Here is a 57,671-nt window from a genome sequence, read left to right on the forward strand (position 1 = left end):
TGATCCCCGCAAAAAGATTGCCGGGTTAGTACATGTTATGCTGCCTGATAGTACAAAAATAATAAACAATGAGAATAAAGCTAAATTTGCTGATACCGGAATAGACTTGTTAATTAAAAAAATGTGTGACATCGGTGCGAACAGTAATTCACTCATAGCCAAAATAGCAGGGGGAGCTCAGATGTTTGCCTTTGGCAGTAATAGTGAGATGATGCGAATTGGTGAGCGTAATGTGGAAGCAACCAAGATAAAGCTTAAACAACTGGGTATACGTATCATGGCAGAGGATACGGGTGCAAACTATGGTAGAACCATAGAGTTTTACCCGGAAACAGGAGAATTACATATTAAATCTGTGGGCAAAGAACGTAAGATATTATAACAATCGGTATACCTGATAATTTCTTTACTTAATAGGAGTATATAATCGGGTTTTGCTTTCATGGATTTTTAGATTAAATAAAACAGGTGATGCCAATGCGAGAAAGATTTATACCGGCACTTATTACATTGCTTGCCGGTGCAACTGTCAGTATATTAAATATGATTCATAAGGTAGAGTTGATTACCGGCTTAAAACGATTGCTTCTCGTATTGCTATTATTTTATATCATTGGATTAATTGCAAAAGCTGTTATTAAAAAAGCTACCAAATCTGCGAAAGACGCAGAAGATGATACAGAAAAAACAGAAGACGAGTCGCAGGATAATCAAACAGACAAAGAAAAAGAGGTCAAAAAGGGAAATCAAGAGAAGGATAAACCGTTGTAAGGCAGTAATAAATCCTCATAAAGAGCTGCTAAGGATATACTTTTTGCTCTTTAAATTCAATTAACGTTTCAGGAGGCAGTATGAACACAGATAGGAGACAGAAACTTTGGGAAGAGTATTCCAAAAAGAAAACATCTGAACTTCAGGAAAAGATTATAATTGAATATGCAGGATTAGTGAAACTTGTTGCCGGAAGACTTAGTATGTATTTGGGCTATAATGTGGAATACGATGATTTGGTGGGATATGGAACCTTTGGATTAATTGATGCGATTGATAAGTTTGATTATTCAAAGGGTGTAAAATTCGAAACCTATGCATCCCTTAGAATTCGAGGAGCAATTCTTGACCAAATTCGTAAAATGGACTGGATACCAAGGAGTATCAGGCAAAAACAACGTAAGATGGATCTTGCTTATCAGAATTTGGAGCTTAAGTATGGAAGAAGCGCCAATGACGAAGAAATCGCTAAAGAGCTGGAAATATCCGTTGATGAATTGGAGACATGGCAAAATCAAACGAAGATTACCAATATTATTTCTCTTGATGAGTTTATGGAGCAGGGTAGTGAAGGTAAAGTAGAGCAAAGCCTGACAGCTAGTTTTGACCATCCTGAAAAGGTGGTTGAGAGACAAGAATTAAAGGAATTATTAACCCGGACCTTAGAAACCTTAACAGAAAAAGAAAAAAGAGTCATTATTCTATATTATTACGAAGAACTGACGTTAAAAGAAATTAGTCGAATTCTGGAGGTATCGGAATCTCGAATTTCTCAGTTGCATACGAAAGCGCTTCATAAGATGAGGAATAAATTAGGACCCAATATGGATGTGTTAACCAGTTATTAAGTGATAGGATCATAAATAAGTTCTATCTGTATAGATTCGGATAAGTTTAGGAGGTAAGCAATGAGCTGTAAAAATGGATACTTTCAACTAATAATAAAAGAAGACGGAACGTATATTAAGTTGTTTGATGCAGTATCCGGAGGTCAACCTATATTATACGAGGATATCAGTAATTATTTCGTAGATAAAAGGATATATGAGTATGATAAAATAGCCCTTGGAAGAGCATTGGCAACATTAAAAGATACCTGCGAGGTAAAGCTTACCCGCGCAGTAATTCCACCACAGGAGGAGTATCTGAAGGTAACCTTATCCGAAGACCGTATGTTTGCAAAAGGCCGTTTTTATCCCCCAACTAATGGTGGTAATCTTTTATCCAAGGAAGATATCATCAGTTCTCTTGTAAGAGCAGGAGTGAAATATGGAGTGGATGAGACGGTTATTTATGAATTTTTGCAGAGGAGACAGTATTGTACAGATCTAATCTTAGCGAAAGCAATGCCTGCTGTTCAGGGTCATGATGCACAGATCACTTATTATTTTAATACAGATTTGACCTTAAAACCGAAAACCAATGAGGATGGTTCTGTGGATTTTCATCAGCTTGATATGATAAGCCACTGTAAGAAAGATGATTTACTAGCAACTCTAACCCCGGTTGACTATGGAAAGCCCGGGATAGATGTATGTGGTAATGTCATCCGTCCAAATAAAGTTAATAACAAGGTGATGCGTTACGGGAGTAAGATATATCTTTCGGAGGACGGACTAAACATGTACTCTGAGGTAGATGGTCATGTTACCTTAACAGATGGTAGGGTTTTTGTATCGGATACCTATGAAGTAGCAGCGGATGTGGATACATCCACAGGTGATGTGGTGTATGATGGAAATGTTGTCGTTAAGGGTAATGTGATTACCGGGTTTTCTGTTAAAGCCAAAGGTGATATCGAGGTTAACGGTGTTGTAGAAGGTGCTTACCTGGAAGCCGGGGGACAGATTATCTTAAAACGGGGAGTACAAGGCATGAATAAAGGCCTGGTTAAAGCACAAGGTAATATCATTTCAAAATTTATTGAAAATGCAGAAGTGGTTGCAGGTGGTTATGTAACGACAGAATCTATCTTGCATAGCAAGGTATCTGCCAAAGGAGATATTATTGTTGGCGGCAGAAGAGGCTTTGTAACCGGTGGCGAGATTCGTTCCGGTTCATTAATTTCCGTGAAAACAGCCGGTTCTCACATGGGTACCCATACGCTGTTAGAGGTAGGGATTGACCCGAAATTATTAGAAGAGTTTAGGGAGTTAGAAAAGACACTTGCATCATTACAGGCCGAGAAGGAGAAGATCTCACAGGCGATAGCAATCTTTCGTAAAAAATTACAAATGGGTAGCCAGATACCTGCTGATAAGCTGGAGAGTTTAAAACAGATTACACAGCATAATCTAAAGATAGAAAGCCAGATTACGGAAGCAAGACTTAGATACGAGGAGTTAAAAATTGAAGTGGATAATAACTCGTCGGGAATGATAAAGGTTCAAGAGACCGTATTCCCAGGTACTAAAATTGTGATTTCCAATGTAATTTATTTTGTCAGAGAAGAGATACAGCACTCAAAATTCGTTCGTGACAGAGCGGACATAAGAGTAACACCACTATAAATGCATCTTTCATATACTTATTACCAAGGACAAAAAACTATATAATAGGAAGACCTATGGAAGCTTAATATATGACATATTAATTAAATCCAGTGACTCCTTTATGACAGCGACTCTAGAGAGCCGGAGCCGATGCATTAAAAATTAACTACCTTAGGAATATTTACATATAAGTAACTAATTCAGGTACTTGTTTCTTAGAGATAAGGGGGTTGAAAATATGCCAATAAATCCTATCGATATTATGAGATCGCAGGAAGCTTCACAGTATAAGCATATTGAAAGTCAGAAAGTTCATCACGAACAGGTCCAGATAAGTAAGAGTTTTCAGAATTTAATTCATGCTGAGCAGACGAAAACCACGCAGGCAGAAAAAAGCGAGAATAAGGAATTTCGATATGATGCTAAGGACAAAGGAAGAAACTCTTATTCCGGATCTAAGAATAAGAAGGATAAGAAGGAAGAGAATAAGAAAGAACAAAAGGATCTACTGGAACCGAAAAAAAGCGGTGGTATTGACATTCTTATCTGACCGGCAAGGAAAAAAATGCTGTTAATTAAAGCATTCTATATAACCTGCCGGTTATAGCTATGTATTTAGCAATAAACTTTTTTTGATTTGGAGGCATTATGAACCTGATAGAAATCGTTATGATTGTTATAGGAATTATCACAATAGTTATCAGCTGCAGGCTGGTGGAACGTCAGTCAGAAACAAGTGGCGGTATCCATCGGGTTATTCCGGATGTGGAACACTTATCCGAGGATGAAAAAGTGCAGATCAAAGAAAAAATAAAGGAACTGTTATCTGAAATCAGTGAAGAAACCGTGGTTCGTACGGATGATTATTTAAGTAAAATATCCAATGAGAAAATAATGGCGGTCAATGATTTTTCAGATCAAATACTGGAGAAAATTAAGAGCAACCATGAAGAGGTTGTGTTTTTATATAATATGTTAAATGAGAAAGAGAAAGAGTTGAAGACAGTTATCCGGGAGATCGACACCTCAAAACAAAAGGTAAAAGAGATACTGGATATGAAAAAAGAAATGAAAGAACAGCCGAAAAAAACTGTATCAAACCAAACGTCGACAGTGACTCAGGTGAAAAGTCAAAAGCCTGCCAAACAGGAGAAACGTCCGGTAAGTGATGTGGTTCTTTCTGATACACCGGTGATTAACAGCTTAAGTACCAATAACAACACGCAGATATTGTCACTATATAATAAGGGGAAATCTGTGGTGGAGATTTCTAAGCTGTTGGGTCTTGGACAAGGAGAAGTAAAATTGGTAATTGATTTATTTAAGGGAAAGAAGTAATGTGAAAGGCTTGGTGCGTCTGCTATGAAATTAAAATACTATATGAGAGGCTTAGGTATTGGTATTGTACTAACAACTCTTATTTTATCTATAAGCGGTAATAAAGAGACATTATCAGACCAGCAGATAATAAAACGTGCCAGATCTTTGGGAATGGTGACACAGGAAGAATACGATAAGGCTAAGCTGACAAAAGAATTGGAAGATACGGATAAAGAAAACCTTCAGCAGGAGCCGGAAGAAGATCTTTCTGATAAGGAAACCGCAGATCCGAGTGATGTGAATGAAACCGAAGAAAATCAAGAAAATGATGAGAATGCGGAGAATGATGAGAAGAATAACGAAGATGATGCCGTAGAAGGTTTTGATGAACCGGACGAAGCTTTAAACACGGAGGATGAAAATAATCAGGATGTTACTCAGAATGGGCAGGATACGCAGGATATACAAGATTCACAGGATGATCAGAATACGGAGGAAACTCCGACTCAGGATACGTCGGATACACCGGGAACAGAGCCAACTCCCACGGTTACACCTTCCGATAATATAAATGAGCAAACGAGTAATGCGAATGATGACATTACGTTTACGATAGAGAGAGGTATGTCCTCCCGTCAAGTATCTGAGATGCTGGTTCAAAAAGGACTTATAGGTGATGCACAGGAATTTAATAACTTCATCATTCGTAAAGGGAAAGCAGGAGTCATCCGGGTAGGAACTTATACAGTGAAAAAAGATGCTTCCTTTGAAGAGATTTTAAACTCTATCACTTCTTAGAGGCAGAACGAAACATTGGATGGATACTATGCATGTGTTATAAACTATAATTTCAACAATAGGGAAACGAAGTCTTAACAAGAGATTAATCAAGAGCTTGGTTGAATAATAAATGCATATGAATAATTGAAGAATTGAAGAATGTATGTAAATTAAGCGATTTTTATGTATCTAACCTATATTTTAAAAATTTTAGGAAATAATCTTAGATGAAACTGATTAAATATTAAGAAATAGAGATATGGATCAATAACTATTCACGTAGAATTTTAGTTATTTTTCTGTAATCTGTGATTAAATGGTTGCTTAAATTATTATGGACAATACATCTTACTGCTTTCTAATTAAGTACAATTTATAAAAAAAACTTGCCATGTTATTGGTGTTATGGTATAATCTCAACGTTATATTCAAGAACTATGCTTGAAGTTAATTAACACGTATACGGATTCTTTGCAGGGTGCCCGGTATACCGGGTCTGTCAAGAATATGATGTATGCGGAAGAAATCAACCAAAATGGAGGAAAATTATGAGCGTTATTTCAATGAAACAATTGCTGGAAGCAGGTGTGCATTTTGGACACCAGACAAGAAGATGGAACCCGAAAATGGCGGAGTACATCTACACTGAAAGAAACGGTATCTACATTATTGACTTACAAAAATCTGTAGGTAAAGTAGATGAAGCTTATGCTGCAATCAAAAATGTAGTTGCTGAAGGCGGCAGTGTACTTTTCGTTGGTACTAAGAAGCAAGCACAGGATGCTGTTAAGACAGAGGCTGAGCGTTGCGGTATGTACTATGTAAATGAAAGATGGTTGGGCGGTATGCTGACCAACTACAAGACTATCAAGAGCAGAGTAGATAGATTAAGAGAAATCGAGAGAATGGCTGAGGACGGAACATTTGAAGTTCTTCCTAAAAAAGAAGTTATTCAGTTAAAGAAAGAATGGGAAAAGCTTGAGAAGAATCTCGGTGGTATTAAGAATATGAAGAAATTACCGGATGCAATCTTCGTTGTTGATCCTAAGAAGGAAAGAATTTGTATTCAAGAGGCTCATACCCTTGGTATTCCTTTGATCGGTATTGCTGATACAAACTGTGATCCGGAAGAACTTGATTATGTAATTCCGGGTAATGATGATGCGATTAGAGCGGTTAAATTAATTGTATCTAAGATGGCAGATGCAGTAATCGAAGCAAACCAGGGAGTTCAGTTAACTGATTCTACTGAAGCTGAGGCTGATGTGGAAGCAGAGATGGACGAAGCGGTTACAGAATAATGTAAGGATGGGTCTGTTGCATAATGTCTCCGATTATGGAAGTAACATCTGCAACAGCCCTATTTTTTAAATATATCTACTGACATTATATAGAAATATAGTAATAAAATCGTCAATTATATGTTATACCGGAGTTACAATGAGTCGGAATAAAAGAACATTTCTTATATAAATTAGGAGGGATTTACGATGGAAGTAACAGCTAGTATGGTAAAAGAGTTAAGAGAAATGACAGGTGCAGGTATGATGGACTGTAAGAAAGCACTTGCAGCTACTGAAGGTGATATGGATAAAGCAGTGGAATTCTTAAGAGAAAAAGGACTTGCAGCTGCTGAGAAAAAAGCAGGAAGAATTGCAGCAGAAGGTGTTGTAGATACCAATGTGAGTGCAGATGGTAAAGTTGCTGCAATTGTTGAGGTTAACTCTGAGACTGACTTCGTTGCTAAGAATGAAAAGTTTAGAGATTTTGTTGCGGCGGTAGTAGCTCAAGCAGCAAAAACTGATGCAGCGGATATTGATGCTTTCCTTGCTGAGAAATGGGCTTTGGATACATCTAAAACCGTTAAGGAAGAATTATCATCTATGATTGCTATCATAGGTGAAAACATGAATATCAGAAGATTTGAAAAGATTACTGCAGCGAACGGCTTTATAGTATCTTATATCCATGGTGGTGGAAGAATTGGTATTTTAGTTGAAGTTGACAGTGCCGTTAATAATGATGAAGTTCAGGAAGCAGCTAAGAACATCGCAATGCAGATTGCAGCTATGTCTCCTAAATATGTGGATAAGTCTGAAATCTCCCCTGAATTCATTGAGCATGAGAAGAATATCTTAAAAGCTCAGATTATGAACGATCCTGCTAATTCCAAGAAGCCTGAGAACATCATCGAGAAGATGCTCGAAGGACGTCTTAATAAGGAATTAAAGGAATTCTGTCTGGTTGATCAGGTATACGTTAAGGATAGTGATGTAACCGTTGCAGGATACCTTGCTAATGTATCCAAACAGGTAGGTTCTCCTGTATCAATTAAGCGTTTCATCCGTTTTGAGACCGGTGAAGGCCTTGAAAAGAAGAGTGAGAATTTCGCCGAAGAAGTTGCTAAGCAGATGGGACAGTAGTGTGACAAAGGGACGGGGTTCCTGACCCAGAGTGCTAATTCATAACAACACAATTTCTCGCGTGGCGTGAAATTTGATGTATAGCATAATTTTAAATGAATTTATATGAGGCTCTAAAAGCCTGTAACGATGGCATATATCGGTTTACAGGATTTTGGGCCTCTTTTATTATGATTTAAACCTCGTAAATCGATATGGAAACTTGACTCTATCTATTCGAAATGTGACAGGTGTGACAAAGGGACGGGGTTTCTGACACCGGTGTCAGAAACCCCGTCCCTTTGTCACACCGTCCCTTTGTCACACCGTCCCTTTGTCACACCGTCCCTTTGTCACACCGTCCCTTTGTCACACGTCCCTTTGTCACACCTTTGTCACACTGTCGTAGTCACCGCAGTAAAAAGTAGGTGTCTTTTTATGTAATTTTATGAAATTTAGTGTTTTTTATTGGTGGAATGTGTTAAAATAAATATGATGATATATTTTTTAGGGGTGAGGACTTGCGGGAAAAAAACAGTAATCAAGTATCCAACAATGGGATAAGTAAAATGACTGCACAGCGTCGCAAAAGAATTAATCGTATTAAGACAGCGATCATTATTATCGCAATTATTTTTTTGCTTTTACCATCAATTCTATGTATTTTATTAGGTATACAGGTATTTAAGTTACAAGGCCAGGTAGACGATTTAATCAGTTATCATCAAACCACGGAGCAAATGACAAAATCTACAAAAACGAAAAAAGCTTATGCATATGCAGCTGAAAAATCAGTACATCAAGATAATGATACACAAGTATCGGAAACGTTGCTTGAGGCAGGAATTACTATAATAGGTTTGAATGAAGATTCTCAGGATGATTTAGATACTCTTCAAAGGGATCATACCATATCCGATGTGAATATAAATAATGAGAAGAATAATGAAAATGCAGAAAATATTAAAAACACAGAAAACAATAAAATAATAGAAAACATCATTGATAACAATGAAAATTTAGATATTACAAGTAATGGTGAGATAGGTCCTATAAGTGCCGATAATATAGATGTTAATGGTATAGATGTTGATACTATAAATAATGATACTATTGTCCATCGTGATAATAAAGAGAATAAAGCCGATGAAATGAACGGCATAGAAAATAGAGACATTTATCAGCAGAACAAGAGTGAAATTAAGACCGAGAACGGAATATATAAGGGTAAGAAGGTATATTTAACCTTTGATGATGGCCCAAGTAAATATACGGACGAGATTTTGGATATACTGGCAGAGTATGATGCGAAAGCAACTTTTTTTGTTCTTGGGAAAACTGACAGAAATTCAAAACAAATCTATAAAAGAATCGTTGCAGAAGGACATACCCTGGGTATGCATTCCTATTCCCATGTCTATAGTAAAATATATAAATCTATAGAAGATTTTGATAAAGACTTTACAAAACTATGGAAATTGTTATATGATACTACTGGATACAAGCCTGCCATTTACCGTTTTCCCGGGGGGAGCTCGAACCTGGTTAATAAAAACGGAATGGATGAATTCATACGTTATTTAAACGATAAATCAGTACCATATTATGATTGGAATGTAGATAACGGAGATGCGACAGGAGTAGAATATACAAAAGAACAATTAATTGACAATGTTTTGAATGGTGTTGCTCTGAAGAAAAGATCCATCGTTCTGATGCATGATTCCGAGACGAAGAAAGTAACCGTGGAATCTCTATCCGGGATATTGGAGGCTTTACTATCAGAAGGTGCTGAAGTTTTACCCCTTGATGAGAGTGTACCACCAATTCAGCAGATAAAAGCAAGTTCAATAGAATAATCCAATACATAGGGAGGTAGTAAAAGTATGAGTTTTTTTAAGGAATTTAAAGATGACTTATCACAGGCAATGAATGAGTTGTTACCGGAAGATGAAAATGAGGTTAATGATACCGAAGAGCAGATGGTAAATACTTTGGATACAGATGATGATTCTGAGAAATTAGACAATGAAAAAATGATGGAGCTACTGGATGAATTCACACAAGAGGACGAACCGTCCGATGATGCGACCCTATCTGAGGAGGAAACAACAGAGGATGATTTGGATACTTCCGAAGATGTTATTTCAGAAGAACTTGAAGAAATAGAAGAAGAAATTGAAGAAGAAGTAGAAGATAAAAATGAAACAGAAGAATTAGAGGAAGAAGAGGGCGATGATATGGAAGAAAATATCGATTTAGAATTACTGGATGCATTAAATGCAGAGGAAGATGATGCAGCTGAGGAAAAAGAGCAGGAAACTACGGTCTCAAAACTTCGGGCTACTTCCGTTGTAAATGATGATGAAGTTACTGTTATATCGAAGGGCACTACCATAAACGGTAGTATATCCTCTGACGGATCTCTGGATATTATGGGTACCATTACCGGAGACATTGAATGTCTTGGAAAATTATCAATTACCGGTAAAATCACAGGTAATTCAACTGCCGCAGAGGTTTATGTTAACACAGAACGCCTCGATGGTTCAATCAACAGTGAAGGAAGCGTTAAGGTAGGCTTAGGAACCGTTGTTGTTGGAGATATCATTGCTACTTCCGGTGTAATCGCAGGTGCGGTTAAGGGTGAGATTGATGTGAATGGACCGATTGTAATTGATTCAACGGCGATTATTAAAGGTAATATTAAGGCAAAATCTGTTCAGATTAACAACGGAGCTGTCATTGAAGGCTTCTGCTCATTAAGCTACTCTGAGGTTGATGTTGATAACATTTTTGAATAGTAGAGCTGATAAAAATGTCAAAAAGTGCTTCGCACAGTATTTTTCCAGATACAATAGATTGCTATTACAAACGGGTTTGCATAGCAATCTATTGTATCTGGAAAACACCTTCGGTGTTTTTGACACTTTTTATTCAAATTTATCCATAGGAACATATTAATGCTGGAATTATCCTGTGTTTTGTGTTAAATTATTATAGAACCACAAGAAATATGTTTCTATTTCTCGTGGTTCGTATGTGCGTCCACAATTACTAAGTGTACGACAAAACGGAAAACATGGAGGCAGACGAAATAATGATTAAATATAACCGGGTTTTATTAAAATTAAGCGGTGAAGCTTTAGCCGGAGATAAGAAAACCGGATTTGATGAAGAGACCTGCATTGGTGTAGCCAAACAGGTAAAACAGCTGGTTGACGACGGACTACAGGTCAGCATCGTAATTGGCGGAGGTAATTTTTGGAGAGGCAGAACCAGCCAAACCATCGACCGTACAAAAGCTGACCAGATTGGTATGCTGGCAACGGTTATGAACTGTATTTATGTATCAGAGATTTTTAGATATGTGGGTATTTCAACGGAAATATATACACCTTTTCAATGTGGTAGCATGACAAAGCTGTTTTCCAAAGACAGTGTGACCAGTTGTATGAAAAAGGGCGGGGTAGCATTCCTTGCAGGAGGAACAGGTCATCCTTATTTTTCAACAGATACAGCAACGGTACTAAGAGCAGTGGAACTGGATTGTGATATTATATTGGCAGCCAGAAATATCGATGGAGTTTATGACAGTGATCCAAAGCAAAACCCGGAGGCGAAAAAATTTGACCAAATTCCAATGCAGAAGGTATTGGATGATAAATTAGGAATTATTGATCTGTCTGCTACGGTTTTATGTATTGAAAATCGTATGCCTATGCTGTTATTCGGATTATCAGTGGATAATAGTATTGTCTTAGCTGCAAAAGGTAAATCAAACGGAACCATAATAACCATATAGTAAAGAAAATCATAATTAATAATTGGAGGGATCATAGTGGATACAAGGATTGAACAGTTTAAAGTAAAAATGGGAAAATCAGTTGATGCTTTGAGGGAGGAATATGCAGCTATTCGTGCCGGCAGAGCCAACCCACATCTGTTAGACAAGATTAGAGTTGATTATTACGGACAGCCATCTTCCTTACAGTCAGTAGCTAATGTATCAGTTCCGGAGGCAAGAATCATCCAGATTCAACCTTGGGAAAGTAAATTAATTAAAGAGATAGAAAAAGCAATCATCGCTTCTGATTTAGGATTAACTCCCAGTAATGATGGCAAGGTAATTCGTCTTGTTTTCCCGGAATTAACAGAAGAAAGAAGAAAAGAGTTAGTTAAGGATGTAAAAAAGAAGGCAGAGACGGCAAAGATTGCAGTAAGAAACATCAGAAGAGATGCCAATGATTTGTTCAAAAAACAAAATAAAGCCAGTGAATTATCAGATGATGAGTTCAAACACTTAGAAGATGAGGTTCAAAAGATTACTGACTTATATGTTTCTGAAATTGATAAAGTAATGGAAGATAAATCGAAAGAAATACTTACGGTTTAATCTTATATTTTGTAATGATAAGGTTAACGAACATATCGCTTCTAACGAATATGTGATGTTAATAAATTCATAGTTATAACAATCATAATTTTAGTATAACCGGGGTGTCACAAAAGGAATATACACTGTCTGGCGAATGACAATTAGCCTTTTGGAGCACCCTTCTTTCGTAAATTTGTAATACGTCCTTTTATGAAAAGATATCTTTATGTTCCATGGAAGAAGATGGATATGCTTTAGACATAAAAATGTCAGTGATATATTCATTATACATATGGCATGTGAATATAGCGACTACGATTTACATAGTGTACATATATGAGAAGATCGCAGGATTATCGTAGACACGATATCAGTTTGTACAGCTAAACGATAAGGCATATTTGAACTTAGATACATAATGAAACTGACTATTTTGCTTAAGAGAGTGATAAAAGGTGAAAAACCTATGCATAAGAGCTTTAGATCAAAGAAATGAAAGCGGAATTTATTAGGTAGGTAGATACCCGTTATAACGTGGTGTCGGATCGATATAAAACCCGGACAAACCCGAGGTTTGAGGTGAGTGAATGCAGGAAAACGAATTAAATATTCCAAATCATATAGCCATCATTTTAGATGGAAACGGTCGTTGGGCGAAGAAAAGAAAGATGCCCAGAAATTACGGACATACCCAAGGCAGTAAAACAGTAGAAAAAATCTGTGAAGAAGCATATAAGGCCGGAGTAAAATATCTGACAGTCTATGCATTTTCAACGGAAAACTGGAAACGACCCCAAGAAGAAGTGGAGGCACTGTGGAAGCTATTAAAGAGTTATTTAGCCAGCAGTATTAAGACCAGCAGCAAAAATAATATGCGGGTGCGGATTATTGGGGACAAAAGTAAGCTGTCTGAGGATATCAAAAAGAGTATTGAAGAATTAGAAGAAGCTTCCAAAGATAATACGGGCCTTAATTTTCAGGTCGCGATTAATTATGGAAGCAGGGATGAGATTATACGTGCCATGAAATCCATCACAAAGGATGTAACGGATGGTAGAATGACACTTGATCATATAGATGAAACATTGTTGGGACAATATCTTGATACAAAGGATATTCCTGATCCGGATTTATTAATTCGTACCAGTGGTGAGATGCGGCTATCTAATTTTTTATTATGGCAGATGGCTTATACCGAATTTTATTTTACCGATGTTCTGTGGCCGGATTTTAATAAGAAGGAGTTAATGAAAGCAATAGAATACTACAGTAGTAGGACTCGAAAGTTCGGTGCAATAGAATAACAGTACGCAAAACGGAGGTAAATATGTTTAAAACAAGATTACTCAGCGGTATTATGTTAATGGCAATCGCAATTGTAGTGATAGTTTTCGGAGGTAATGTACTATTTATAACAGCAGCTGTTATATCCTTCATTGGTATGATAGAATTATATAAGATAGAAAAGGTTCATAAAGCATTACCCGGTTTCGTTGGATACTTGGCCGGCTTCTCTTACTATGCTTTGCTTTATTACGAACGTAAAGAGGATATGCTTTTATCCTTCATTATCTTTTTACTGCTCTTAATGATAGTTTATGTTTTTCGATTTCCGAAATACAAGACAGCACAGATTTCCATAGTATATTTTGGGCTGTTTTACGTTAGTATTATGCTATCCTACATTTATCAGGTGCGTGAATTGCAGGATGGCGCTTTTCTTGTGTGGCTGATTTTTATCGGAGCGTGGGGTTCTGATACCTGTGCCTACTGTGTTGGAATGCTCATAGGAAAGCACAAGATTGCACCAAAGCTTAGTCCGAAGAAATCTCTTGAGGGTTGCATTGGCGGCGTGGTTGGTGCTGCGTTGATTGGATTTATTTATGCAACAGTATTCAAAGATAAGATAACAGGAATAGGAGATCCTCAGATCGCTTTTCCCATAATAGGTGCTGCTTCCAGTATCATCTCCCAAATTGGTGATCTGGCTGCATCTGCGATAAAACGTAATCATGATATCAAAGATTATGGTAATCTAATTCCCGGTCATGGTGGTATTCTAGACCGTTTTGACAGCATAATATTTACAGCTCCGATTGTCTACTATCTGGCAGAGTGGCTTTAATAGATCAAAAAATAATTGGCTTCGCCCTTGATGAAAAAATATACAAGGATATCATTTGTATAAAAAATCATCATTATGTTGATAAGTATATAAGAAAGAAAGTGTCAACAAAGAACACGATTGAAATATAATAAACGAATAAGCAAGGAAATTGTAATCGTGTATTAAAATCTTACAAACTATTAAGAATTTTAGTATGAAATGAAACTACAAATAGTTTGGTTTGTAATTCATATGAAGTATATGAGTAACGAATTACAGATAGTAATCAATTGAAACATTTATATGGAGGAACTAGATGAAGAAAATTAGTGTACTGGGTTCAACAGGTTCCATTGGGACCCAGACCATGGATATTGTCAGAAATAAGAATGACCTTAAGATTACGGCACTGGCTGCCGGCAGTAATATAGAACTTTTAGAACAGCAGATTAGGGAGTTTCGCCCCAACCTTGTCTGTGTTTTTCAGGAAGATAAGGCAGTACTGCTTCGCGAGAATATCAGGGATCTTGATACGTTAGTAGTAACCGGCATGGAAGGTTTGATAGAATGTGCTACAGAAAGCGAAGCAGAAACCGTAGTAACTGCGATGGTGGGGATGATTGGTATTTTACCAACCATCGAAGGAATTAAAGCAGGTAAGAATATTGCTCTGGCGAACAAAGAGACCTTAGTTACCGCCGGACATATTATCATGCCCCTTGTAAAAGAAAAAAAGGTATCCCTTCTTCCGGTTGACAGTGAGCATAGTGCAATATTTCAAGCGTTAAACGGGGAAGATAAACGATATGCAAGACAGATCATACTTACCGCATCAGGAGGACCTTTCAGGGGAAGAGAACTATCCGAGTTAAAAAACATTACTCCCGGGGATGCCTTAAAACATCCAAACTGGGCCATGGGTCAGAAGATAACCATTGATTCGGCTACTATGATTAATAAGGGCCTTGAGGTTATGGAAGCAGCATGGTTATTTGATATAAATATAGATCAAATCAAAGTGGTCATACATCCTCAAAGTATCATTCACTCCATGGTGGAGTATGTGGATGGAAGTGTCCTTGCACAGTTGGGAGTTCCTGATATGAAGCTTCCGATTCAATATGCACTATTCTATCCGCGTAGAATGGAAATGCCGGAAGGAGAGCGGGTTGATTTTGTTAAATTAAAACAGCTTACCTTTGAAGAACCGGATATGAATACCTTTTTTGGATTAAAGCTTGGCTATGAGGCAGGTCGTATTGGAGGAAGCATGCCGACGGTATATAATGCGGCAAATGAATGGGCAGTTGCCAGGTTTTTAGAAGGAAAGATACGTTTTCTCGATATACCCACCCTAATCGGTGAAGCAATGAGTCATCACAAATTAATACAAAATCCTACTTTAAATGAAATTCTTAATACGGAAATAGAGACATATGATTTTGTAAGAGGATTTGACAGGGCAGGGTTATTATAACTTCGTGACTGCGTTCACTGAGAAAGGATTGAATTTTATTTATGAATATAATTGTAGCTTTATTAATACTTGGTCTTATTATTATTATCCATGAGCTGGGACATTTTTTACTGGCTAAGAAAAATGGCATCACTGTAACAGAATTTTCAATCGGTATGGGACCCAGAATTGCAAGCTTTGTGAAAAATGGCACCCGTTATTCCCTTAAGGTATTTCCTATCGGCGGCTCCTGTATGATGCTTGGCGAGGATGAAACCGTTGAGGATGCTGGTGCTTTTCATAAGAAAAGTGTCTGGGCAAGATTTTCCGTTATTTTTGCCGGGGCCTTCTTTAATTTTGTTCTTGCTTTTATCATAGCTTTGATTGTTTTAGGCTCTGATGGAGTCGATATTCCTAAGGTTTTAGAAGTGGAAGAAGGATCTGCAGCAGCCAAGGCCGGTATTATGCCGGGGGATATTATAACCGAAATTGACGGTAAGAAAGTCAACTTAGGCAGAGAGGTATTATTTAACTTTTACTTTAATCCGATCTCTGATAATCCGGTTGAGGTTACTTACTTAAGAGACAAAACTGAAAACACAGTAATGCTTAATCCGGTACAGACTTATCGCTATCAGTTGGGATTTGAGTATATTCCAGGTGGAGATCCTGCGATAATTCAAAATATTGTGGTAGACGGACCCATGGAGCAAACGGGTCTGATGATCGGGGATACTATTACAAGTATAGATGGTATTTTAATAGCCTCCGGTACAGAATTAGCGGATTACATGGATCAAAATCCCTTAACGGATAAATCGATTACCCTAACTTATGAACGAAACGGTGAAGAGCTGGGACCGGTAACGATTACCCCAAGACTCGTAAGTAATGAATATGAATTGGGGTGGAGATATAATCTCTGGGCTGAGAGAATATCTCCCGTAAATGTATTCAAATATAGTATATATGAACTAAAATATAATGTTGTTACTACAATAAAAAGCGTTGGATATCTGATATCCGGTAGAATAGGAATGAATGAAATTGCCGGCCCGGTCGGCATGGTAAACTATGTTGATACGATTGTTGACGAAACTAAGGATTATGGCTTTAAGGTTACCCTGCTTGAGTTGGCAAGATTTATGATCTTAATCAGTGCAAATCTAGGTGTAATGAATCTGTTGCCCTTACCGGCACTGGATGGCGGAAGATTAGTATTCTTAATCATTGAAGCAGTCAGAGGGAAACCGGTTCCGAAGGAAAAGGAAGCTATGGTGCACTTTGTCGGACTGGCATTGCTTATGGTCCTTATGGTGTTTGTACTGTTTAATGATCTTAGGAATATCTTTGGGTGATTAGTGTGCATTGTGCAAACTTCAAAAATATATTAAGTACTGTTCGTTGTTGTTATTAAAACATAAATTTGATGGCGATTTCGATAAGGAATATATTGGTGAATATTACTCAAGTGAAATTTAGTAATACAATAAATGTGAAATGAGATTACGGCTACTTCATAAAGAAGTGGTATGAAATAGGAAAGGCGAATAGTATGTTTCGGGAAAATACAAAGGTGATTCGGATAGGTAACCGGGTAATTGGCGGTGGTAATCCGATTTTAATACAATCGATGACGAATACAAGAACAGAAGATGTTAAGGCGACAGTAGATCAGATTCGCAGATTAACCGAAGCCGGCTGCGAGGTCATTCGATGTGCAGTTCCCAGTATGGAGGCTGCTAATGCATTTTCTGAGATAAAGAAGAATATATCAATTCCTTTGGTGGCAGATATTCATTTTGACTATCGCCTAGCAATCGCAGCCATGGAAAACGGGGCGGATAAAATCAGAATCAATCCCGGTAATATCGGTAATGATGAGAAGTTAAGAGCTGTGGTCACGGTGGCGAAGGAGCGGGAAATACCGATCCGTGTCGGGGTGAACAGCGGCTCCTTGGAAAAAGAAATTATCGCAAAATACGGTAGGGTTACCGCAGAAGGATTAGTAGAAAGTGCCCTTGATAAGGCAAAAAGGATTGAGGATATGGGATATGACCAGCTGGTTATCAGCATCAAATCCTCCGATGTCATGATGTGTGTAAAAGCCCATGAGTTGATTGCAACTAAGACAAATTATCCGCTTCATGTAGGCATCACCGAATCAGGAACAGTGAATGCCGGTAATATAAAATCAGCTCTTGGTCTGGGAATTATCTTATACCAGGGTATCGGTGATACCATTCGTGTGTCCTTAACCGGAGATCCTGTTGAAGAGATTAAATCAGCAAAATTAATACTTAAGACGTTGGGCTTTCGACAGGGCGGTGTTGAGGTGGTATCCTGTCCGACCTGTGGCAGAACGCAGATTGATCTGATTAAGTTGGCGACGGATGTGGAGGAGATGGTATCCGACTTAGATCTGGATATTAAGGTGGCTGTGATGGGTTGTGCTGTGAACGGACCCGGAGAAGCTAGGGAAGCAGATATCGGAATCGCCGGTGGGAAAGGTGTAGGCCTTCTCATAAAGAAGGGCGAAATCATTAAAAAGGTACCGGAAACAGAACTTTTAAATACCTTAAGGGAAGAACTCTTAAACTGGAAGCAAGAGTAGTAATATATAAGGTATATGAAGAAAAAGCAGCAGTAAAAGAAGTGGTAGTATGATAGAAGGTATTATAGAAGTTAAAATTATAAAGCTGTAATGTGAAAGTTGTAATGTAAGCTGTATTATAAAAGTGACTTTATATATACAATAAATGGTAATATAATCAAAGTAGTTATTAATACAGAGAAAATAAAAAGTGAAAAAATAAAAAGTGAAATAAACCGGTAATAATATAACAAACAATATTTGATTTGTACCATACAATTGACCTATGAATAACGTATGATTAATGCAAATACACTTAGAAGTAATTATTTACGTTAGCAGGAGAAAACTATTGAAGAAGGCAGATGTTATCGATAACATATCGATGTTATAAGTGATATATCTGCCTTACAATCGTTAGAATAGGGGAATGAATATGTTGTTTTTTGAAGCATTTGAACGTATGTCTGTTGATGACGAGCTAAAAGCTTTCTATAATGATGTGGTTGTTCTTAAGGTGATAGCATCCAAACAGAGCAAGAAAATATTCATCTGTATCAAAAGTAATCGTCTGATTAGCAGGTTTAATATAAAAAGAATGGAAGAACTGCTAAACAGGCAGCTCTTTTTACATACCGGCAATGTAGCTGTGATAAAACCTCAATTTGAACTCTCAACCCAGTATAACCTTGAAAATCTGTATCCGCTCTATATTGACAGCATCATGGAGGAGCTAAGAGAAGAAAGTGTTGTGATACATCATATTCTGTCCAGCGCAGAGGTTACGATAGAGAATATGAATCTAAGAATTAAGGTGACGGACAGCTGTGTTGTGAAAGAAAAGACAATAAAACTGAAGGATTATCTTGAAACTTTATTCCAGGAGCGTTTTAATTATACAGTATCTGTTATCTTTGAATACATAGAACCTAAGGAGAAGAAAACTAGCCGGTTGGAATATATGGGTCATGCCCGGACAAACGCTTATCCCATGGAGTCCTCCCATTATAGTTCGAATGATCCGGTGGGCTCTCATAACAGTGAAGATAATGACAATGCGAATTCGAGTAGCATCGATATATCAAATGAAAATCAACAATCCGGTAGCAACATAGAAGCTGTTAACAGTGAACTGAGCAACAACATAAATGGGATAAATAGAAAAGAGAAGGAACAGTCACCGGTGAAAACAAGTACCGGTAATGCTGTATCCGGAAAATCATCAACAAATGGCACTACAACGGATACTAATGGAAACGGAAAAACGAAGGGTAATATGAGTGCCGGGTCCAAGGGTATCGGCAATAAAGGCCGGGGTGCCTATGAAAAAGGGAAAGGAAGTTATCGTAAGCTTCCAAGTGATCCTTCCGTGGTATATGGAAGAAACTTTGAGGGGAATTCCATACCTATCTGTGATATTATCGGAGAAATCGGTGAAGTCATTATTCGTGGAAAACTGATAAAACCGGATAACAGATCCATTGGTAATGAGAAAAGTATCATTACTTTTGTATTAACTGACTTTACGGATTCGATTAAAGTGAAACTTTATACCAAGACCATAGAAGTAGATGAGATTTTAGCTGCTCTGCGTCCCGGCGGATTTTTTCAGTTAAAGGGAATTGCACAGATGGATACCTATGAGCGGGACATTCTAATCAGTTCCGTGGTGGGAATTAGGACTATCGGGGATTTTACTACCACCAGGATGGATCAGGCACCTAAGAAAAGAGTCGAGCTCCATGCCCATACCTTAATGAGTGATATGGATGCGGTGGTGGATGTGAAGAAGCTGGTTAAGAGAGCATTTGCCTGGGGACACAGTGCAGTAGCGGTTACGGATCATGGAGTAGTGCAATCTTTCCCAGAAGCCAGTCATGCTCTTAATCCAAAGGATTATTCCGATGAAGAGGAACAAAAAAGGGCGAAGAATTTTAAGGTTATCTATGGAATGGAGGCATATCTTGTTGATGACCTCAAGGAAGTAGTGACGAACGGTAGGGGTCAAAGTCTCATGGATGCTTATGTGGTATTTGACATTGAGACCACCGGCTTTAGCCAGAATAATGATAAAATCATTGAAATCGGAGCGGTTAAGGTATTAGGTGGTGAGATCACGGACCGATACAGCTCTTTTATCAATCCTCAGGTGCCAATCCCATTTGAGATTGAGCAGCTCACCGGCATCAATGATGATATGGTAATTGAGGCGCCGACGGTGGAGACTGTATTGCCGGAGTTTTTAGCTTTTTGTGAGGGTTGCAGTCTGGTAGCTCACAATGCATCCTTTGATATGGGATTTGTCACTAAAAATGCACAGAGGCAGGGTCTCATCGCAGATTTTACGGTGGTGGATACCGTAGGCTTAGCAAGAATTCTATTACCGGAGCTTAGCAGATATAAATTAAATACGGTTGCCAAAGCTCTTAATGTATCCTTAGAAAACCATCATAGGGCAGTGGATGATGCGGGAGCAACCGCAGAGATATTCTTAAAACTGATAGAAATGCTGAAAGAGAAGGAAGTTCATAGTCTGAATGAAATCGATAAGCTAGGAAGGATGTCTCCGGAGGCGGTTAAAAAGCTTCCGGCTTACCATGCCATTATACTGGCTAAAAATGATATCGGCAGGGTGAACCTATATAAATTAGTCTCTATGTCCCACATTGATTATTATAATAAGAGGCCAAAGATACCGAAGAGTTTATTAAACGAATGCAGAGAAGGTCTGATTGTCGGCTCAGCCTGTGAGGCAGGAGAAGTATACCGTGCCGTACTAACGAACCAATCCCATGAACAGCTGGAAAGACTGGTGAAATTCTATGATTATCTGGAGATTCAACCTCTTGGTAATAATGAATTCCTAATTCGTAGTGACCGAAGTGATGAACGAAATATCACTTCTCAAGAGGAGTTAAAAGAAATTAATAAAAGAATTATAGCCTTAGGGGAAGAGTACCATAAACCGGTGGTAGCTACCTGTGATGTTCACTTTTTAGATCCGGAGGATGAGGTATACCGAAGGATTATTCTGGCAGGTAAAGGTTATAAGGATGCGGATGAACAGCCGCCGCTATATTTTCGAACTACGGAGGAGATGTTAGAAGAATTCTCTTACTTAGGAATGGCGAAAGCAGAAGAGGTGGTAATCACTAATACGAATCTAATAGCAGATATGATTGAGAAGATATCTCCGGTTCGACCGGATAAATGTCCTCCGGTTCTTCCGAATTCCGATGAGGATTTAAGAAATATCTGCTTTGAGAAGGCCCACTCCATGTATGGGAAGCCTTTACCAAAACCCGTAGAGGACCGTCTGGAGCATGAGCTAAAATCCATCATCTCTAACGGTTTTGCCGTAATGTATATCATAGCGCAGAAGCTGGTATGGAAATCCAATGAAGACGGGTATCTAGTAGGATCCCGTGGATCTGTTGGTTCCTCCTTCGTTGCAACCATGGCTGGTATTACGGAGGTGAATCCTCTGGCTCCTCATTATTATTGTCTGAACTGTCATTATTCTGATTTTGATTCCGAGGAAGTCAAGACATATGGTGGAAGCTCCGGTTGCGATATGCCGGATAAGCTGTGCCCGGAATGCGGACAACCCTTAGAAAAAGACGGACATGATATCCCCTTTGAAACCTTCTTGGGCTTTTTTGGAGATAAGGAACCGGATATTGATCTTAACTTCTCCGGAGAATATCAGAGTAAGGCTCATGATTATACAGAAGTATTATTCGGTGAGGGACACACATTCCGTGCCGGTACGATCGGTACCTTGGCGGAGAAGACAGCCTTCGGTTATGTAAAAAAATATTTTGAAGAAAGAGGCATTCATAAAAGGAACGCAGAGATTGACCGTCTGATTCAGGGTTGTGTCGGGGTCAGAAGAACCACCGGACAACATCCCGGCGGTATCATCGTACTTCCCCATGGAGAAAATATCTACTCCTTTACACCGGTACAAAGACCGGCCAATGATATGTCCTCCAAGACCACAACTACCCATTTTGATTATCACTCTATTGATCATAACCTGCTTAAGCTGGATATACTGGGACACGACGATCCAACGATGATTAAGATGCTGGAGGATTTAACAGGGATAGATGCGAAAAAGATCAGACTGGACGACCAGAAGGTATTATCTCTCTTTCATGATGTTAGTGCCCTTGGTATCACATCAAAGGATTTGGATGATTGTGAACTGGGTTGCCTTGGTATACCGGAGTTTGGAACGGACTTTGTTATGCAGATGGTGAAGGATACGAAACCAAAATCCTTCTCGGATCTGGTTAAAATCTCTGGTCTGTCCCATGGTACAGACGTATGGCTTAACAATGCTCAGACCTTAATCCAGTCAGGAACCTGTACCTTGGGAACCGCAATCTGTACCCGTGACGATATCATGATCTATCTGATTGCTACCGGTGTGGAGCCGGGACAGTCCTTTAAGATAATGGAGAGTGTAAGAAAGGGTAAAGGCCTAACACCGGAGATGGAGGAGGCCATGGTGACAGCAGGGGTTCCCGATTGGTATATCTGGTCCTGTAAGCAGATTAAATACATGTTCCCGAAAGCCCATGCGGCAGCTTATGTTATGATGGCCTTTCGTATTGCTTATTTTAAGGTGTATTATCCCTTGGCCTACTATGCGGCGTATTTTTCCATCCGCGCTTCAGCCTTTAACTATGAGCTTATGTGTCTGGGAAAGGATCGTTTAGAGGAGCATATGGCTGACTATAAGAGACGAAGCGCTACCTTATCGAAGAAGGAACAGGATACCTTTAAGGATATGCGTATTGTTCAGGAGATGTATGCCAGAGGCTTTACCTTCCTGCCGATTGATATCTACAGAGCAAAAGCCCATCATTTTCAGATTATTGACGACAAGCTGATGCCCTCCTTAAGTACCATTGACGGTCTGGGAGACAAAGCGGCAGACGGCGTGGTAGAAGCAGCTAAGCAGGGTAAGTTCTTATCCAGGGATGATTTTAAAATCCGCTGTAAGGTCAGTTCTACTGTGGTGGATACTATGGCAAAACTGGGGCTTTTAGGTGATTTGCCGGCCTCAAACCAGATGTCCCTGCTTGATTTTCTGTAGAGTTTTCTATGGTACTTATGACTATGGTTTAAATAGCTTAAATATCTTAGATATCTTTTATATTAGCTATATTAATTATTTGGCTGATGACTTTTGAAGTATTATCAAGGTCATCAGCATTTTTTTATATAGGCTTTAGCTTGTTGAAAATAGCTACGCATCGAGCAGATATCTTCAAAGTAATAGAAAATACTTTGATTTTCTTATTAACTTAAAAGCTTTCCAGATAGGATGCGGACGCGTATGTAATAAAACTAGTCGGTTTTATAGATCGTGCTCCAAACGAGAGTTTCGTTTGTTTACTTTTTCTTGAATAGTAAAAATCTGATAATAAAATACTCTAATATGTGAATTGTGCTTGCTTAAGATAACCACACATGATAATATTTTAAAATTCGGATATGTTAAATAATCCATTCGTTTTATGACGAAGGATATGAATTAATTTATACGAAAATTGTGATATAATATAGTAATAGAAACTTAAGATGAGGTGAACTATATGTTCGAAGATAGAAAGGAATTGCTTAAAAACCTAATACAAGAAGATAGAAAAGATGAAATACTTGGGTTTTTAGATCGTATGTATCCGATCGATATAGCTACAGTATTAGAGGAATTTGATGATGAATATTTATATAAATTCAAGAGTTTTATCCCGATAGAACAAATGGCTGAAATCATAGAACAGGCCGGTGAAAAATTTCAGATCAGATTTTTAAAGCTGTTACATTATGACGAGATTGTAACATTTTTTGCTTATATGTCCAATGATGATATTGCAGATATTCTTGGCAGGCTCCCAATCAAAATAAGAAAAGCTTTATTAACGATGATGAAATCGGGAGATACCAAACAGATTCAAGAATTGTTAGGCTATGCCGAGGATAGTGCCGGCGGCATTATGACAACGGAGTATATCGCCTTAAAAGAAGATCTGTCCATCGCGGATACGTTAAAGAAGATTAAAGAGATAGGTCCAAAGACAGAGGTGATAGAAACTATCTATGTATTAAATCGAAAGAAAGAGCTGGTTGGAATAGCGGATTTAAGGGATATTTTAATAGCTCCGGAAAATCAAAAGCTTATGGACATTATGAATGAAAACGTGGTTTCTGTTAAGCCGGAGGAGGATCAGGAGATTGTAGCCTGGCTGGTTTCAAAATACGATCTGAATGCAATCCCGGTTGTTAATCATAGAAATTCCTTACTGGGTATCGTAACCGTGGATGATATCATTGACGTCATCGTAGAGGAACAGACAGAGGATATCTTAAGACTTGGTGGTGTAAGTAAAGAAGAGAGAGTGGATAGCTCCTTATTCACTTCGATACGAAAGAGACTTCCCTGGTTAATTATTAATCTTGGAACTGCGTTTCTTGCATCCTTTACGGTAGGATTGTTTGAAGATGTTATTTCACAAGTGGTAGCCTTGGCAGCCGCCATGCCGATTGTGGCTGGTATGGGAGGTAACGCCGGTTCACAGACCCTTTCTCTGGTTATCCGAAGTATTGCACTTGGAGAGATAAGTCTTAAAAAGAACTGGAAGCTGGTCTTTAAGGAGATTTCGCTTGGAGTTATTAATGGAGCCTTTATCGGTATATTTACAGGCATGATATTATATATGCGATATGGTAACCCTTATCTTGGAATAATTATATTCGCCGCCATGATTGGTAATCTGGTGATTGCAGGATTTTTTGGTTTTCTTATTCCGTTAATTTTGAAGGTTCTTCGTGTGGATCCTGCCTTGGCATCCTCCATATTCTTAACAACAGCTACGGATGTATTCGGCTTCTTTCTCTTTCTGGGTCTTGCGAAGATGTTTTTACCGTATCTGCTATGAAACGGTTATGATATTCAGGTCCATAGAGACGAACTTATTGTACAATGTATGTCCTGGAATTCTCCAAGAAGAGTAATTTAGAAAATCCATATACTACCTTTTTTGAAAGATGTATCATATAAAAGGTACTTATCAACAGATTTAACTTAGACAGCACTGAATATTTGTAACCCTAGTTTCACTGTATATTATATTGGCTAAGGGAATAAAATAACTAGATAGTTACAAGAGAGGAGATTAAGTTTAGATGATAGACAATAAAATGCCGGACAAAGCATTCACTCATGGGGGTAAGTTTCATGCAGATGATGTTTTCTCAGCAGCCCTTTTAACATATTTAAACCCGAACATAATAATCGAAAGAGGTTTTGAAATTCCTGAGGATTATGACGGCATAGTTTTTGATATTGGCTTTGGTGAGTTCGATCATCATCAGGCGAACAGCAGAGTAAGAGAGAACGGAATTCCCTATGCTGCCTTTGGTCTTCTTTGGGAAGAGTTTGGACATGAAATCTTGGAGGAAGTAGAGGCAGAAAGGTTTGACCGGTCTTTTGTCCAACCGCTGGATTTATGTGATAATACAGGCTGTGATCATGCAATTGCACGGGCCATTTCTCTGTTTAATCCGGTGTGGGATGATACCAGAAGTGTGGAGGAAGCCTTTTGGGAGGCGGTAGAATTTGCACTTACGATACTTACTAAGAGGTTTGAGTATGCCAAATCCTTAGTGAGGGCAGAAGAAGTTGTTCGAAAGGCACTGGAGAGTGCTAAGAACGGGATACTAATATTACCGATATATACCCCATGGAGAAGTGTAGTACAGGATACGAATATCTTATTCGTTATATATCCTTCGGACCGTGGAGGCTTTAATGCCCAGGTTGTTCCCAAAGATGAGGATGACAGGGATCTTAAGATAGCTTTTCCGGAGGAGTGGTGTGGATTGGAAGCTCAGAGGCTCAAAGAGGTGACAGGTATAGAAACAATTACCTTTTGTCACAGCAGTGGATTTTTGATTGCTGCAGATACACTGGAGGATACAGTTAAAGCATGTGAAATGGCGGAAGAGGTTATGTTTATCGGGGTTTCTAAGGATTAAGTTAGATGTGATATTTAAATTGAAGATTATAGTAATTATTTGATTGAATTCCTTGTTTCATCTTTTAACCAGATGTAGCAAGGTTTTTTATTGTCGGGAAAATAGCGTCTTATACAGTAAAAAAAGCTCCGCATAGACAAACTCTTTTTTGTGATAAGAAAAGCGACTTGTCAATTCATATTGTTGGGGTGAAGGTAAGAGGAGAGTCTTTCGCAGATTAACATGTGAAAGTAAATCTTCAATAATAAGCGTTCATACATCAATAAGTTACATTCATGTTTCAATGTATTGCATTATTAGTAAATATCAGTTATAAATAGAAGAATATCATGTTCCTAGTATGAAATACATTTAGAAAAAATGATAGACTTTTTAAACCTATAGCTAAAATATAAGCGGTATTTTATTTATTTTACTTACCAGAATTTAATACAATGAATAATAAGGTCCTGAATTTTGGTGAAATCCTGACAATATTATTGTTTTATCCGATTGCAGAGGAATTAATAACAAGAGGTATTTTATTAAACAAATTAAATAAGAATAGAACATTTATAATTTCTAATATAATACAAGCTTTTGTTTTTAGTATATTACATTTTAATATTAATACTTTAATTACGTTTTTTATCTTTGGTTTATTACTAGGAGCTATTAAAAGGCATGGTGGTATTCTATGTACCATGGTTATTCATATATTACGTAATTTTACAGTCTACATAATGATCGTCTATGAGATTACCTTTCCGAATTTATCCCGTTGGTTTTACTTATTTTATGGTATATTATTTTTCTTTCTAACGGGTGTTATCTATACTTACTTTAAAAAATATGATATAAGCGAAGAGAACAAGAAAACCAGTTTATCCGAAATTTAATTACTATTCTATTACTGTGCTACAAAAAACTTTTTGGACTTGTATTACTTTTCTAATTATTGTAATATAATCATAATTAGAAAGGTAAGAAATCAAGCTGGAAGGCAGTTATAAAAAGGTGCAAATATAAATATTAAGGAGTAAGGTAGAATGAAAAAAATACTATACATATTAAGCAAGCTAAAATGGATTGGGCTAATAGGCATTATAGGGACCATTAACGGCAATTCATATCTAAAATTATTTTGGTTATTTTTCTTACTTGGTTTTATAGATATCTTTGAAAACCTACCTGTATTTTTACAGAGTATGAAAATGCTAATTGCAATACCGGTTATAAGTATAAAATATGGTAAACGATTACCTTCAACGGAGAATCATACTTCTGATACAAAATACATACTACCCTTTGAAGGGGAATGGTTTGTGGTCAACGGAGGTACGGATCAGAAGACATCCCATTCCTGGGGGATTGTACCGCAAAGATATGCATACGATTTTTTTATCTTGGATGAAGAGAACAAGTCGTTTGAGAATACAGGAGATAATTTAGAAGATTATTATTGTTATGGTAAGAATATTCTTGCTCCGGCAGATGGTATCGTAGTTGCCTTAAAAAACAAATATCCGAATAGCAATGTCAATAAAAATGGGAAAGTAGAATGTAAGGCTAAGGATATACGAGGAAACTATATTACAATCAAACATAACGATAAAGAATATTCAAACATTGCTCATATTATGCCCGGTAGTATTAAGGTAGAGATAGGACAAAAGGTTACTAGGGGACAGGTGATTGCCAGATGCGGTAATTCCGGTAATACTAGCGAGCCCCATATACATTACCAAGTGAATGATGGTAAAAGCTTCTTTTTCTCCGCAGGCCTGCCCATCAAGTTTCAGAAAGTTATTGTAGACGGTAACAAATCAGATGATCATGAGCAATATATCACGAGAGAACATAAAGTAAAAAATAGTTAAATTAATTTCGTTGCTATTCCATAATGTTGTAACCGGCATTGTGGAATAGCTATTTACTTATAGGGCGATAAAATAAACGTCATATAAAATTAGTAAGATAAAAAACTATATATTTTTATATTGACAAATCTAGGAACTTAGTATACACTAACTGTATTAATAGCAATAATACAGTTAATACAATTAATACAGTTATATGAAAGGATTACATAAACTTCAAGAAAGGAGAAAAACCGTGATAATTATAGACTATAAAGATCGTAGACCTATATACGAACAGATTGCGGAACGCTTTCAGGAATTAATCCTTAAGGGAGTCCTCGAGCCAGATACCCAGCTTCCCTCTGTTCGAAGCCTGGCGATGGATTTATCCATTAATCCCAATACGATACAGAAGGCGTATACGGAACTGGAGCGGCAGGGCTTCATATATTCTGTACAGGGTAAAGGAAGCTTTATAGCGCCTAATGACCGGCTGTTACAGGATAAAAAAGATGAGATATTGAAAGTTGTACAGAAATTAGCGAAGGAAGCGAAGGAAATTGGTATTACGAAGGACCAATTTATTCATAAAGTAAACTTAAGTTTTGAGGAGGAGAGAAGCGATGATTGAAGCTGTTAATATAAGTAAACATTTTGATCATATAAAGGCAGTGGATCAGGTTTCGGTTTCCATTAAGGAAGGGAATGTCTTCGGCCTTGTGGGGACCAATGGAGCCGGTAAAAGTACATTTATCCGGATGTTATGCGGAGTCTTAAAACCGGATGAAGGTAATATTAGAATTGACGGTATGGAAGTATTTGAAAATATTGATGCAAAGGAACTGTTTTTCTATATCTCTGATGATCAATACTTTTTCAGCAATGCAACACCGAAGGATCTAAAGAATTATTACAAAGTAGTTTATAAGAATTTTGACAGCGAACGTTTTGACACCTTGATGAAACAGTTTGATCTGGATCAAAAAAGAAAAATTAACACCTTTTCCAAAGGTATGAAGAAACAGTTATCTGTCATCTGCGGTATCAGTGCCAATACCAAATATATCTTTTGTGATGAGACCTTTGACGGGCTTGATCCGGTTATGCGACAGGCGGTAAAAAGTATCTTCGCCAAGGAGATGGATGAGCGCAATATGACCGCTATTATTGCCTCTCATAATCTAAGGGAACTGGAGGATATCTGTGACCATGTCGGTCTGCTTCATAAGGGTGGAATTTTATTATCCAAGGATTTATACGATATGAAGCTGAGCATCCATAAAGTACAATGTGTATTCAAAGAGGATATAGAAGTAAGGCAGATCTTTGAAGGACTGGATGTCCTTAAGATTGATCGGAGAGGTTCTTTATATACGATTACCGCAAGGGGAACAGCGGAAGAGATTACAAGTCGAATTGAAGCGGCGGAGCCGGTATTTTCTGAAGTATTACCCTTAACACTGGAAGAGATATTCATAAGTGAAACGGAGGTGGTAGGCTATGACATCAAAAAGCTTATTCTTTAAGTTACAGAGAGAAGATATCAAAAGAAGAATATGGACCATTGCATTGTCTATGCTGGGATTTTTCATACTGCTTCCTTTAAACCTTGCTATGAGGCTGGGACAGGATAGCTTGCTGGATTGGGAATGGATACAGAGGCAGTTATTAAGTGTATTAGGAGTTAAATTTGAATTAATGTTTTTATTTACAATTGCAGGAGCAGTGGTTTGTGGCTTGAGTGGATATTTTTATCTACATTCGAGAAAGAAAGTGGATCTTTACCATAGTGTTCCGGTACGGAGAGAGACATTATTTGCATTCAGCTATCTAAATGGACTGTTGATTTACCTTGTTCCGTACATCATCAATATTATCTTAAGCTTCGTGGTATTACAGTTTAATGACCGTATGAATACAAAGCTATTTACTACAGCAATGTCAACATTCGGTTTTAATGTATTATTTTATCTTCTAATCTATACTACCGTAATTATTGCAGTCATGCTGACAGGTAATTTTGTAATCAGTTGCTTTGGAACGGCAGTACTGTTCTTTTACGGACCGGTTTTAATGGCGGTTAAGGAGATGTTCTTTAGCGGATTCTTCAGCACATATTATCAGAATAACAATGTGGATTCCATGATCTTAAGATTTCTATCACCTGTTGGTGTATATTTTGATACGGCTAATAACCTGAATCAGGGAAGGGAGCAGGGGCTAGCTATAAGACTAAGCATAGTATTTATCGTAACCATCTTACTTATCGGTCTTTCGGTTTACCTTTATAAAAAGCGCCCTTCAGAGGCAGCTACCCATGCTATGGCATTTGCTATATCCAAACCAATTATTAAATTTTTATTGGTAATCCCGGTATCTCTGGGAGGCGGTATCGTATTTCAACAAATCACCGATCGTGGCTCCATTGGCTGGTTTGTATTTGGTATGATATTTACCCTATTGCTTTCCTATGCGATTATAGAGATTATATATAATTTTGATATTCGAAGTGCCTTTCGTCATAAGGGTCAGTTGCTTGCCTGCGCCGGCATCGTCGCTGTGATTGCGGTTATATTCCATTTTGATCTGTTCGGTTATGATAATTATATTCCAAAGAAGGATAAGATAGAAAGCATGAGTGTAGCCTTTTCCGGTCTGGATGATAATATCAGATATTTCGATTTTGAGACAGATAATACCTGGTATATGAACCCTACCACCTATCAGTTAAAGAATATGAAGCTTACGGATATGGAGGATGCTTATGCATTAGCTAAGGTAGCGATTGATAAAAACATTGAAACATTTTACCCGGGCGATGCATTTAACTATACGGTAAAATACACCTTAACCAGTGGAAGAAAGGTGTATCGAAGTTACCGTCTATATCAGGAGGACGGTATCAGGTTATTAAAGAAAATCTACGATAATGAGCAGTACAAGGAAGGGCACTTTCCAATCTATCAATGGAAGTCTGAAGACATAAGAGCAGTTTCCTGTTACAATATGTTGAATGATATTGCCTTTAGTCTTAATCCCAGTAAAATAAATCAATTACTGGAGATATACAAAGAAGAGTTAAGAAATCTATCTATTGAAGATATGAACGTCAGATATCCGATTGCTACCTTAGTTTTTAAATTAGGACATGAATCTATGTATTATAATGTTTATCCTACCTTTGTAAAAACAATAGCATTCTTAGCGGATCATGGATTTGACGTGAATGATAACGTTGACGTCGATAACATTAAGGAAATAGTGATTACTAATTATGTAACTAATAAAATGGTGATGGATAAATACGGAGATAAAATTTATCGGACATCGGCTTATGAAGATTTATCAAAATCTTATACAGATAAAAAAGAGATTGAAAAGATATATCCCTTGCTGATCAACCGGGATTATTACTGGGATAACCAGACTATAATAAATGCCGAGGATATGGTAGAAGTCACGGTGATTGTAGCAGTGGATGAATACGGTAATGTGAATCAACATTCATTCTATTTTGAAAAGGGTAAGATACCGGATTTTGTGAAACAGGATATCAAGTATGTAGCAGAATAGGGATATAACAAGTAAAAATGTTTTATTAAAATATAAATATAGAGGAATGTCATCCACCGTATAATCATGTAGGGTGGATGACATTCCTTATATTAATACTGCATATTATGAACAAACATATGTCTTAAACAATAAAAAAACTGTAAACCTTCATGGTTTACAGTTGATTTTATACAGCTCGTACGGGAATCGAACCCGTGTTTCCGCCGTGAGAGGGCGGCGTCTTGACCCCTTGACCAACGAGCCTCAAGAACAATAATTATAATATACTATCCCATAAAAAAATGCAAGCTTTATTTTAAATATTTTTTAAATTTTTTAATCAATTAATACATTTTAATCGTTGAAGGTACATCATGTTTATCTTGTTTAAAAATGAATAGAGTTTTAATATAGGTAGGAAATATTTACCTTAATCTCTATAATTATTTAAGTAGTATAGATATCAATGATGCTAGTTAATGAAAATATCTTTAACAGAAATAGTTACAGAAAAGTAGATGAACATTTTATAAATTCATTTTTATAATAAAGAATGATATATCCAAAATCACTTAGAAGTTAAATGTATGCTTTAAGCGATTTTGGATTTTTGGGATTAAAAAGTAACTTACTTCTTAATTTATAATTATATAAGTTTTTCGATTTCATACTTTGAATTAATGACTAACCATAACTGTGCATAGTAATCCATGATATTCCATACACTTGGTCCATTGAAATTCTTTGCAGTAATTAAATCAGTGAGTGAATCTATTGTTCTGGCATCGATAAACCATACAATATGCTGTCTATCTTCTCTCACGTATTCAAAATAAGGTGTCTGTGAGACTTCATCAAATTGAATTACTGCACCAACATCCCTAGCTAATTCAACAGCGCCGGATATCGTAAGAGAGTTTGCCCTTGAAAAACCAGCGACATAAGGAAGTTCCCAATTATAAGCAATTATTTGTATTCCTGCAAAAATCTTCTTAGATGATACCATTGTTGATACATAATCTAAATATACTGTTAGATTTGCAATAGAACTTACCGGTGCCGGAGGCATAACACTGGCTCCAAATAAATAGCTTAGAAAACTGATACCATCCACTTCTCTACCAATAGTGATAAAATTAATTCGGATAAAGCTGATATCATTCTCTATTACTCTTATTCCGGGATCGGCAGTTACAAATACGAGATATCCCTCATCGGATAATCGCCTAGTGACTCTTCTGGTAAAGTTATTGTATAATTCTTCATTTGCTTCGGTCAGATATAGAAAAGTCATATTAAAACCATAATAGCCCTTTTCCCTAAGTATTTGAAGAATATTCTCTACTAATTGGTCCTGAATCTCTTCATTGAGCAATATCTCATAGGCAGCCTGCACATTAGGAGTTCCCCTTGCAGTCAAGGTAGTGACTAACATAATTGGTAACGTTCCATATGCTTTTGATAAATCAACAATATTCTGATCATCATAAAAAGTCTCTACTTCACCATTCATTGCCAGTCTATAATTATAGACAAAAAGATAAGTTAAATATGGCAAGGTCTTTCGAAGTATTCTATCATTAATGAATGGGAGAGCATAGCCAATGGTAGAAACTTTTTCTTCATAGTCATAACGGATAACCAAGACTTCACCGGGATAAATATATTCTCTTTCTATTAGAAAAGAATTATTTCTATATAATTGTATGACGGAAATATTATATCTTTCAGCAATACCTTCCAGTGTATCTCCTTCCTGGACTGTATGAGTTTCTTCTGGGTAAGTGATAACAATTGTTTGTCCTGTTACTAAATTATCAGGATCTCTTAGTTCGTTTTCCTGTATTAATCTATTAACAGACACCCCATAGCTTTCAGCGATAGAACTGATGGTTTCCCCTTGCTCAACAACGTATATATCCATAATAAACCCCAAAGTATTTATTTATATCATTATATGTATACATTTCCATATATTTACTTATTAATAAATTCCATAAAAAATCATCTCTAAAATATTACAAAAAATTTAAATCGTGGTTTACATTCCCCACTGTTGATAGTATAATGTTTTATGTCAACATACACAGGGGAGGTCATAACATGTTAAGAATTTACATATGTCCGAAATGTTATAATTACAGAATGGTGTAACGAAAACCGGACGCTATCTGCTTCCATTGTGGCGCAGTATTAGATAAATGCGATGTGGAATATGTCGATTTTATGAACATGACTGAGGAAGAACGAAATTCCTACAAAGAAAGATACATACGAAGAATGGAGCTATATCGAGAGAAGATGGATACGTTGCTTCAGGATCACAAGAGTAATAAGTAAGGGCCTATAATAATAGAAGCAATGGCTTCTATTAAAAGGTTCTTTTTTTAAGATTAACATATTTGAAAAACTATCAATGAGGATAAACGAATGGTTGAGAAAATTATAGATAGAAAACTAAGGATAAGAAAATTGTTTTTACTTTTTTGGGATATTGCAGTATTAATCTTTTCTACAATAATGGGATTATTACTTCGGTTTGATTTTAATTTTTTTCGTATTGATAAAAGATTTTTGGAATCGGTATGGAGCTATCTTCCCATTCATATTATTACAACCATAATTATCTATTATCTGTTTAAGCTTTATCATAGTTTATGGAGATATGCAAGTGTGGTTGAGATGCAGAATATCTTCTCCGCAGTCGTACTATCATCCTTACTCCAATTTGCCGGTCTTAATATACTAGGATATCCGGTTCCAAGAAGTTACTATTTTCTTGCAGGGGGAGTGCAGTTATTTCTTACCTTAAGTAGCCGCTTTGCCTATCGATTTATGAGGGCTGTGGCCAGGGAAACGAGAACACAGGATAGTCTACATAAGGTGATGTTAATCGGTGGAGGGAATGCCGGAAGCGCTATTATCAAAGAGATTAATACGAGTAAGCATATCCATAATACGGTAGTGAAGTGCATCATAGATGATGCACCGGAAAAACAGGGCAGTTATATACAAGGTATTAAAGTGGTTGGTACCAGGAATAACATTATTGAATGTGCTACCCTATATAATATAGATGAAATTATTATAGCCATGCCTTCCATGTCTAAAAAGATAATTAGTGAAATTGTTGATATCTGTAAAGAGACAAAATGTCAATTAAAGATATTACCGGGAATATATCAGTTTATGACCGGTGAGGTTAGCATCAGCCAGCTTCGTAATGTAGAAGTGGAAGATTTACTTGGCAGGGATGCGATTAAGGTAGATCTCAATTCCATTATGAGTTATGTTAAGGATAAGGTTATTCTGGTTACCGGTGGAGGGGGTTCCATAGGCAGTGAGTTATGTAGGCAGTTGGTGGCTCACGGCCCGAAGCAATTGATTATACTGGATATATATGAGAATAATATATATGAGATACAACAGGAACTTAGAAAGAAGTATCCGGAGCTTGACCTTGTGGTTTTAATAGCATCTGTTCGAAGCTCTACCAGAATGAACGCCATCTTTAAAACCTATCGTCCTCAGATTGTATATCATGCGGCAGCCCATAAGCACGTTCCGTTGATGGAGGACAGTCCTAATGAGGCAATTAAAAACAATGTGCTTGGAACCTGGAAGACGGTTATGGCCGCGGATTTATACGGGGTAGAAAAATTCGTCATGATATCAACAGATAAAGCTGTTAACCCGACGAATATTATGGGAGCCTCCAAAAGGATCTGCGAAATGATCGTACAAACCTATAATAACCGTTCTAAGACAGAGTTTGTGGCGGTTCGATTTGGTAATGTATTAGGCTCTAACGGTAGTGTTATTCCACTATTTAAGAAGCAGATCGCTGAGGGGGGACCGGTGACGGTAACTCATCCGGATATTATAAGATACTTCATGACGATACCGGAGGCAGTATCACTGGTACTCCAGGCAGGAGCATATGCCAAGGGCGGCGAAATCTTTGTCCTGGATATGGGCGAACCGGTTAAAATACTTGATCTGGCAGAGAACTTAATTCGCCTCTCCGGATATAAACCAAATGAAGATATCATGATCGAATTTACCGGACTTCGCCCCGGTGAGAAGCTGTATGAAGAGCTTCTGATGGAGGAGGAAGGACTTCAGGATACGGAAAACAAACTGATACATATTGGAAAACCGATTGAGATTGATGAGGAGAAGTTCCTGAGGCAATTGGAGGAATTAAAGGATGTTTGTATGTTAGAGTCAGCGGAGATTAGGAAGTTGGTAAGAGAGATTGTGCCGACGTATGTGATGAAAAATTAATTGTAATTATTATATGATTTATAATATGTACAAGAGTTTCAAATTATGTGGAAATACCTTTATTTACATTAATCTACATCTGAAATATAATTTTAGTACTTAATACTTACTTAGAATGTGAGGCGAAAAGATGGAGAAGCGACGTATATATTTGGCATCACCAACTATGAACGGTAGCGAAAGGGGATATATAGAGGAAGCTTTTGCCACAAATTGGATAGCACCCCTAGGACCGAATGTTAATGAATTTGAAAAAGAGCTAGCAGCTTATGTTGGGATAACTCATGCGGCTGCTTTAACCTCGGGGACAGCTGCAATACATTTAGCTTTAAAAGCTATAGGTATTCGTCAGGGGGATATTGTCTTCTGTTCTTCATTAACGTTCTCAGCAACCTGTAATCCAATTATTTACGAGGGTGGAATACCGGTATTTATTGACAGTGAGAATGATTCCTGGAACATGGATCCGGAAGCACTCCGAAAGGCCTTCGGTAAATATCCGAATGCCAAGGCTGTACTTCTTGTACATCTGTATGGTACACCTGCCAAACTAAAAGAAATTATGGATATTTGTAAGGAATATAAGGTGCCGTTGATTGAAGATGCAGCTGAATCTTTAGGCGCAACTTATCACGGAAAACAGACTGGTACTTTTGGAAGCTTTGGTATATATTCTTTCAATGGTAATAAGATAATTACTACCTCAGGTGGTGGTATGCTGGTTTCAAAAGATGGAGCTGCTATAGAAAAAGCTAGATTTTGGGCTACGCAAGCAAGAGAAAAGGAAATTCATTACGAGCACAAAGAAATTGGCTATAACTATCGCATGTCTAATATTGTAGCAGGAATAGGAAGAGGGCAACTCTTAAGTTTGGATGAATTTATAGAACAAAAGAAAAGCATTTACGATACATATAAAAAGGCTTTTGAAGATATAAAAGACATAACCATGAATCCTATACCGAAGCAATGTGAAGCGAATTATTGGCTAAGCTGTATTACTCTAAATAAAGATAGTAAAGTGAAGCCCTTAGATATAATGATGGCTTTAGAGGAAGAAAATATCGAGTCCAGACCAATATGGAAGCCAATGCACCTACAGCCGGTGTTTAAAGAATATGATTTTATTGCAAAAAGTGAGGTTTTTGGAACGGCTGAAGATATCTTTAACAGAGGTGTATGTTTACCAAGTGATATAAAGAATACAGGCGAGGATATGAAAAAAATCATTGGTATCATTAGAGCGCTATTTAATTGTTGAATTAAAGCTTACTTCTTCGTAGAATAAGAATTTATCAATAAGGGGTGAAGGTAAATGTATAAGAAATATACTAAAAGAATATTAGATGTCATCCTTTCTACTATAGCTATTATTTCACTGTTACCTATAATTTTAATGGTAGCGTTATTGGTAAGAATTAAGCTTGGAAGCCCGATATTGTTTAAACAGAAAAGACCCGGCATGGATGAAAAGATATTTACCCTCTATAAATTTCGTACCATGACAGATAAGAAGGACGAGTCAGGAAAGCTTTTACCTGATGAAATTAGGTTAACGAAATTCGGTAAAATGCTTAGAGCAACCAGTTTAGATGAGCTGCCTGAACTTATCAACATATTAAAGGGTGATATGAGTATCGTTGGACCGAGGCCTTTGCTGGTTGAATATTTATCAAGATATAATGAGGAACAAAGACATCGTCATGATGTAAGGCCAGGATTAACGGGTTTAGCTCAGGTGAATGGACGTAATGCTATAAGTTGGGAAGAGAAGTTTCGATATGATGTTTCATATACAAAGAATGTTAGCTTTCAAACTGATATGATAATTATTATTAAGACTATAAGTATGGTTTTAATAAGACATGGAGTAAGTTCAGGTACTTCTGTTACAATGGAAGAATTTAAGTAATTTAAATCAGAAAGGGGTTAACTCTTGTATAATGATATAATTATTGTCGGTGCAGGTGGTTTAGGAAGAGAAGTATTGTGGTTATTAGATGAACTAAATCAATGTAATCAGGTTTGGAATATAAAAGGTTTTGTGGATGACAATGAGAAGTTATTAAATACTTATATAAATGGTTATCCGGTACTTGGTGGGGTTGATTGGCTTGCAAGTTATAAAAATCCAATATCAGTTGTTTGTTGTATAGCAAAACCCTTAATTCGATTTGATATAATAAAAAAACTTAAAAAAAACCCCCGAATCGTATTTCCAAATGTGATTTCAAAGGATGTTAGATATTCTAATCGGGTATGTTTTGGTGAAGGAAATATCATATGTTTATCTTCTACATTAACAGTTGATATTCAAATCGGTAACTTTAATATTATAAATCCAGCTTGTACGGTTGGCCATGATGTAATAATAAAAAATTATGTTACTGTTTATCCGGGTGTTAATGTTTCTGGTAATGTTATAATAGGAAACCAGGTAGAAGTAGGGACCGGTTCTCAGATTATTCAAGGATTAAATATAAGTGATAATATAATTATAGGTGCAGGAAGTGTAGTAATTAGTGATATAAATGAAAAAGGAACCTATGTAGGTGCTCCGGTAAAAAAAGTAAAATAATAATTATTATATTTATAAACAACAAAAACTTAAGTACAATGTATGAAATGAGGTAAGTTATTATGATTTTATATAAAAGTTTATTAGGAAAAAAAGTTAGGACATATTTAGGAGTAATAGTATTAATAATTTTGTTATGGATAAAAAGTAATTATCCAATAAAAGTTATATTTTCTATGGATATAATAACAACCTCTATAATCACCTTTCTAATTTGGTTAATCTCAATTACATTAACTGATAAGTATGTTCATAAATATCCGCAAAGATATTTAACATATACACTTTCTAAAAACATGAAAGCTTTAGCGGTAGTTATTGTGATGATTTTTGTTTTATTTATTAGTAGTATTTTTGAGAGACAGATTCTTTTTGATATTATATGGGTTATGTTTATCTTGTCAGGAATAGATTTTATACTTGATTTATTTGTAAAAAAAGAAAAAGTCGCTGATATAAATAAACAAATGGAGAATTTTTTATCCAGACTTAATAATCATAATTCGGATTTTAATAAAGAGGAGACTATAAACGCTACTATTAATCAAAAGAGATTATTTAATGAGTACGGAAACATTATGTCAAATTGTGAGAATGAATTTATTAGAAATCATATCACCAATAGTGATAATAATTGTGACACATATTTAATTGTTAATAAAAAACAAAATCTAATAGAATCAAAGGATACAGATTTTTCACTAATCATATATCAGACAAGCCTTAATAATATCAAAAGACTAAATAATACAATAAAAAGTTCAATTCGAGGCTTAAAAAAAGGAGGTTATTTCATAGTAAATTATACTCCTATGGAATATGAACTGGAAAAACTTAAGAAAGAAACATCTAAAATAAAATATCCCTTTAAATATATCAGCAACTTCATCATTTATAGGGGACTCATAAAAATAAAATGGTTATCAAATTTATATTTTGCGAAACCTTTTTCATGGATTGATGCATTTCGAGAGAAATATACAAGCGGCAAAAGAAGAAGTCTTGCTCGCGCAGAAGTATGGGGCAGGTTAGTATATTATGGTATGGAAATTATCGATGAAAAAATAGAAGGTGAAAGAGCTTATTTAATAGCGCAGAAAGTATCAGAACAATCAGCAAATAAAACCCCAACTTATCATGCAGTTGTAACTTTAGAAAAGGTTGGTCTTTGTGGTTCGATAATAAGACTACATAAGGTGCGAAGCATGTATCCTTTTAGCGAATTCTTACAAAAAAATCTCTATAACATGCATGGATTAACCAACACAGGAAAGTTTAAGAATGACTTCAGATTAACTGATTATGGACCATTTATCAGAAAATACTGGATTGATGAGATACCAGGAATTATTGATTGGTTAAAAGGAGATATAAAATTAGTCGGTATGAGAGCAACAAGCCCTCAGTATCTTAGTCTTTATCCAAAAGATATCATTGAAAAATATATGCAAGTAAAACCAGGGCTTGTTCCTCCGATTTTTGATGAAAAAACAGCAGGATTTGATCAAATTGTTCAAATCGAAGGGGAATATCTTGATAGATATTTGTCTAATCCGACTAAAACGGATTTTCTATACTTGTGGTATACATTTAGAGATATTTTTATAAGAAAAGTTCGTAGTAAATAAGGGAGAGGTCATTATGTGTGGAATATTTGGTGTCATTATAAATAGTAAGGCAACAAATTTAAATAATATAGAAAACATAATTAAAGACCTTGTTGAGTTTTCACAATCACGAGGCAGAGATTCATCAGGACTGATGCTATACGATAAAGAGTTAAATGAATATAATATTTATAAAGGTTCAATGTCCATTAAACAATTGACTAAGAATTCTAAATTAAAGAAAAGTATTAAAGATTATATTCATAAATCATGGGAGAATGAATCAGAACTATTCATAATGGGACATTCTCGTCTAGTTACTAATGGAAGCCAAATATCACAACATAATAACCAACCGGTTATTAGAAATAATATGATTGCAATACATAACGGCATAATTGTTAATGATAATGAGATTTGGAAAAGACATAGTGATTATACGAGATATTATGAGGTCGATACAGAAAGTTACTTGGCATTACTGAATGATTTATATGGTACAGATTTAGATATAACAAGTACTATAGATAAAATATATTCTGAAATTGAAGGTACAGTATCACTTGCTACAGTAATATCTAAAAGTAAATCGTTACTATTACATTCTAATAACGGTTCTTTATATTTAATGACGGATTTACAGAATGTTTTAATATTTGCATCAGAAAACAATACTTTGAAAAGAATTTATGAAAAATATGATTTTGATAATAAAGAAAAAATTCAAATCTTTCAATTAAATAAAGGTAGCTTTGGTTTATGTGATTATGCAGATATGACAATAACAGTTCATGAAAATATAAATCCATTAACAAATACACTTGAGTTTAAACGATATAATGATAACGTTACGATTAATGTAAATGAAATACAAAAAAAATCGAAAGAAGAATTGGATCTCGTTCCAAGTATTCCTACAGTAGTAAATAGTAGCGAAAATGTTAAATTATCAAAAATGCTACAATATGATAGAGATAATGCTATAAATATAAAGAGATGTACTAAGTGTTTATTACCATCAACATTTCCTTTTATTAGATTTGACGATCATGGTGAATGTAACTATTGCCATAATTATAAAATTAAGAATAAACCTAAGAAACTCGATGAGTTAATCGACTTAATAGAGCCTTATCGAAGAAAAGATGGAAAACCGGATTGTATTGTCCCTTTTAGCGGTGGTAGAGATAGTACTTACGCTTTACACTTAATAAAAAATGAGCTTAATCTGAATCCTATTGCCTATACATATGATTGGGGGATGGTTACAGATTTAGGCAGAAGGAATATTGCTCGTGTTTGTGGAAAATTAGAGGTTGAAAATATAATAGTTGCTGCTGATATTAGAAAGAAGAGACAAAATATTAAAAAAAATCTAAGTGCTTGGTTACGTAAACCTCATTTGGGTATGCTTCCTATTCTTATGGCTGGAGATAAATATTTTTATTATTATGTTGAAAAAATTAAAAGAGAGACAGGAATTAAATTGAATATATGGGGTGTAAATCCCATGGAAAACACGGACTTTAAAGTAGGCTTTGTTGGTGTAAGTCCCGATTTTGAAAAAAAATATATATACTCACTTTCCATAGGAAGAAAATTCAAATTAATTTCAAGTATGGGGAAGATAGTAGCCAGTAATCCTGCTTATATAAACAGTTCTGTATTTGATACCTTAGGGTCCTTTGTTTCACGTTCAATTCTACCACATAATGATTATTTTCATCTGTTTGACTATTATAAATGGGATGAACATGAAATAGATGATTTAATTAGTAATGAATATAACTGGGAAAAAGCAGTTGATACATCTACTACGTGGAGAATAGGTGATGGTACAGCGGCTTTCTATAATTATGTATACTTTACCGTGGCAGGTTTTTCAGAGCATGATGCCTTTCGAAGTAACCAAATCAGAGAGGGTGTAATAACTCGAGAAGAAGCTTTGAAACTAGTAATTGAAGAAAATAGACCTAGACATGCTACTATTAAGTGGTATTTAGATACAGTAGGCATGGATTATGAACAAGTAATATCTATAGTAAATCAAATTCCTAAACTCTACAAGAATAGAGAGGAGTAGAACCATGATAGACAAAACTTCTATATGGTGTATATCTAAATATGCATCTCCACCAAATTATGGAGTAGGTTCGAAATTATTTACAGTAGCCAAACGTTTTAGTGATATGGGATGTGATGTATTATTAATAAGTTCAGATTCTAATCATTTATCAAAATACCCAGAAAGCAATCAAACATATAATTTTGAAAAGTATGGGAATTTAGATCATATTTGGATTAAAACAATGAAATATGATAGAAGTGCATCAATCAAGCGAATATTAAGCTGGTTTGCATTTGAATATAGATTATTTCGACTTAATAAAAAGAAACTTAAGAAACCAGATATAATAATAGTTTCATCTCTTTCTCTTTTAACTGTTATTTACGGAATATATATAAAGAAAAAATATGGTTGTAAACTTGTGTTTGAAATAAGGGATATACATCCATTAACATTAACAGAAGAATTAGGTGTTAGTAAATGGAATCCATTAGTATTATTGTTGAGATTTATAGAGAGAATTGGATATAAGAAATCCGACTTAATAGTTGGAACTATGCCAAATCTTAAAGAGCATGTAATAGAAACCATTGGTTATGAAAAAGATGTATTTCATTCTCCAATAGGGATACATTCTACGTGGTCAAATGAATTAGAACAAAGCGATAATGTAGATCAACTATTCCCTAAAACAAATCAATTTTTTATTGGTTATGCAGGAAGTATGGGTATTTCTAATGCTATGGATAATTTTATAGAAGCAATTGAACGTATGGCTAATATAATGGATGTGTACTTTGTACTTGTCGGAGATGGTGATCTTAAAGCATCTTATTCAAAAAGATTATCTGAGCTAAAAAATGTTAAGATGGGACCAAAATTAAAACAAAGTGAAATACCATATTTTTTAAGTAAATGTGACTTGTTATATTTATCAACTCATGATTCTAAAGTATGGAAGTATGGTCAATCTATGAATAAAGTGATAGATTATATGATGTCAGGTAAACCAGTTGTGGCATCCTATTCGGGATATCCATCAATGTTAAATGAAGCTAATTCTGGTGTTTATGTAAAGACGAAAGATACCGATGCTATTATTGATAAATTCATATTTTTTAAGAATATGGAATTAAAAGAAAGATTGGCTTATGGGGATAGAGGAAAAGCATGGGTTAAAGAAAATCATAGCTATGAAACTATAACAAGAAAGTATTATAAAAAAATATCAGAACTTATTTAAATAAAGTGAGAACTGAAGAGGTAGGTTAATGATAAAAGTATGCCACGTAACAAGTGCACATAATAGATATGATGTTAGAATTTTTGAGAAACAATGTGTATCTCTTGCCCAGAATGGTTTTAATATTTCGTTACTTGTAAATGATGATTTACAAGATGAAATAAAAAAAGGGGTTAAAATCATATCATCAAAGTTTAGACCTAGAAATCGAATAGATAGGTTTATTAACTCTAGAAATAAATTATATAAAAAAGCAATAGAATTAGATGCAGATATATATCACTTACATGATCCGGACTTACTTTTGCTAGGTAGTAAATTACTTAAATTAAATAAAAAAGTAATATTTGATTCCCATGAGGATGTTCCAGAAACTATTATGGAAAAACATTGGATACCAAGCGTTTATAGAAGATTAATAAAATTTATTTACTGTAAATATGAAAAAGTTTCACTAAAACAGTATACAGCTCTTGTTTCAGTTACACCTCATATTGTTGAAAGACTTACAAAAATAAATCCTAAAACAATTATGATAACTAATTATCCAATAGTAAATGAAAATGAAGTTATTAATAAAAATACTGAAAATTATATTTGTTTTACAGGTGGAATAAGTGAGCAATGGAATCATGAAATTGTTTTAGATGCTATAACACATATAGACAATATCAGATATATTATAGCTGGATCTGGAAGTGAAACATATATTAATAAGTTAAAAAGTCATCCAGCTTGGAATAAGGTTGATTATTTGGGTTTATTGCCATTTTCAGAGGTGAAGAAGATATTCACTAGATCATTGGCAGGTATCGCACTTAACTGGTCATTACAGGCAGGAAATATTGGTACTTTGGGTAATACAAAATTATTTGAATATATGGAAGCAAAGCTACCGGTAATATGTACAAATTATAAGTTATGGAGAGAAATCATTAATAAAAATAATTGTGGTATTGTTGTAAATCCAAATAATTCAAATGAAGTTAAAGAAGCAATCAATTACATTATTAAAAATACAAAAGAATCAGAGGATATGGGTAACAATGGTAGAGATGCTGTATTAAATGAATTCAATTGGAAGACCCAAGAAAAAATACTGATAAAAATGTATTTAGAAATATTATCAGAAAAGTAGTTTTGGATTTCTAATTAAATAATAAATTGTAAATATACTATAAGGAAAAGAGGTATATATGAAACTAGTGACTATTATAGGTGCTAGACCTCAGTTTATTAAAGCTGCAACATTTTCTGAAATCTTTCGAAAAGAAAATCAGGAAGTATTAATTCATACAGGTCAGCATTACGATGTAAATATGTCAGATGTCTTTTTCGATGAACTAGGTATTCCTAAACCTGACTATAATTTAGGTGTAGGATCAGGCAATCACGGTCAACAGACAGGCCGAATGCTTGAAAAAATTGAACATGTTATTATGAAGGAAAAACCAGATGGAATGCTTGTTTATGGAGACACTAATTCAACATTAGCAGGTGCTTTAGCAGCAAGCAAATTACATATACCTGTTTTTCATATTGAAGCTGGGCTTCGAAGTTATAACAAATTTATGCCTGAGGAGCAAAATAGAATTCTCACAGATCATGTCTCTAAATTACTTTTTTGTCCTACTGAAACAGCTGTAAATAATTTGAAAAAAGAAGGTATTGTTTCAGGAGTAATACATTCTGGAGATATAATGTACGATGCAGTATTAAGAAATATAGACATATCAGATAAACTATTTAAGAATGACATATGGAAAACTTCTATTAGTAGTAAAGAAAATAGCAAAATACAATATTTAACAGAAAAAGATTATTATTTATCAACAGTACATCGTGCTGAGAATACTAATGATATATCTAAACTAAAAACAATATTTGAAGCTTTTGAATATTTAGATAAACCAGTTTTGTTGCCTCTTCATCCAAGAACCCGAAAGTTAATAGATGAGTCAAATATTACAAGTAAAAATGTTTTTATAATAAATCCTGTGGGTTACCTATTAATGTTATACTTAACTAAGAATGCATCTATGGTTATTACAGATTCTGGTGGTCTTCAAAAAGAAGCATATTTCTTACAAACTCCATGTACTACTTTAAGGGATCAAACAGAATGGGTAGAAACACTTGAAAATGAATGGAATGTTTTAAGTAAAATTGAATTAGATAGCATACTTAAAAGTGTATTGAGAAAACAAGAATGTTTAAAATATCCACAACCATTGTTGTTTGGTGATGGACATGCTGCAGAACATATTTGTAAAGCTATCATAAATGGAGGATTTAACCATGAGTAATGTGAAGGAAAAAATAATAAATAAAACAGCAACACTTGGAGTTATAGGACTAGGTTACGTTGGTTTGCCATTAGCAGTGGAAAAAGCAAAAGCTGGATTTAAAACAATTGGATTTGATGTTCAAAAATCTAAAGTTGATATGGTTAACTCAGGAAAGAATTACATAGGAGACGTTGTAAATGAAGATCTTGAAGCAATTGTTAATTCGGGTCTTTTATTAGCAACAACTGATTTTGCTCAAGTAGCCACAGCTGATTGTGTTTGTATATGTGTACCAACACCTTTAGATGCTCATCAACAACCAGATATTAGTTATGTTAAGGCATCCGCTGAAAGTATTGTTCCACATATGCATAAAGATATGTTAATTATTCTTGAATCAACAACGTATCCAGGGACAACAGAAGAGTTTCTAAAACCTATTCTTGAGAAATCAGGTTTAAAATGTGGAGAAGATTTTTATCTCGCGTTTTCGCCGGAACGTGTTGATCCAGGAAATTTGATTTATAAAACGAAAAATACACCAAAGGTTGTAGGGGGAATTACACCTAACTGTACAGATGTTGCTGCAACCTTGTATGAAGTTATATTAGAAGCTCCCATACATCGAGTTTCTTCACCGGCTGTAGCTGAAATGGAGAAAATACTTGAGAATACTTATCGGAATGTTAATATCGGCCTTGTGAACGAATTGGCAATATTAAGTAATAAAATGGGTATTAATTTTTGGGAAGTAATAGATGCAGCAAAATCAAAACCATATGGTTTTCAAGCGTTTTATCCGGGACCGGGTCTAGGGGGCCATTGTATTCCACTTGATCCGTATTATCTATCTTGGAAGGCTCGTGAGTATGGTTTTCATACCTCTATGATTGAGTCTTCTATGATGGTAAATGACCGTATGCCAGAATATTGTGCGGAAAGATCAAGTAAGATTTTAAATAGAAATAGAAAAGCAATGAATGGTTCAAAAATCTTGGTTCTCGGCGTAGCATATAAGCAGGATATTGATGATTATAGAGAAAGTCCTGCTATTCGAGTAATAGAGGAATTGGAGAAAGAGGGAGCAGAAGTGGTATTTTATGATCCGTTTGTTTCGGAATACCATGAGCATGGTTTTGTAAAGATAGGTGAACCTGAATTAACTAAGGAACTTATTGAAAGCGCGGATCTTGTTATTATTACTACTGCACATACTAATGTTGATTATCATTTTGTACAAAAACATTCAAAAATGATTTTTGATACAAAGAATGTGATGAAAAATATCGAATGTAGAGACAACATTGAATTATTGTAGAGAGGTGGTATTAAATTGAGTTTAAAATATGCTTTAATTGGATGTGGGAGAATATCGCCGAATCATATCGCAGCTGCACAGGATAATAATTTAGAGATCGTAGCAATATGTGATATAGATGTAACAAAAATGGATGAAATATCTGACAAATTTAAACTTTCAAATAATATCCATAGATATGTTGATTATAAAGATATGGTTAAAAATGAGAAGCTCGATTTAATTGCTATATGTACAGAAAGTGGTAAGCACGGCGAAATTGCTTTAAACTGTATTGAAGAGGGAATTAATTTAATTATTGAAAAACCAATAGCTTTATCACTTGAAGAAGCAGATGAAATTATTTTCAGAGCAAAAGAAAAGAATATAAAAGTATGTGCTTGTCATCAAAATCGTTTTAATAAATCTATTCAAAAAATTAGACAAGCATATGAAGAAAACAGATTTGGTAAACTTTTACATGGTACAGCCCATATTCGTTGGAATAGAGGAAAAGATTATTATATACAGGCTCCATGGAGAGGAACCTGGGAGCAAGATGGTGGAGCATTAATGAATCAGTGTATACACAATATTGATCTTTTAATTTGGATGATGGGTGAAGAAGTAACCGAAGTAATTGGTATTACTGATAATTTAATTCATGATTTTATTGAAGCAGAGGATGTTGGGTTAGCATTATTGAAATTTTCTAATGGTAGTTATGGAATTGTTGAGGGCACAACTAATATCTATCCCAGGAATTTAGAGGAAACACTTTATATATTTGGAGAAAAAGGGACTGTAAAAGCTGGTGGTAAATCAGTTAATTTAATTGAAGAATGGCAATTTGCAGATGAAATAGATAATTCGGAAGAGATAAAAGCTAAATATAATGAAAATCCACCCAATGTATATGGTTACGGTCATAAGCCATTATATACTGATATGATTGATGCAATAATTAACGACAGAAAACCGTATATTACAGCCGAAGATGGACGAAGAGTTCTAGAAGTGGTTTTGGCTATATATAAGTCAGCTGCAGAGGATAAGAAAATTAAGCTTCCGTTGAATAAATGTAGCACAATGGAATTTAAAGGAAGGTTTGATCGATGAATTATTATGCTCATGAAAGTAGCTATATAGATAATAATGTAACTATCGGGGAAGGAACTAAAATTTGGCATTTCTGTCATATTCAAACAGGTTCCATAATTGGTGATAGATGTTCATTAGGACAAAATGTTAATATTTCAAATAATGTAAAAATTGGTAGTGGTGTGAAAATACAAAATAATGTATCTGTTTATGAGGGTGTAGAATTAGAAGATTATGTTTTTTGTGGACCATCTATGGTTTTTACTAATGATTTAACACCAAGAAGTAAATATCCTAAGGGAACAGAAGGATATAAAAAAACTCTAGTTAAATATGGAGCTTCTATTGGAGCAAATGCAACGATAGTCTGTGGCAATACAATTGGAAGATGGGCAATGGTGGCCTCTGGAGCAGTTGTTACAAAAGATGTTCCTGACTATGCACTGATGGCAGGGGTACCAGCCAAACAAATTGGCTGGGTTTGTGAATGTGGAAGACCTTTAAAATATGGACTAAATTGTGATGAATGTGGTAGGGAATACGTCTTGGAGAATGATAAGTTTAGAGAGAATAAATAAACTAGATTTTTAGGGCTGGGAGTGATAAATATGGAATTTAGAGATTTAAAATCACAATATCTTAAATATAAAAAAGAAATCGATATAGCAATAAATAACGTATTAATGAACGCTGATTTCATTGGCGGCAAAGAAGTAAAAGTTTTAGAAGATAGACTTGCTGAATATGTTGATGTAAAATATTGTATCTCATGTGCGAACGGTACAGAAGCTATGACATTATTAATGATGGCATGGGATATAAAAGAAGGAGATGCAGTTTTTGCTCCTGACTTTACTTTTTTTTCAACTGGTGAGATTGTATCTTTTTGTGGCGCCACACCGATATTTGTAGATGTAGATAATGTTACATTTAACATGGATACCATTAAGTTAGTTGAAGCTATTGAAAAAGTTATCGAAGAAGGAAAACTTAAACCAAAAGTAATTATTCCTGTCGACTTATTCGGTCTTCCTGCAAATCATATTGAAATTATCAAAATAGCAAAGAAGTATGATCTTTTAGTTTTAGAGGATGCAGCTCAAGGTTTCGGAGGAAGTATTAATGGAAAAAGAGCTTGCAGTTTTGGAGATGCTGCTACTACGTCGTTTTTCCCAGCAAAACCTTTAGGTTGTTATGGAGATGGTGGAGCAATATTTACTAATGATGATAATCTAGCTAAGCTACTCAATTCATTAAAAGTACATGGAAAAGGTGAAAGTAAATATGATAATGTTAGAATAGGTGTTAATTCGAGATTAGATACAATACAAGCAGCTGTTTTAAATGTTAAGTTAACTGCATTTATCGAGCATGAACTTGAAGATGTAAACCAAATTTATAAAATATATAATGAAAAACTTAATGGAGTTGTGGAAACTCCAATTATACCAGAAGGATATATTTCTAGTTTTGCACAATATACTATTAAATTACCGGATAAGTATATAAGAGATAAAATTCAACTCAGACTAAAGGAAATTGGTATACCAAGTATGGTATATTATGTTAAACCTATGCATAAGCAAGAGGCGTTTTCGAAGATGAAATTTAATGAAGAAGATTTTGTTGTTACTAATAAATTATGTGATACTGTTTTATCTTTACCAATGCATCCGTATCTTAGTAAGAATGATGTTATCGAAGTTTGTGATGCTATAAGCGCAATACTATAAATTTTTTTAATGATACTAATGATAGATTACAGGTGAGTGATACGGAGGATATTATGATTAAAAGTAAATTGAGTAACTTTTTTAAAAGTATAAAAAGAGATAATCTTTTACATATTATTTTTCAGATTTTAATTTTTTCTTCTTTTTGGGGTTCAAAGTGTTTTCCTATAACAGTTCCCGGAATAGGTGAACTTTATTTGTTTCGTATTTCGTTAATATTATTTGTTTGTTTTTATATTTATTATAATATTAAAAATAAACATAATCCTTTTGTAGGAAGAACAAAAATTGAATATGCAGTTTTTAGTTTAGCTATAATAATGATTTTATATGGATTTATTTCGTTATTTAGAGCGATAGATTTTGTATATACGTTTCGAAGATTATTTAATCTTAGTTTTAATATCATATTTTTAATAGTAATTATTCTTTTTATCGACAGCAAACAAAAAGTTAAATTTACTATAATAAATTGTTTCGTTAATTTTATACTGCTGCAATTATTAGGAGTATATGAGATTTTTAATGGTGGTATTTTTTATGATTATTATAATAATTATAAAAGATTTGTACTATTTAACAAAGCATACCAACATCCATTAGTTAGTTTTTCAAATACGAATGATTTTAGTAGCATGCTAATATTTTGTTTACCTATTTTAGTATTAGCTCTTGTTTTAACAATAAATAAAACAAATGAACGTAAGAGTAAAATAATATATTCAATTATTTTGGTATTCATAATATCGTTAACATACTTTTTAATAAAGGCAGCAGGTGCAAGATTAATATATGTTTCCTTTGCAATTCTTTTAATAGGACTTGCTTTTTATATTGTATTTTATAATAGAAAATTAATACATACACTTGGAACTATTGTTTTATGTTTGTTTTTTGTTATAGTTTTAGAAAACTATACTACTATTAGTATCAATATAAAGAATTATATAAATACTGTTAAATATGAAGCAGAAATAAAAAAAATAAACAAAAATACAAATTTAAGTGAATCAAATACAAATGACACAAATAAAGATAATATAAATGAAATAGAGAAGCCAGTAATATTAAATCCTCCATCGGTTGTAAAGGTACCATTAAAAGATCAATTTTTTACTTCGGATGAAGAGTCTGGAGAATTAAAGTTAAATATTACTGCTAGTGGTGGCGTTAGAGTAGCTTTAATCATATTTGCTATGGATAGCTTTATTGATTCAAAGGGTATGGGAGTAGGACTTGGCAATACTGAACTTATGGCTAAAGAGGTATCAGCAGAAAAGTTTGGGGGATTATGGTCTATACATAGCTTTCCGGCAAGAATTATTGCAGATATGGGAGTATTTGTTATAATACCTGCAGTTTTTGTAATATGGTTAATATTTAAAGAAATATTTAATTTAATACGTAAGTATCGCAAGAGTAATTTCCATATAACAGTGGTTATATTTACTTTGATTATAATACTTGGTTTTCCATTTGTTTCAACTTCATCATCAGATGCTCAAGATATACTAAGTATGTGGCTTAGTATTGCAGCAATTATTTTATTATTAACAAAGATACCAGAGTTATATAGTACGGATGAAATAGAAATTAATTAATAAATTAATTATGTTTATTTCTATAACTTTTAGATTGGAAGGTAACGTATGATTGTTGTATTAGATTACGGTATGGGTAATGTAGGTTCTATTCTAAATATGTTAAAAAAAATAGGTGTTAGTGCAAAGTCCGCTTTGGATACAGATATGATAGATCAAGCAGATAAGCTTATACTTCCTGGAGTCGGTGCATTTGATAAAGGGATGGAATTATTGATAAGTAAGGGATTTGATGAGGCAATAAAACGGAATGTACTAGAAAAAGGTAAACCAATCCTCGGCATTTGTCTAGGGATGCAAATGTTAGGTCGTAAAAGTGAAGAAGGGGAAAAGCCTGGGCTCGATTTAATCCCTTTTGATAACGTGAAATTTCATTTTAACTCAAGTAATTGTTTGAAGATTCCGCATATGGGATGGAATTATGTAGATATATGTAATTCCAACTCGCCATTATTAAGAGGTATCGAGACAAAACAAAGATATTATTTTGTACACACATATCATGCAGAGTGTGATAAGAGAGAAAATGTATTAATGGAAAGTTATTATGGGTATCCATTTACAGCTGCAGTACATGATCGAAATATTTACGGTACCCAATTTCATCCGGAAAAAAGCCATAACTTTGGAATGAAATTATTATTGAATTTTGCAAAGGAATGTTAATAATGTATAATAGACCAAGGGTAATTCCATGCTTATTGCTAAAAGATCAAGGTTTAGTTAAAACAATTAAATTTACATCACCCAATTATTTGGGGGATCCAATTAATGCTGTGAAAATATTTAATGAAAAAGGTGTGGATGAATTATGTTTATTGGATATAACTGCTTCTCGAGAAGGAAAAGGACCAGACTTTGATTTTCTATTATCTATAGCAACAGAAGCTTTTATGCCAATGAGTTATGGTGGTGGAATTACTAGTTTTGAGCAAATTAAAAAGTTATTCTATATTGGGTTTGAGAAAGTCATACTAAATACTGCTTTAATTAGAAATCCAAGCTTAATATCAGAAGCGTCCAAATATGTAGGAAAACAAAGTATCGTAGCATCTATTGATGTAAAAACAGAACTATTAGGTAAAAAATATTGCTATATATTAGATGGGACAGAGCGTATCAAAATAAATCCGATAGACTTAGCAAAAAATGCTGAACAGCTTGGTGCTGGGGAAATATTAATTAATTCTATAAATAATGATGGAACTATGCAAGGATATGATATAGAACTAATAAAACAGGTAAGTAATAGTGTGAGTATTCCAGTAATAGCATGTGGCGGAGCAAGTAACGTAACCGATATAAAACGAGTGTTAACTGAAGGTGAGGCTCATGCGGCAGCAGCAGGAAGTATGTTTGTTTATTTTGGAAAGAAAAAGGCCGTATTAATTAATTTTCCTAGTGAACAAGAATTTATTGCAGAAGGAGTATATAGTAATGAATAAATATCAGATATGTAATCGATGTATCATGGATACTACAGATCCGGATATAGTTTTTGATCAGAATGGCATTTGTAATCATTGTAATCAGTATGATATAAACGTTAAAGTATACGGATACCATAAAGATACTAGTGAAGATAAGTTAAGAGAAATTGTTAATAAAATTAAAAAAGAAGAAAGAAATAAAGAGTATGACTGTATTTTAGGTATTTCTGGTGGAGTGGATAGTTCTTATCTTGCATATTTGTCACATCAGTTAGGATTACGTATTTTAGCAGTACATGTTGATGCTGGTTGGAACAGTGATATTGCAGTACAAAACATTCAAAAAATATGTAAAAAATTAAATATTGATTTGCATACTATTGTAATTGATTGGCCTACCATGAAAGAATTACAGAGAGCATATATGTACTCAGGGTTACCCAATTTAGATGTACCACAAGATCATGCTTTTCTTGCAGCGGTTTATAACTATGCAAAGAAATATAAATTAAAATATATGCTCAATGGTAGTAATTTTGCAACAGAGGGCATTTTACCAAATTCATGGGGACAAGCTGCTATAGATTATAAAAATATTAAGGGTGTATATAATAAGTTTGGTAGAGGAAAAAGTATAAAAAAATATCCACATTTTAATATATGGCAATATTTTTATCTACAACAAAAAGTAATAAGAGTTAATTTGCTGAATTATATTGACTATTCCAAAAGAGAGGCTATTGATACATTAAAACGTGAGTTTGATTGGAAGTATTATGGTGGAAAGCATTTTGAGTCAAGGTTTACTAAATTCTTTCAATCTTATTATTTACCACAAAAGTTTGGATATGATAAAAAAAGAGCACACCTATCTAGTTTAATAGTAGGTGGAGAAATGTCTCGCGAAGAGGCAATAATAGAAATGGAAGATAGTTCATCATATACCTTAGAAGAGATGTTAGAAGATAGAGATTATATTTTAAAGAAATTAGATATTCCTATGCAAGAATGGGATAAAATAATGAATCAAAAGGTAAAAAAAGAAACAGATTATCCTTCTAACAAGTATTTAATTGAAAAATTAATTAAAGTTAAAAGGTTAATAAAAAGTATGAAACGTTAGTATAAAACAAGGAGAAATTATGAATATTTTAATAATAGCTCATTTTCAAAATGATGGAAGTCCATATGTATCATTTGTTCATGATCAAGCTTTAGCTTATAAAGCCTTAGGGCATAATGTATATGTAATTTCTCCTGTAGTATGTAATAAAAAAGAAGCGGAAGTTTATAAAGGAAAAAAGGAAAAATATATAGATGGGATAAGGGTTTTTTACCCGAGATATCTATCTATATCAAAGTATGGACGCTATGGTATTAATGCATTCTTAGGTTTTTATTCTGTTAATAAGATAGTAAAAAAAATTATAAACGGTTTTCATCCGGATATTATTCATGCTCATACAATAGGTTTTGATGGTGCAATTTCAGTTAGATTAAAAGAAAAATATAATATACCGGTTAGTATAACAGCCCATGGTTCTGATGTAGTTATACCAATAGAAGACAAGAAGTTATCTTACATAATAAGTATTTGTAGAAGGGCTAATACGGTTGTTACAGTAAGTTCGAAATTAAAAAATATATTAATAAAAGAAGCTCCTGATTTGAATGTACAAGTTATATTGAATGGATTTAATAATCAATACTGTAGCGAAGTTCCCAAAAAGAAACATAGTATTATACAAGTTAGTAATTTGATTGAACAAAAAAAGGTTGATATTACTCTCAAAGCTGTTGCGACTTTATATAAAGAATATCGTGATGTAACATTAACGGTTATTGGTGATGGACCTGAAAAGAACCATCTTAAGGAGTTGTGCACTCAACTTAATATTTCTGATATTGTAAATTTCACAGGACAGATAAGTAACTGCGAGGTTCTTAAGCGCATGTCAGAAACTGAGGTTTTTATTATGCCGAGTATTAAAGAGGGTTTGGGAATTGTTTACTTAGAAGCAATGGCAAGTGGCTGTTTAACAATTGGTACTAGAGGAGAAGGTATAGAAGATATTATAAAAAATAAAGTCAATGGCTTTTTAATCGAAGCAGATAATATTGAAATGATAATAACCTATGTAAGAAGTTGTTTTGAAAATACAGAATACAATAAGTTAATCACTCAAAATGGAAAAGAGAGTGTTAAAGTACTAACATGGGAAACTAATGCAAAAAAATATACATCATTATTTGAAGAAATTATTTGAAGAGATTATTGGTTAATCATATTCTATATATACTTAGTATTTATATTCTAAGCTATTAAGAGAGGATAAAAATGAAAAACATTATTTTTCTATCTTATTTAAATTTATGGTCAATGGATAAGAATAAAGGAGCACCATCTTTTTATAGAACTATTGAAGGTTATATAAATGATGGTTGGAATGTTGTTTTAATCAATCCACAGTATGAAGTAGGGGCAAGTCCTAAAATAGAAGGACTCACAAATATTACATTTAAGCCCGTATTTTATCCACTATGTAAAATAAAAAAGGTGAGTTTTATTGGGCGTATTTTACATAGTTTACATGGCAGTCTAAAACTGTTTTTATTAGGGCGAAAAGTATTACAGCAATTCGGGGGTAAAGCTATTATATATTCCTATGAGGTTAATAGTGCAATTGCAGGGAATAAATTAAGACATAAATTTAACTTACCGTTTGTCACTAGATTTCAAGGTACAGTTTTATACCCTATAAAGAATAATTGGTATAATCGGCTAAAATTTTATCCACATTTTCAAGCATTAGAAATTAATGCAGATATTACAATAATGACAGATGATGGCACTTTAGGTGATAAGGTTCTAGAGAGACTTGATAATCAATCTACAAAAGTGTTTTTCTGGAGAAATGGTGTGGATATTAGTTATAATGAACCGCGAAATGAAACGGCTATAAAAGATTTAAGAAGTAAATATAATATATCTTCTTCGGATGAAGTATTAATTACTGTTTCTCGATTAGCATCATGGAAAAAAGTAAATAGAGCTATAGAAGCGTTATCAGTTATAACTAAAGAAAGAAAGAATTGTAAATTAATAATTGTTGGAGATGGCGACGATAAGGAAAACCTCATCTCTTTAACAAATAAACTGAATTTAAATAATAATGTTATTTTTGCAGGTGCCATTCCACAAAGCGAAGTTAAAAATTACTTAAATTTAGCTGATATATTTCTTTCATTGTATGATTTAAGTAATGTAGGAAATCCATTATTGGAAGCAATGTCTTGTGGAAAACCAATTATTACTTTAAATGTAGGTGATACGTCTTCAATTATTAAGCATGAGAGTAATGGTATATTATTAGAGGTTGAAGAATTATCAAAAATACCTCAATATATTAATAAAATTTTAGATAATAAAGAATATTCCATTAAGTTAGGTAGACAAGCAAAAGAATTTAGTAAAGTAAACTTTAGAACTTGGAAAAATCGAATAGATATGGAATTAAATGAAGTTAATGAATTATATAATAAATATTTATGATTTTAATTAAGATAAATTGATATGATATGAGGATAAAGATGGAAGATAAAAGTTTAGCAAAGAGTTTTATTTACAATTTGATAGGGTTTTCAATTCCTGTTTGGATACAATTTTTCTTAAGTTTCATATCAGCACCAATTACTACAAGATTGTTTATTCCAGCAGAAATGGGAAAGATAAATTTATTTTCCACATATTTATCAATGTTTATTTTAATTGCTTTATTAGGCTTAGATCAATCATTTGTTAGATATTATAATGAACCTCCAAGCAAAAATGATATGAATAGTTTAAATAAGATATGTATGTTAATTACTTTGTTTTCATCTACATTTATTGGAGGGTTCATACTTTTATTTTGGAATAAAATATCGTTGATGATTACAGATGCAGTTAGTTTACTTGTTCCTATATGTCTAATAATTTCTTTATATGCAAATATATTTTTAAGATTTTTTGGTTTGTTTTTTCGTATGCAGGGTAATGTATTTATATATTCTTTACAAGCAATAGCCATTACGGTGGTTAGCAAAATTCTCTTTATTATTGTAGCGTTATGGAATCCAAATCACATAAATGCAATAATAGCTATAACACTAGGTTACGTTATTATCATGGTTACTTTCTTAATATATCAAAATCATAAAGTAAAAAGAAATACGTTATATTTAGATGATGAAACAATTAAGGCTTTGTTTAAATATGGATTACCCTTACTGCCTATAACAGTATTGTCTTGGTTAAATAATTCGTTAGGACAACTAATGCTTAACAAATATATAGATTTTGCTGCTATTGGTATATATTCTAATGCTGTAGCAGTAGCAAGTATTATATCATTATTACAAGCTGGGTTTAATACTTATTGGGCCCCTTTTGTTTATAAGGGGTATAAAACACAAGCATTAAAAATACAAAAAATCCATAATATTATAACCTTTGGAATGATACTATTTGGATTAATGATTATACTAGGACAAGATGTTATATATTTATTAATTGGTGAAAACTTTAGATCAAGTAAAATATTTTTTCCATTATTATTAGTAACGCCGATATGTTATACAATAGCTGAAACTACGGGTCTGGGTATTGCAATATCAAAAAAAAGTTACCTAAATATTATAACTTTTTTAGG

At 34.6% G+C, this 57,671-nt stretch carries 47 protein-coding genes and 1 tRNA gene (2 of these 48 cut by a window edge); 46 read left to right on the forward strand and 2 right to left on the reverse strand.

From position 1 onward, the window contains the following. The 26 genes from I5677_RS13995 to I5677_RS14120 form a co-directional block, all read left to right on the forward strand. Positions 1-382: the 3' portion of a chemotaxis protein CheD gene (locus I5677_RS13995; RefSeq protein WP_197662258.1), read on the forward strand. The gene continues 104 nt to the left of window position 1, outside the view; the window shows 382 of its 486 coding nt (coding positions 105-486); its start codon lies beyond the left edge, outside the window; the stop codon is at positions 380-382. A 95-nt stretch (positions 383-477) separates the two neighbouring features. Then, positions 478-771 (forward strand): hypothetical protein, encoded by a 294-nt coding sequence (locus I5677_RS14000; RefSeq protein ID WP_197662259.1) that lies wholly within the window; start codon positions 478-480, stop codon positions 769-771. Between the two features lie 80 nt (positions 772-851). Beyond that, positions 852-1,619 (forward strand): FliA/WhiG family RNA polymerase sigma factor, encoded by a 768-nt coding sequence (locus I5677_RS14005; protein ID WP_197662260.1) that lies wholly within the window; start codon positions 852-854, stop codon positions 1,617-1,619. A gap of 60 nt (positions 1,620-1,679) precedes the next feature. After that, positions 1,680-3,281: a DUF342 domain-containing protein gene (locus tag I5677_RS14010; RefSeq protein ID WP_197662261.1), complete on the forward strand. Its 1,602-nt coding sequence runs from the start codon at positions 1,680-1,682 to the stop codon at positions 3,279-3,281. Positions 3,282-3,501: 220 nt separating this feature from the next. Then, complete coding sequence (locus I5677_RS14015) at positions 3,502-3,813, forward strand: hypothetical protein (RefSeq protein WP_197662262.1); 312 nt, start codon at positions 3,502-3,504, stop codon at positions 3,811-3,813. 98 nt (positions 3,814-3,911) lie between these two features. Further along, positions 3,912-4,601, forward strand: a complete 690-nt coding sequence (locus I5677_RS14020; protein WP_197662263.1) for a DUF6115 domain-containing protein — start codon at positions 3,912-3,914, stop codon at positions 4,599-4,601. A 24-nt stretch (positions 4,602-4,625) separates the two neighbouring features. Beyond that, entirely contained in the window at positions 4,626-5,381 is a 756-nt protein-coding gene (locus I5677_RS14025) for a hypothetical protein (protein WP_197662264.1), read from the forward strand. A gap of 530 nt (positions 5,382-5,911) precedes the next feature. Further along, entirely contained in the window at positions 5,912-6,664 is a 753-nt protein-coding gene (gene rpsB, locus I5677_RS14030; protein WP_197662265.1) for a 30S ribosomal protein S2, read from the forward strand. A gap of 189 nt (positions 6,665-6,853) precedes the next feature. Next, positions 6,854-7,786, forward strand: coding sequence for a translation elongation factor Ts (tsf, locus tag I5677_RS14035; protein WP_197662266.1), 933 nt, complete (start codon positions 6,854-6,856; stop codon positions 7,784-7,786). Between the two features lie 500 nt (positions 7,787-8,286). Next, on the forward strand, positions 8,287-9,624 hold the full coding sequence (locus I5677_RS14040) for a polysaccharide deacetylase family protein (RefSeq protein ID WP_197662267.1): 1,338 nt from the start codon (positions 8,287-8,289) through the stop codon (positions 9,622-9,624). Positions 9,625-9,651: 27 nt separating this feature from the next. After that, complete coding sequence (locus tag I5677_RS14045) at positions 9,652-10,569, forward strand: bactofilin family protein (RefSeq protein ID WP_197662268.1); 918 nt, start codon at positions 9,652-9,654, stop codon at positions 10,567-10,569. 296 nt (positions 10,570-10,865) lie between these two features. Beyond that, on the forward strand, positions 10,866-11,570 hold the full coding sequence (gene pyrH / locus I5677_RS14050) for a UMP kinase (protein ID WP_197662269.1): 705 nt from the start codon (positions 10,866-10,868) through the stop codon (positions 11,568-11,570). A gap of 36 nt (positions 11,571-11,606) precedes the next feature. Then, positions 11,607-12,161: a ribosome recycling factor gene (gene frr / locus I5677_RS14055; protein ID WP_197662270.1), complete on the forward strand. Its 555-nt coding sequence runs from the start codon at positions 11,607-11,609 to the stop codon at positions 12,159-12,161. Between the two features lie 569 nt (positions 12,162-12,730). Beyond that, positions 12,731-13,447, forward strand: a complete 717-nt coding sequence (locus tag I5677_RS14060) for an isoprenyl transferase (RefSeq protein ID WP_197662271.1) — start codon at positions 12,731-12,733, stop codon at positions 13,445-13,447. Positions 13,448-13,470: 23 nt separating this feature from the next. Beyond that, complete coding sequence (locus I5677_RS14065) at positions 13,471-14,268, forward strand: phosphatidate cytidylyltransferase (RefSeq protein WP_197662272.1); 798 nt, start codon at positions 13,471-13,473, stop codon at positions 14,266-14,268. 298 nt (positions 14,269-14,566) lie between these two features. After that, positions 14,567-15,727: a 1-deoxy-D-xylulose-5-phosphate reductoisomerase gene (locus I5677_RS14070; protein ID WP_197662273.1), complete on the forward strand. Its 1,161-nt coding sequence runs from the start codon at positions 14,567-14,569 to the stop codon at positions 15,725-15,727. Between the two features lie 41 nt (positions 15,728-15,768). Continuing rightward, complete coding sequence (gene rseP, locus I5677_RS14075; RefSeq protein WP_197662274.1) at positions 15,769-17,064, forward strand: RIP metalloprotease RseP; 1,296 nt, start codon at positions 15,769-15,771, stop codon at positions 17,062-17,064. A 197-nt stretch (positions 17,065-17,261) separates the two neighbouring features. Continuing rightward, positions 17,262-18,320 carry a flavodoxin-dependent (E)-4-hydroxy-3-methylbut-2-enyl-diphosphate synthase gene (gene ispG, locus I5677_RS14080; RefSeq protein ID WP_197662275.1) on the forward strand — a complete coding sequence of 353 codons (1,059 nt, stop codon included), beginning with the start codon at positions 17,262-17,264 and terminating at the stop codon, positions 18,318-18,320. Positions 18,321-18,729: 409 nt separating this feature from the next. Further along, positions 18,730-23,406: a PolC-type DNA polymerase III gene (locus I5677_RS14085; protein WP_197662276.1), complete on the forward strand. Its 4,677-nt coding sequence runs from the start codon at positions 18,730-18,732 to the stop codon at positions 23,404-23,406. Positions 23,407-23,908: 502 nt separating this feature from the next. Then, entirely contained in the window at positions 23,909-25,252 is a 1,344-nt protein-coding gene (gene mgtE / locus I5677_RS14090) for a magnesium transporter (RefSeq protein ID WP_197662277.1), read from the forward strand. Positions 25,253-25,499: 247 nt separating this feature from the next. Next, entirely contained in the window at positions 25,500-26,351 is an 852-nt protein-coding gene (locus tag I5677_RS14095) for an MYG1 family protein (protein ID WP_197662278.1), read from the forward strand. Positions 26,352-26,785: 434 nt separating this feature from the next. Continuing rightward, entirely contained in the window at positions 26,786-27,229 is a 444-nt protein-coding gene (locus I5677_RS14100; RefSeq protein ID WP_197662279.1) for a CPBP family intramembrane glutamic endopeptidase, read from the forward strand. Between the two features lie 150 nt (positions 27,230-27,379). Next, positions 27,380-28,210, forward strand: coding sequence for a M23 family metallopeptidase (locus I5677_RS14105; RefSeq protein ID WP_197662280.1), 831 nt, complete (start codon positions 27,380-27,382; stop codon positions 28,208-28,210). Positions 28,211-28,445: 235 nt separating this feature from the next. Then, positions 28,446-28,823: a GntR family transcriptional regulator gene (locus tag I5677_RS14110; protein ID WP_197662281.1), complete on the forward strand. Its 378-nt coding sequence runs from the start codon at positions 28,446-28,448 to the stop codon at positions 28,821-28,823. Then, complete coding sequence (locus I5677_RS14115) at positions 28,816-29,718, forward strand: ABC transporter ATP-binding protein (RefSeq protein ID WP_197662282.1); 903 nt, start codon at positions 28,816-28,818, stop codon at positions 29,716-29,718. The genes I5677_RS14110 and I5677_RS14115 overlap by 8 nt, the downstream gene beginning before the upstream one ends. Then, complete coding sequence (locus tag I5677_RS14120; protein ID WP_197662283.1) at positions 29,693-31,765, forward strand: DUF6449 domain-containing protein; 2,073 nt, start codon at positions 29,693-29,695, stop codon at positions 31,763-31,765. The genes I5677_RS14115 and I5677_RS14120 overlap by 26 nt, the downstream gene beginning before the upstream one ends. Before the next feature lie 174 nt (positions 31,766-31,939). Here I5677_RS14120 and I5677_RS14125 read toward each other — a convergent pair. After that, positions 31,940-32,011, reverse strand: a tRNA-Glu gene (locus I5677_RS14125). A gap of 382 nt (positions 32,012-32,393) precedes the next feature. Continuing rightward, on the reverse strand, positions 32,394-33,671 hold the full coding sequence (locus tag I5677_RS14130) for a LysM peptidoglycan-binding domain-containing protein (protein ID WP_197662284.1): 1,278 nt from the start codon (positions 33,669-33,671) through the stop codon (positions 32,394-32,396). A gap of 506 nt (positions 33,672-34,177) precedes the next feature. Here I5677_RS14130 and I5677_RS14135 point away from each other — a divergent pair. The 20 genes from I5677_RS14135 to I5677_RS14230 form a co-directional block, all read left to right on the forward strand. Continuing rightward, positions 34,178-36,034, forward strand: coding sequence for a polysaccharide biosynthesis protein (locus I5677_RS14135; protein ID WP_197662285.1), 1,857 nt, complete (start codon positions 34,178-34,180; stop codon positions 36,032-36,034). Positions 36,035-36,164: 130 nt separating this feature from the next. Continuing rightward, positions 36,165-37,295, forward strand: coding sequence for a DegT/DnrJ/EryC1/StrS family aminotransferase (locus I5677_RS14140; RefSeq protein ID WP_197662286.1), 1,131 nt, complete (start codon positions 36,165-36,167; stop codon positions 37,293-37,295). A gap of 54 nt (positions 37,296-37,349) precedes the next feature. Next, positions 37,350-37,946 (forward strand): sugar transferase, encoded by a 597-nt coding sequence (locus I5677_RS14145; RefSeq protein ID WP_197662287.1) that lies wholly within the window; start codon positions 37,350-37,352, stop codon positions 37,944-37,946. A gap of 24 nt (positions 37,947-37,970) precedes the next feature. Then, complete coding sequence (locus I5677_RS14150) at positions 37,971-38,612, forward strand: acetyltransferase (protein WP_197662288.1); 642 nt, start codon at positions 37,971-37,973, stop codon at positions 38,610-38,612. A gap of 62 nt (positions 38,613-38,674) precedes the next feature. Then, a complete protein-coding gene (locus I5677_RS14155) occupies positions 38,675-40,240 on the forward strand; it encodes a sugar transferase (protein WP_197662289.1) in 1,566 nt (521 codons plus the stop codon). Between the two features lie 13 nt (positions 40,241-40,253). Beyond that, positions 40,254-42,302 (forward strand): hypothetical protein, encoded by a 2,049-nt coding sequence (locus tag I5677_RS14160; protein ID WP_197662290.1) that lies wholly within the window; start codon positions 40,254-40,256, stop codon positions 42,300-42,302. Positions 42,303-42,306: 4 nt separating this feature from the next. Continuing rightward, positions 42,307-43,530: a glycosyltransferase family 4 protein gene (locus tag I5677_RS14165; RefSeq protein ID WP_197662291.1), complete on the forward strand. Its 1,224-nt coding sequence runs from the start codon at positions 42,307-42,309 to the stop codon at positions 43,528-43,530. A gap of 28 nt (positions 43,531-43,558) precedes the next feature. After that, complete coding sequence (locus I5677_RS14170; RefSeq protein WP_197662292.1) at positions 43,559-44,668, forward strand: glycosyltransferase; 1,110 nt, start codon at positions 43,559-43,561, stop codon at positions 44,666-44,668. A 58-nt stretch (positions 44,669-44,726) separates the two neighbouring features. Beyond that, positions 44,727-45,836 (forward strand): non-hydrolyzing UDP-N-acetylglucosamine 2-epimerase, encoded by a 1,110-nt coding sequence (wecB, locus tag I5677_RS14175; protein WP_197662293.1) that lies wholly within the window; start codon positions 44,727-44,729, stop codon positions 45,834-45,836. After that, the gene (locus I5677_RS14180; RefSeq protein WP_197662294.1) at positions 45,829-47,136 is read left to right on the forward strand and encodes a nucleotide sugar dehydrogenase; all 1,308 of its coding nucleotides are present in this window, start codon (positions 45,829-45,831) and stop codon (positions 47,134-47,136) included. The genes wecB and I5677_RS14180 overlap by 8 nt, the downstream gene beginning before the upstream one ends. Positions 47,137-47,151: 15 nt before the next feature. After that, entirely contained in the window at positions 47,152-48,234 is a 1,083-nt protein-coding gene (locus I5677_RS14185) for a Gfo/Idh/MocA family protein (RefSeq protein ID WP_197662295.1), read from the forward strand. Beyond that, complete coding sequence (locus I5677_RS14190; protein ID WP_197662296.1) at positions 48,231-48,794, forward strand: acyltransferase; 564 nt, start codon at positions 48,231-48,233, stop codon at positions 48,792-48,794. The genes I5677_RS14185 and I5677_RS14190 overlap by 4 nt, the downstream gene beginning before the upstream one ends. Positions 48,795-48,824: 30 nt before the next feature. After that, the gene (locus I5677_RS14195; protein WP_197662297.1) at positions 48,825-49,949 is read left to right on the forward strand and encodes a DegT/DnrJ/EryC1/StrS family aminotransferase; all 1,125 of its coding nucleotides are present in this window, start codon (positions 48,825-48,827) and stop codon (positions 49,947-49,949) included. Between the two features lie 53 nt (positions 49,950-50,002). Next, positions 50,003-51,550, forward strand: a complete 1,548-nt coding sequence (locus I5677_RS14200; RefSeq protein WP_197662298.1) for a hypothetical protein — start codon at positions 50,003-50,005, stop codon at positions 51,548-51,550. Positions 51,551-51,598: 48 nt separating this feature from the next. Continuing rightward, on the forward strand, positions 51,599-52,216 hold the full coding sequence (gene hisH / locus I5677_RS14205; RefSeq protein WP_197662299.1) for an imidazole glycerol phosphate synthase subunit HisH: 618 nt from the start codon (positions 51,599-51,601) through the stop codon (positions 52,214-52,216). 2 nt (positions 52,217-52,218) lie between these two features. Continuing rightward, positions 52,219-52,995 carry an AglZ/HisF2 family acetamidino modification protein gene (locus I5677_RS14210; RefSeq protein WP_197662300.1) on the forward strand — a complete coding sequence of 259 codons (777 nt, stop codon included), beginning with the start codon at positions 52,219-52,221 and terminating at the stop codon, positions 52,993-52,995. After that, positions 52,988-54,103 carry an N-acetyl sugar amidotransferase gene (locus tag I5677_RS14215; RefSeq protein WP_197662301.1) on the forward strand — a complete coding sequence of 372 codons (1,116 nt, stop codon included), beginning with the start codon at positions 52,988-52,990 and terminating at the stop codon, positions 54,101-54,103. Before I5677_RS14210 ends, I5677_RS14215 begins: the two co-directional genes overlap by 8 nt. 19 nt (positions 54,104-54,122) lie before the next feature. Then, positions 54,123-55,247, forward strand: coding sequence for a glycosyltransferase (locus I5677_RS14220; RefSeq protein WP_197662302.1), 1,125 nt, complete (start codon positions 54,123-54,125; stop codon positions 55,245-55,247). Positions 55,248-55,318: 71 nt separating this feature from the next. Beyond that, entirely contained in the window at positions 55,319-56,533 is a 1,215-nt protein-coding gene (locus I5677_RS14225) for a glycosyltransferase family 4 protein (protein WP_197662303.1), read from the forward strand. A gap of 38 nt (positions 56,534-56,571) precedes the next feature. Continuing rightward, a protein-coding gene (locus I5677_RS14230; RefSeq protein WP_197662304.1) for a lipopolysaccharide biosynthesis protein crosses the window boundary here: on the forward strand, positions 56,572-57,671 show its 5' portion. It continues 352 nt past the right edge of the window; the window shows 1,100 of its 1,452 coding nt (coding positions 1-1,100); its start codon is at positions 56,572-56,574; its stop codon lies off the right edge, out of view.

Origin of the sequence: Mobilitalea sibirica, from assembly GCF_015999265.1 — a bacterium.
In the GTDB taxonomy this organism is placed as follows: Bacteria; Bacillota; Clostridia; order Lachnospirales; family Lachnospiraceae; genus Mobilitalea; species Mobilitalea sibirica.

Bases quoted from the DNA above. Each gene is read 5' to 3' on its own strand.
- I5677_RS14000 (WP_197662259.1), top strand. From the start codon at position 478: ATGCGAGAAAGATTTATACCGGCACTTATTACATTGCTTGCCGGTGCA.
- I5677_RS14005 (WP_197662260.1), top strand. From the start codon at position 852: ATGAACACAGATAGGAGACAGAAACTTTGGGAAGAGTATTCCAAAAAG.
- I5677_RS14010 (WP_197662261.1), top strand. From the start codon at position 1,680: ATGAGCTGTAAAAATGGATACTTTCAACTAATAATAAAAGAAGACGGA.
- I5677_RS14015 (WP_197662262.1), top strand. From the start codon at position 3,502: ATGCCAATAAATCCTATCGATATTATGAGATCGCAGGAAGCTTCACAG.
- I5677_RS14020 (WP_197662263.1), top strand. From the start codon at position 3,912: ATGAACCTGATAGAAATCGTTATGATTGTTATAGGAATTATCACAATA.
- I5677_RS14025 (WP_197662264.1), top strand. From the start codon at position 4,626: ATGAAATTAAAATACTATATGAGAGGCTTAGGTATTGGTATTGTACTA.
- rpsB (WP_197662265.1), top strand. From the start codon at position 5,912: ATGAGCGTTATTTCAATGAAACAATTGCTGGAAGCAGGTGTGCATTTT.
- tsf (WP_197662266.1), top strand. From the start codon at position 6,854: ATGGAAGTAACAGCTAGTATGGTAAAAGAGTTAAGAGAAATGACAGGT.
- I5677_RS14045 (WP_197662268.1), top strand. From the start codon at position 9,652: ATGAGTTTTTTTAAGGAATTTAAAGATGACTTATCACAGGCAATGAAT.
- pyrH (WP_197662269.1), top strand. From the start codon at position 10,866: ATGATTAAATATAACCGGGTTTTATTAAAATTAAGCGGTGAAGCTTTA.
- I5677_RS14060 (WP_197662271.1), top strand. From the start codon at position 12,731: ATGCAGGAAAACGAATTAAATATTCCAAATCATATAGCCATCATTTTA.
- I5677_RS14065 (WP_197662272.1), top strand. From the start codon at position 13,471: ATGTTTAAAACAAGATTACTCAGCGGTATTATGTTAATGGCAATCGCA.
- I5677_RS14070 (WP_197662273.1), top strand. From the start codon at position 14,567: ATGAAGAAAATTAGTGTACTGGGTTCAACAGGTTCCATTGGGACCCAG.
- rseP (WP_197662274.1), top strand. From the start codon at position 15,769: ATGAATATAATTGTAGCTTTATTAATACTTGGTCTTATTATTATTATC.
- ispG (WP_197662275.1), top strand. From the start codon at position 17,262: ATGTTTCGGGAAAATACAAAGGTGATTCGGATAGGTAACCGGGTAATT.
- I5677_RS14085 (WP_197662276.1), top strand. From the start codon at position 18,730: ATGAATATGTTGTTTTTTGAAGCATTTGAACGTATGTCTGTTGATGAC.
- mgtE (WP_197662277.1), top strand. From the start codon at position 23,909: ATGTTCGAAGATAGAAAGGAATTGCTTAAAAACCTAATACAAGAAGAT.
- I5677_RS14095 (WP_197662278.1), top strand. From the start codon at position 25,500: ATGATAGACAATAAAATGCCGGACAAAGCATTCACTCATGGGGGTAAG.
- I5677_RS14100 (WP_197662279.1), top strand. From the start codon at position 26,786: ATGAATAATAAGGTCCTGAATTTTGGTGAAATCCTGACAATATTATTG.
- I5677_RS14105 (WP_197662280.1), top strand. From the start codon at position 27,380: ATGAAAAAAATACTATACATATTAAGCAAGCTAAAATGGATTGGGCTA.
- I5677_RS14115 (WP_197662282.1), top strand. From the start codon at position 28,816: ATGATTGAAGCTGTTAATATAAGTAAACATTTTGATCATATAAAGGCA.
- I5677_RS14120 (WP_197662283.1), top strand. From the start codon at position 29,693: ATGACATCAAAAAGCTTATTCTTTAAGTTACAGAGAGAAGATATCAAA.
- I5677_RS14130 (WP_197662284.1), bottom strand. From the start codon at position 33,671: ATGGATATATACGTTGTTGAGCAAGGGGAAACCATCAGTTCTATCGCT.
- I5677_RS14135 (WP_197662285.1), top strand. From the start codon at position 34,178: ATGGTTGAGAAAATTATAGATAGAAAACTAAGGATAAGAAAATTGTTT.
- I5677_RS14140 (WP_197662286.1), top strand. From the start codon at position 36,165: ATGGAGAAGCGACGTATATATTTGGCATCACCAACTATGAACGGTAGC.
- I5677_RS14145 (WP_197662287.1), top strand. From the start codon at position 37,350: ATGTATAAGAAATATACTAAAAGAATATTAGATGTCATCCTTTCTACT.
- I5677_RS14155 (WP_197662289.1), top strand. From the start codon at position 38,675: ATGATTTTATATAAAAGTTTATTAGGAAAAAAAGTTAGGACATATTTA.
- I5677_RS14160 (WP_197662290.1), top strand. From the start codon at position 40,254: ATGTGTGGAATATTTGGTGTCATTATAAATAGTAAGGCAACAAATTTA.
- I5677_RS14165 (WP_197662291.1), top strand. From the start codon at position 42,307: ATGATAGACAAAACTTCTATATGGTGTATATCTAAATATGCATCTCCA.
- I5677_RS14170 (WP_197662292.1), top strand. From the start codon at position 43,559: ATGATAAAAGTATGCCACGTAACAAGTGCACATAATAGATATGATGTT.
- wecB (WP_197662293.1), top strand. From the start codon at position 44,727: ATGAAACTAGTGACTATTATAGGTGCTAGACCTCAGTTTATTAAAGCT.
- I5677_RS14180 (WP_197662294.1), top strand. From the start codon at position 45,829: ATGAGTAATGTGAAGGAAAAAATAATAAATAAAACAGCAACACTTGGA.
- I5677_RS14190 (WP_197662296.1), top strand. From the start codon at position 48,231: ATGAATTATTATGCTCATGAAAGTAGCTATATAGATAATAATGTAACT.
- I5677_RS14195 (WP_197662297.1), top strand. From the start codon at position 48,825: ATGGAATTTAGAGATTTAAAATCACAATATCTTAAATATAAAAAAGAA.
- I5677_RS14200 (WP_197662298.1), top strand. From the start codon at position 50,003: ATGATTAAAAGTAAATTGAGTAACTTTTTTAAAAGTATAAAAAGAGAT.
- hisH (WP_197662299.1), top strand. From the start codon at position 51,599: ATGATTGTTGTATTAGATTACGGTATGGGTAATGTAGGTTCTATTCTA.
- I5677_RS14210 (WP_197662300.1), top strand. From the start codon at position 52,219: ATGTATAATAGACCAAGGGTAATTCCATGCTTATTGCTAAAAGATCAA.
- I5677_RS14215 (WP_197662301.1), top strand. From the start codon at position 52,988: ATGAATAAATATCAGATATGTAATCGATGTATCATGGATACTACAGAT.
- I5677_RS14220 (WP_197662302.1), top strand. From the start codon at position 54,123: ATGAATATTTTAATAATAGCTCATTTTCAAAATGATGGAAGTCCATAT.
- I5677_RS14225 (WP_197662303.1), top strand. From the start codon at position 55,319: ATGAAAAACATTATTTTTCTATCTTATTTAAATTTATGGTCAATGGAT.